Here is a 56,958-nt window from a genome sequence, read left to right as displayed (position 1 = left end):
GGCGCATCTGGTCCTGGTCGCGCAGCGCCTCGACGAACAGCGCGTCGGCGCCGGCCTCGGCATAGGCATGGGCCCGCGCCAGCGCCGCCTCGAAGCCCTCGACGGCGATGGCGTCGGTGCGGGCGATGATCAGCGTCTCGTCCGAGGCGCGGGCATCGAGGGCAGCCCGGATTTTGCCCACCATCTCGCCCGTCGTCACCAGCGTTTTGCCGTCGAGATGGCCGCAGCGCTTGGGCAGGGTCTGGTCCTCGAGCTGGATCGCGTCGGCGCCCGCGCGTTCGAAGCTGCGCACCGTGCGCTGGACGTTCAGGGCGTTGCCGAAGCCGGTATCGGCATCGACGATCAGCGGCACCGCGACCCGGTCGCGGATCACCGCGATGGTCTCGGCGACCTCGGACATCGAGACGAGGCCGAGATCCGGCCCGCCGAAACGGGTATAGGCCAGCGAGGCGCCCGAGAGATAAAGCGCCTCGGCCCCCGACTGCGCCGCGACATGGGCGCTCAGCCCGTCGTAGACCCCCGGCGCGACGAGGATCCGGGGCCCCTTGAGGCGGGTTTTCAAGCTCATCTGCGGCCCTCCCCGGCCAGTCTCTTTTCCAGGTGCGGCACCAGACCGCCGTCGCGGATCATCTCGATCAAGAAGTCCGGTATCGGCTCGAGCACCAGATCGCCCCCGGCATGGCACAGCCGCGCGGCATCGACGTCGAGCGTCGCCTCGGCCCCGGCCTCGGGCAGCGGGCCCGAGACGATGGTGAAGACCGGCAGGCCGAGATTGATCGCGTTGCGGTGGAAGAGGCCGGCGAAGCTGGTCGCGACCACGCCCTGCAGGCCGCGCATCTTCAGCGCCTGCGCGGCCTGTTCGCGGCTCGAGCCAAGGCCGAAGTTGCGCCCGGCGACGATCACGTCGCCCGGCGCCGCCTGCGCCGCGAAGTCGGGGGCCGTGTCGATCAGGCAGTTCTGCGCCAGTTCCTCGATCGGGCGATGCATGAACCGGCCCGGCGCCAGCGCGTCGGTGTCGATATTGTCGCCCAGCCGCCAGACCCTGCCCATCACGCGCCCTCCAGGTGGTTGCGGGGATCGGCGATGCGGCCCTCGATGGCCGAGGCCGCGGCGGTATAGGGCGAGCACAGCCAGACCCGGCTGGAAGCGTCGCCCATGCGGCCCTTGAAATTGCGCGCGGTGGTCGACAGGCAGCGGATATCGGCGCCCAGCCGCGACGCGCCGTAGCCCGCGCAGATGCCGCAGGCCGTCGGCAGGATCTTCGCCCCCGCCTCCTCGAACACGGCCAGCGTTCCGTCTGCCGCCGCCCGCGCCTGATCGCGGACCGAGGACGGGGCGACGAGGATCTCGACCCCCTTCGCCGGCCGCCGGCCGCGCAGGATCTCGGCCGCCGCCATCAGGTCGGTGTATTTCGCCCCGGTGCAGGCGCCGATATAGATCACGTCGAGCGCCTGCCCGGCCTGTTCGTCCACCGCGGTGGCATTGGCCGGCGAATGCGGCGCGGCGACCTGCGGCGCCAGCGTCGCGGCGTCGAAATCGTGCCGCTCGGCGATCTCGGCCCCTGCGTCGCCCTGCCAGTGCCGCCAGTCGCCCGGATCGCCACCCGCCGCCGCGACATAGGCGGCGGTGGTCTCGTCCGGCGCGATCAGCCCGGCCTGGGCGCCCAGCTCGGCGGCCATGTTCGACAGCGTCATCCGCTCCTGCATGTTCAGCGCCCGGATCGCGGGACCGGTATATTCCACCGCCTGGTAGCGGCCGCCATCCATCCCCAGCCGGCCGCACATGGCCAGGATCATGTCCTTGGCCAGCACGCCGCGCGGCAGCGCGCCCTGCCAGTCGAGCCGGATCGTCTCGGGCACCCGGACCCAGATCTCGCCAGTGGCCAGCACGCCGGCCATCTCGGTCGCGCCGATGCCGAACATGTAGGCCCCGAAGGCGCCGCCGGTCGGCGAATGGCTGTCGCCGCCGGTGATGAACATCCCCGGCGCGACATGGCCGCGCTCGGGCAGGACGACATGGCAGATGCCCTGGCCGTCGTGGAAGGTGACGCCGTATTGCTGCGCCCAGTCCCGGGTGAGCTTCAGGATCGCGGCGCCGTCCGGGTCGTCGCCCGGGATGTAGTGATCCGAGATCAGCACCACCCGGTCGCGGTCCCACAGGCCGACGCCGAGGCGCTGCAGGATCGGCTCGACCCGGCGCGGGCCGCCGCTGTCGTGGATCATCGCCAGGTCGACGGAGGCGGTCACCACCTCGCCGGGGCGGACCGTCTCGCGCCCCGCCGCCCGGGCGATCAGTTTCTCGGCAAGGGTCATCGCCATCTCACACCCCCAGGTAGCTGCGTTGCAGGTCCGGGTCGGCCAGCAGTTCGGGCGCCGAGCCCGTCACGGTGATCGCGCCATTCTCCATCACGAAGCCCCGATGCGCGACCTCGAGCGTCAGGTGCACATTCTGCTCGACCAGCAGGATCGTCAGCCCGTCGGCATTGAGCCGGCCGATCAGCGCGAACATCTCCTCGACCAGGATCGGCGAAAGGCCGAGCGAGGGCTCGTCCAGGATCAGCAGCCGCGGCTCGGCCATCAGCCCGCGGCCGATGGCCAGCATCTGCTGCTCGCCGCCCGACATCGTGCCCGCCCGCTGGGCCAGCCGCTCGGCAAGGCGCGGGAAGGTGTCGAGGACGTGGTCGAGGTTGCGCGCCCGGTTCGCCCGGCCGCGGCGGTAGCCGCCCAGCCACAGGTTCTCGCGCACCGTCAGGTTGGGGAAGATGTGCCGCCCCTCCGGCACCAGCACGAGGCCGGCATCCAGCGCCGCCTTGGTGTCGCCCGCCGGCAGCGGCGCGCCCTCTAAGGCGATGCCGCCGCTCCACGGTTTCAGCAGCCCCGACAGAACGCCGTTGAAGGTGGTCTTGCCGACGCCGTTGGCGCCCAGCAGGGCGACGATCTCGCCCGCCGCGAGGTCGAGCGAGACGCCGCGCAGCACCTCGACCCGGCCATAGCCGGCATGCAGGTCCCGGACCTCAAGCATGGGCCGCCCCCTTCGCCAGTCGCGCGGCCATGCCATGGCCGAGATAGGCCTCGATCACCGTCGGATCGGCCGCCAGCGCGCGCGGCGTCCCCTCGGCGATCAGGGCGCCCTGGTTCAGCACCCAGGCATGGTCGCTCAGTTCCATCACCGCCTGCATCACGTGCTCGATCAGCAGGATCGTCACGCCCTGGTCGCGGATGGCGCGGATCACCGGGATCACATCGCGGATCTCGGCCGGGTTGAGCCCGGCCATGACCTCGTCGAGCAGCAGCAGCTTCGGCTCCGTCGCCAGCGCGCGCGCCACCTCGAGCCGCTTGCGCCCGGCCACGGTCAGGTCGGCGGCGTCGCGGTCGAGCCGGTCGCCCAGCCCCACCGCCTGCGCCACCTGCTCGGCCTTGGCCAGGGCGGCGGCGCGGTCGGCCAGGTGCATATGGGCACCGACGGCGATGTTCTCGCGCACGGTCTGGCCGGCGAAGGGCTGGACGATCTGGAAGGTGCGCACCATCCCGGCCCGGGCGATGCGGAACGGCTTTTCGCCGGTGATGTCATGGCCGAGGAAGCGGACGCTGCCCGCGTCGGGTTTGTGGAAGCCGGTGATCAGGGCGAAACAGGTGGTCTTGCCGGCGCCGTTCGGCCCGATCAGCGCCGAGATGCCGCCCTCGGCGAGGTCGAGATCCACCCCGTCGACGGCGGTCAGCCCGCCGAACCGCTTGGTCAATCCGCGCACTTCAAGCATCGCGCGCCCTCCGCCGCTTGCCCGCGCCCGGCGTCCGCCGGCCAAGCCTGTGGCCGAGGCCGGCCAGCCCGCGCGGCAGGAACAGCACCATCACCACCAGCACCGTGCCGTAGATCACCATGTTGGCGCCGGGGACGTCGCCCAGCGCGGTCTGCGCGACCTCGCCCAGCAGGTGCAGCGCGAAGGCGCCCAGCAACGGGCCGAACAGCGTGCCGATGCCGCCGACGATCGCCACCAGCAGCGCCTCGACCGACTGGGTCGGGCCGAAGGCGAGGCCGGGGTCGAGATAGAGATAACGCTGGGCATAGAAGACGCCGGCCAGCCCCATGAACAACCCCGACAGCGCCATCGCCTTCAACTTGGTGCTGAAGGCGTCGACGCCGACGGCGCTGGCGGCGTCCTCGTTGTCGCGCACCGCCAGCATCTGGGCGCCGAGCCGGCTGCAGCCCAGCCGCCAGACGGTCAGGAAGCAGGCGAAGGTCAGCGCCAGCAGCAGCCAGTAATAGCCCGAGAGCGCCTTGAACTGCAGCATCGCCGGCCGGGCGTCGAGCGGGATCAGGATGCCCTCGCCCGCGCCGGTCCAGGGCACGGAATTCGCCAGGATGCGGAAGACCTCGGCGAAGGCCAGCGTGACCAGCGCGAAATAGGAGCCGCGCAGCCCGTAGCGGAAGGTCAGCCAGCCCAGCCCGGCGCCGGCACCCGCGCCCAGCGCGCCGCCGGCGACGAGGCCGAGCCACGGGTTGACGCCAAGCTGCACCTGCAGCACCGCCACCCCGTAGGCGCCGACGCCGAAGAACAGCGCGTGGCCGAAGCTGAACTGCCCGGCATAGCCGCCGGCGATGTTCCAGGCCTGGCCGATCAGCGCCGAGAACAGCGCCAGCATGATCGCGTTCAGCCAGAAGGCCGAGGAGACGGCGAGCGGCACGACCGCCAGCACCGCGAAGATCGCGACCAGAAGGACGAGGCGGTTCATTGCACCCTCCCCAGCAGGCCTTGCGGCCGGAACAGCAGGATCAGGATGAAGATCGCGAAGATGCCGATCTGACCCAGGCTTTCGCCCAGGAACAGCCCGCCCAGCGCCTCGACCACGCCGATGACGATGCCGCCGATCAGCGCGCCGACGAAGCTGCCCATGCCGCCGAGGACGACGATGGTGAAGGCGATCAGGACGAAGCCGTGGCCGACGGTCGGCTGGACGTAGTAGCTGGGCATCAGCAGGCAGGCGGCGATCCCCAGCACGCCGACGCCGATGCCGAAGCTCATGGCATAGACATGGGGCACGTCGATGCCGACCAGCTGGGCGCCCTTCTTCTCCTTCGCCAGCGCCCGGATGGCGCGGCCGAGATCGGTCCGGGTCATGAGGGCCCAGAGAGCCAGCGCCGTCGCCACCGCGCCGAGGAAGGCAACCACCTTGGGCAGCGGCACGAAGGCGCCCAGCACGTCGATCACTGAGAAGCCGTAGGAGGTGTCGACGGTCTGGGTGTCGGAGGAGAACGCCATCAGCGCCACGTTCTCGAGGATGATCGACAGGCCCAGCGTCACCAGCAGGATATTCTCGTCCCGGCCATGCGCGGCCCGGGTGATCAGCCCGCGCTGCAGGCCATAGCCGAGCGCGAACATCAGCGGCGGCACGATCAGCAGCGACAGATAGGGATCGAGCCCCGCCAGCCGCCACAGGAAATAGACGGCGTAGAGCCCGACCATCAGCAGCGCCCCGTGGGCGAAATTGATGATGTGCAACACGCCGTAGATCAGCGTCAGCCCCAGCGCGATCAGCGCGTAGAGCGCGCCCGTCGTCACCCCGTTCAGGATCGCGGGCCACAGGATCGTCATCTCGGGCATCTTCGCCTTCCGCAGCTTGGGGGCGGCCCGGGCCGGAACCCGGACCGCCCCGACCGGATCAGACCATCGGGAACTTGGGCTCGGCCTGGGCGAACGCGGCCGGGCGGATCACGTCGATCTGGCCGCCCTGCACCTGGGTGTTCACCGGCTGGGCGCCCGTGTTCTGGCCGTCCACTATCTTGGTCGGGCCGTAGGGCATGCCGTGCTTGTCCCAGGTCGAGGCATTGAGCGCCGCGATCACCTTGTCATGGTCGGTCGAGCCCGCGCGCTCGATCGCGTCGGCCAGCAGGGCGACGGCGTTGTAGGTCAGGTAGACCTCGTAGGTGTAGAACAGCCCCTTGGCCTCGGCCGCCTTCTTGCGCGCCAGCGCCAGTTCGGACTTGGGGTTGAACCAGTGGTTGGTGTCCATCACCCCCTCGGCCGCGTCGGGGAAATCCTTGACGAACTTGTAGGACGAGGCCGCACCGCCGAGCACCGAATAGATCGCCTTGGGCTTGATCTGCTGCTGGCGGATGGTGCGGGCGAAGAGCACGTATTCGTTGTAGTAGTTCGCCGGGATGATGATGTCCGGGTTCGCCGCCTTGACCTGCAGCGCGATGTTGGTGAAGTCGCGCGTCGGCGTCGGATGGGCGATGACCTTGAGGATCTCGAAGCCGTGCTTGGGCAGCTCGCTCGACAGCAGCTTGGCGGTGCCGGTGCCGAAGGCCGAATCCTCGTGCACGATGACCACGGTTTTCGCCGGCGAGCCCGCCGCCTTGTTGATCGCGTCGAGCGCGCCGACCGCGTCCCTGGCAATCTTGCCGTAGCCGGGGCCGAAGCGGAAGGTGTTGGTCAGGCCGCGGGTCATGATGCTGTCGGCGACGCCGACATCGACGATATGCGGGGTGTTGGTCTTGGCCGCTTCCTGGCTGGTCGCCATGCAGATCGACGAGGCATAGCCGGCGACGATCCCGATCGCGCCGTCCTCGATCGCGCGGGCGGTTTCCGAGGCGCCGATCGCCGGCTTCGACTGGCTGTCGCCCAGCACCGCCTCGAGCGGCGCGCCGCCCATCGCCTTGATGCCGCCGGCGGCGTTGATGTCGGCGATCGCCATCTCGGCGCCGGCCCGGCACTGGTTGCCGGAATAGGACAGCGCCCCGGTGACCGGGTGGATCAGGCCGATCTTGATCCCCGCCGGGGCTGCGCGCAGCAGGCCCGGTGCGGCCAGCAGGCCGGTTGCGGCGGCCGTTCCCGCCAGAAAGCCGCGGCGGTCGAGCCCGCCTTTCGTACCATTGGTCATGTCGTTTCCTCTCTGTTGCGGTGTCAGAGGCGGTTGCCCCGCCTTCTTGTTGAAATGCGATGTCAGCTTCCGGGCATCGCCGCGGCGGCCGGCCCGGCAGAGGGGCTCTCGGCCTCCCAGCGTGCGCCGTCGGCGCCGCCGACGCGGGTCAGCTCCATGGCGAAGCGGTAGAGGTCGGGCCGGTAGAGGATCGAGATGAACTCGACCGGCCGGCCGTCGGCATCGCGCACCAGCCGGCGCACGTCGAGCAGCGCCGACCCGACCTGCACGCCCAGCGCCTGCGCCACCTGCGGCGCGGCCAGCCCCGCCGTGATCGTCTGCTTGGCCGAGGCGATCCGCACCCCGGCCCGCTCGAGCAGGTGCAAGAGCGGCTGCGCGCCCATATCCTCGGCGCTGTAGCTGCGGCCGATATCGGCCGGGATCCAGGTCTCGAGCCAGGACAGCGGCGTGCCGTCATGCGTCCGCACCCGGATCGAGCGCTGCACCTCGGCCCCCTCGTCCAGGCCGAGCTCCCGCGCCACGGCGCGGGGCGCGCGGCGATAGCCGAATTCGAGCACGCTGACCTCGGTCATCCGCCCCATGCGCGAGATGTTCTCGATCCAGCCGTCGACCGAAACCTCGAAAGGCAGTTTCGCGGCGCCCTGGGTGACGATGGTCCCGCGCCCGCGCGCGCGCGTCACCAGCCCTTCGGCCGCCAGCTCGTCCATCGCCCGCTTGGCGGTGATGCGCGAGACACCGAAGTTGTCGCAGATCTCGGCCTCGGACGGCAGGCGCTCGCCCTCGGCATGCGCCCCCGACAGGATGCGGTCGCGCAGTATCACCGCGACCTGGTGGAACAGCGGGATCCCGCTGCGGATATCGAGCGCCAGGGCGCCCGTCGATTCTGGCTGCTGCACGCGGTCCTCCTTCGGGCAGTCCTCGCAAACGCTATAATGTCATGTTGATATGTCAATAGGGTTTATCGAGATCTTCGTGACACCCTCTTTTGCGGGGTCTTCCCTCGCACCGCGCTAAGGCACCCTTGCCTCGGACGGCCGTCACGGCGTGGCAGACGATGACCCATCGCCCTCGGACGCACGGCCAAGGCCGCGCGTCCGGCGCTAATAGCAGGGGGGGTGTTTCGCGGCTGCAGGCGGCGGCTAGGCCTGCCCCGCCTTCAGCAGCGCCTCGACCTCGGCCAGTGTCGGGGCGGCGTCAGAGGCGCCGCGCCGGGTCGTCGCCAAGGCGCCGCAGGCATTGGCGAAGCGCAGCGCATCGGGCAGACCGTCGCCGCGGGCGAGCGCGAAACCGAGACCGCCGTTGAAGCAGTCTCCGGCCGCGACCGTGTCGATCGCCTTGACGGCAAAGGCGGGGACATGGCCCTCGCCCTCGGGCGCCTTCCAGTAGACGCCGCCGGCCCCCATCTTGACCACGGCGATGCGCAGGCCCCGCTCCGTCATCACCGAAGCGGCGCGCGCGGCCGAGGCTTGGTCGGTCGGCCGGATGCCGGTCAGGGCCTCGGTCTCGCTCTCGTTGGGCGTCATCGCGTCGACGGCCGTCCAGACCTCGGCACCGAAGGCGGCGCCCGGCGCCGGCGCCGGGTCGAGCAGGGTCAGCCCGCCCGCCGCCCGCATCTTCGCGGCGGCCGCGAGCCCTGCCGCGAGCGGGGCCTCGAGCTGCAGCAGCAGCACCTTCGCGGTGGCGAAGGCCGGATCGAGCCGGGCGACATCCTCGGCCCCGATGGCCATGTTGGCGCCGCCGACCACGGTGATGGCGTTCTCGCCGTCGCGTGCGACGCCGATGGTCGCGATGCCGGTGGGGTGCTCGGCATCCTCCCAGAGCTGCCCGGTGCCGACGCCGGCCTGCGCCAGCCAGTCGCGCGCCATCCTGCCGAAGCCGTCGGCCCCGGTGCGGCCCGCCAGCGCAACCTCGGCGCCCAGCCGCGCCGCCGCCACCGCCTGGTTGGCGCCCTTGCCGCCCAGCGCGATGGCATAGCTTTCGGCATGGACGGTTTCGCCCGGCAGCGGCAGGCGGGCGCCATAGGCGGTGATGTCGACATTGACGCTGCCGAGGACGAGGATGCTCATTCTTCCGTTCCTGCCGGTTGGCCCACGGAGCGGCGCTCGACCAGCTCCGGGGCAAGTCGGATGCGGTCGGGCAGGGCCGCACCGGTTTCGAGATGGTCGATGATGACGCTCGCCGCGCGGAGGCCCAGCTCGGCCACGGGCTGGCGGATGGTGGTCAGCGGCGGCGCGGTGAAGGCGGCGATCTCGATATCGTCATAGCCCATCACCGAGATCTGGCCGGGCACGTCGAGACCGCATTCATAGGCGGCGCTGAGCGCCCCGATCGCCATCACGTCGTTGAAGCAGAACACCGCCTGCGGGCGTCGTCCGGGCGGCAATTCCAGCAGCGACCGCATCGCGCGGTCGCCGCCCGCGACGGTCGGCTCGGACGGAATCGCGAGCGCGGGGTCGAAGGCAATCCCCCGCCGCGCCAGTTCCTCGGTGAAGCCCTTGAAGCGGATCGCCGAGCGCGGGTGCTGCGCCGGGCCGGTGACGCAGGCGATGCGGCGGAATCCGCGCCCGGCCAGGTAGGCGGCGGCCAGGGCGCCGCCGGCCAGGCTGTCATCGGCGATCGAGGTGGCCGGCGCGGCCTCCTCGTCGTCGAGCGCCACGGTCGGCACGCCGGCGGCTCCTGCCAGTTCGGCGGTCAGGCCGGGCTGCTGGTTGGCCGACAGCACGATCAGCGCGTCGATGCGCTTGGCGCGCAGCGTTTCGAGATAGCCCTGCGCCTTGTCGCGGTCATCCTCGGAATTGCACAGCACGAGGCTGTAGCCGCGGGTGAAGCAGGCAGCCTCGACGCCGTGGATCAGCGCCGCGAAGAACGGGTTGGTCGAGGAGGTCACGATCATGCCGATGGTGCGGGTGCGGCTGCCCTTCAGCGCCTGCGCGACGCCGTTGGGGGCGAAGCCCAGCCGCGCGATCGCGCTCTTGACGCGCTCGGTGGTCTCGGGCGAGACGAAGCGCGTGCCGTTGATGACGTGGGACACGGTGCTGTTGGAAACCCCGGCCGCGCGCGCGACGTCCTTGATCGTGATGTTGTTTTTCATGTTCGCCATGGCTTGCGGGGCCGGGAGGCTCCCGGCCCCGCGTCAGGTTCGGTCGAGCTTACTTCGTGATCATCTTGAGGGGAACCGGGGTGTATTTCGGCACGCTCTGCCCCTTGATGATCTTGGCAGCGGCGTCGACACCCAGCGCGCCGATCTTGTTGGCCTGCTGCGCGATGGTGGCGGCCATGGTGCCGGCCTTCACCGCGGCGACGCCGTCATCGGTGCCGTCGAAGCCGACGACGTAGATCTTGTGGCCCGAGCCTTGGATCGCCTTGAGCGCGCCCAGCGCCATCTCGTCGTTCTGGGCGAAGACCGCCTGCACGTCGGGATGCGCCTGCAGGATGTTCTCCATCACGTTGAGGCCCTTGGTGCGGTCGAAATCGGCCGGCTGGCTGGCAACGACGTCGATGTTCTTGTCGGCCGCGACCGCGTCATGGAAGCCCTTGCCGCGGTCCCGCGCCGCCGAGGTGCCCGGCACGCCCTGAAGCTCGGCCACCTTGCCCTTGCCGCCCAGCAGCTTGATGATCTCGTCGCCCGCCATCTTGCCGCCGGCGACGTTGTCCGAGGCGATGTGGGTCGCGACCTTGCCGCCATTGGCCGAGCGGTCGAGCGTGACCACGGGCACGTCGGCGTGGTTGGCCGTGCGCACCGCCGCCTTCACCGCGTCCGAATCCGTCGGGTTGATCAGGAGCACCTTGATGTTCTTGCCCAGCACGTCCTCGACATTGGACAGCTCCTTGGCCGGATCGTTCTGGCTGTCGAGCACGACGAGGTCGTAGCCGAGCTTCTTGGCTTCCGCTTGCGCGCCGTCCTTGAGCGACACGAAGAAGGGGTTGTTGAGGGTCGAGACGACCAGCCCCAGCTTGTCGGCCGCGTGCGCGGTGGTGACCCCGGCCATGAGCGCCGCCGTCGCGGCAAAGGTGAGTAGCTTACGCATTGTTCCTGTCTCCCATCAGTTTTACACGTTTTGGATCAGTTATTTACCTTGCCGCGGCTGTCGACCAGAACGGCGAGGAGGATGACGGCGCCCTTGGCGATCATCTGGTAGTAGGACGACACGTCCAGCAGATTGAGCGCATTGTTGAGCACGCCGATGATCAGCGCGCCGACAAGGGTGCCGAAGAGGGTGCCGCGCCCGCCCATCAGGCTGGTGCCGCCGACGACGACGGCGGCGATGGCGTCGAGCTCGTAGGAGGTGCCGGCGGTGGGCTGGGCGCTCTGCAGCCGTGCGGTCAGCACGATGCCGGCCAGCGCCGCCATCAGGCCCGAGATGGCATAGACCGCGACCTTGACCCGGCCGGCGTCGATGCCGGCGAGGCGGGCGACCTGCTCGCCGCCGCCGACGGCGTAGACATAGCGGCCGAAGCGCATCTGCGAGAGCACGAACCAGCAGATCAGGAAGACCAGGCCGGCGATGATCACCGGGACCGGGATGCCGAGGACATAGCCGCCGCCGATATGCCAGAAGGCATCGGCCGCCGCGCCCTCGCCGGCGTCGATCGGCCGGCCGCCGCTGAAGACCAGCGTCGCGCCGCGCAGCGCCGTCATCGCGACCAGGGTGGCGATGAAGGGCTGGACCCGGCCGACCGAGACGATCAGCCCGCTGACCGCGCCCAGCGCGGCGCCCAGCGCCAGCGTCGCGACCAACACCACCGGCAGGCTGAAATTGGCACCGATCAGCGCGGCGCAGACGGCCCCGGTCAGGGCCAGCACCGAGCCCACCGACAGGTCGATCCCGGCGGTCAGGATGACGAAGGTCATGCCGAAGGCGATGATCGCGTTGATCGAGGTCTGGCGCAGGACGATCAGCAGGTTGGAGGTGGTCAGGAAATGCGGGCTGAGCACCGTGATCACCGCCATCAGGATCAGGAGCCCGATCAGCGACTTCTGGGTGCCGAGAGCGCGCAGCAGCGCCACCGGGCCGGGGGTCTTGGCCGCTTCCGGGGTTGCGGCTTGCGCAGCGGAACTGGTGTCCATGGCTGGGAAATCCTTCTCGTTCACGCGACGGCGCGTTCCATGATCGCGTGCTGGCTGGCCTCGCCGCGCGCGAAAGCGCCGGTCAGACGGCCCTGCGACAGCACGAGGATGCGATCCGACAGGCCCAGCAGTTCGGGCATGTCGGAGGACATCAACAGGATGCACAGGCCGCGTTTCTTCATCTCGTTGATCAGGGTGTAGATTTCGCGCCGCGCGCCGACATCGACGCCGCGCGTCGGCTCGTCGAGGATCACCACCTTCGGATCGGCCAGCAGCGATTTCGCCAGCGAGACCTTCTGCTGGTTGCCGCCCGAGAGGTTGCGCACCTCGGTCTCCATGTCCGGCGCCTTGACCGCGAAGCGGCGCATGTATTCCGCGACCACCGCGCGTTCCTTGCCGCGCCGGACCACGCCGCCCGGCGACAGCCCCGGCAGCGCGCTCAGCGCCATGTTGGTCCGGATCGCGTGCGGCTGGATCAGGCCGTCGGATTTGCGGTCCTCGGTGACATAGGCGATGCCGGCGCGCACGCCGTCGCTGGGATGGCGCAGCCGCTGAAGCGCGCCGTCGACCAGGACGCTGCCCGAGGTCAGGCGATTGGCGCCGTAGATCGCCCGGGCCAGCTCGGTCCGGCCGGCGCCCATCAGCCCGGCAAAGCCAACGACCTCTCCGGCATGCGCCTCGAAGGAGATATCGGTGATCCCTTCCGCGGTCAGGTGCTGCGCCTCGAGCCGCACCGGGCCGGGCGGCTGCGCCTCGAACGGGTATTGATCGGTGATGTCGCGCCCGACCATGTGGTGGATCAGCTGAGCCTCGTCGAGATCGGCGACGCGGCCCTCGTGCACCAGCCGGCCGTCGCGCAGCACGGCGACGTCGTCGCATTCGGCGAAGATCTCTCCCAGCCGGTGCGAGATGTAGATGATCGCCTTGCCCTCGGCCTTGAGGTGGCGGATCACGCCGAACAGGATCTCGGTCTCAACATCGGTCAGCGCGTCGGTCGGCTCGTCCATGATGATGACTTCGGCGTTTTGCGACAGCGTCCGGGCGATCTCGACCATCTGCTGCGCCCCGACGCCGAGCCGTTCGACCGGCAGCCGCGGGTCGATGTGATCCTGCTTGAGCGAGGTGAGAATCTCGGCGGTCTCGCGGCGCATCCGGCGCCAGTCGATGCGGCCCAGCGCGCCACGCGGCTCGCGGCCGAGGAAGACGTTCTCGGCCAACGACAGCCCAGGCAGCAGGTTGAGCTCCTGGTGGATGATGCCGATCCCCAGGTCCATCGCCTGGCGTGGGCTGGCCATAGCGACGGCCGCGCCCTTGAAGCGGATCTCGCCGCCGGGATCGGGCTGGTGGATGCCGGTGACGATCTTCATCAGGGTCGACTTGCCGGCGCCGTTTTCGCCCACCAGCGCCAGCACGCGGCCGGCGCGGGCCTGCAGGCCGACATGGTCGAGAACCCGCACCGAACCGAAGGTCTTGGAGATATCGCGAAGGTCGAGAAGAGCTGCGCTCATGCCTGTCTCCTGTCGCTGAATCGGGGGCTCAGAACGGCACGCCCGAATAGAGGATCACGTTGGCGTAGGGCGTGCATTCGCCCGTGCGCACGACGGCCCGGGCAGTCCGCACCGCCTGCTTGAGTTCCGCATGGCTGGCTGTCGCGAGCGCGATCGGGGCGCCCTGCCCCGCTTCCTGCGCCTCGAGCAGCGAGACGGTCGCGCGATGCAGATCGGGGCTTGCCTGCGCGAATTCGCTGGCGATCAGGGCGTGCTCGATCTGGAGCTCGGCCGCGATCGCGGCGAGGACGTCACGGAAGGCCGGCAGGCCGGGAAGCACGGCGAGATCGATGCGTTCTGGCCCGTCCGGGATCGGCAGGCCGGCGTCGCAGACCACGATGGAATCGGTGTGGCCCATGCTGGCGAGCGCCCGGCTGAGCGCGGGATTCAGGATCCCCGATTTCTTCATTGTCCCTCCTCCCGAACGCGTCGGCCATCCTGCCGACGGGCCTTCCGGAGGCGACAATGGTTTTAGAAAAACGTTTGCGCAATCGGTTTTCTTAGCAAGTCTCGCCCCTCCCCCTGTGACGCTCCGACGCAGCCGGCAACAGAGGGCCGTCAATGCTGAGGGTTAATGTCACGCCATTACAGCCACTTAGAAGCGCCCCGGCGGCCGCTTCCGGCGCAAGGCGCCCCACGGGACCTTGCGGATCACATTTATGTGCTCGCGACTTCGCGCCCGAAGGTCCTGACCGGGGCCCGATCCTGCCGGTCCCGCCTCATCTCTGCGACAGGGCCGCGGTTTGCGGTCGGTCGCCCCGCTTGGGCCGGATGCGGCCACGCTTCGGTCGTCTTCGCCTCTCGTCAGCGGGGCTGCACTGCCCTTTGGCTGCGCTGGCGCAGCAGGGCCAGCCCGGTGGCGGCGGCCAGCAGAAGCGCCCCGACCGGGGTCGCGCCCGGCAGCGGCGCCAGGATCAGCAGCCCGGCGGCGAGAAGGCCCGCCCGCTCGACCGGGCCGATGCGGCCGACGCGGTAGAGCCAGGCCTCGAGCGCGCAGGAAATCGCGACCACCGACAGGACGGCCAGGGCGATCGCCCGCAGGATCTGCAGCCAGTCGCCTTCCAGCAACAGCGCCGGATCGAAGACGAACATGAACGGCAGGATGAACAGCACCGCCCCCAGCCGCATCGAGGTGAAGCCGGTGTCGAGCCCGCGGGCGCCCGAGATCTGCGCCGCGGTGATCGAGGCCAGCGCCACCGGCGGGGTGATGTAGCTCAGCATGCCCCAGTAGAGCACGAAAAGATGGGCGCCGATCGGCGGCAGGCCCAGCCCGGTCAGCGCCGGCGCCAGCACGGTGGCGAGGAAGATGTAGCAGGCGCTGACCGTCATCCCCATGCCGAGCACGAAACTGGTCAGCGCACCCAGCACCAGCAGCAGGAAGACGTTGTGGCCGCCGTAGAGGATGAGCTCGCGCGAGAAGGCGCTGCCGACCCCGGTGATCGCCAGCGAGCCGACGACGAGGCCGATGCCGCAGAGCGTCGCCACCAGCTGGGCGATATTGGCGGTGACGTCGTCGAGCAGTGCCCGCGCCGCCGCCGTCTCGGGCAGGCGGCGGTGGCGCAGCAGGCCCATGACCAGCATCAGCGCGGTGGCGTAATAGGCCGCCCGCGCCGGGGTCAGCACGAAGAGCATCAGGACCAGCGCGACCAGCGAGACGATGTGATGCCAGCCGCCGGCGAGGATGCTGCCGAGCGGCCGGAACTGGTCGCGCTCGGCACCGCTCAACCCGGCGCGGGCCGCGAAGAGATCGACCTGGAGCAGCAGCGCGAGGTAGAACAGCGCCGAGGGCACCGCCGCCGCGATCATGATCGTGGTGTAGGGGGTGTCGAGGAACGAGGCCATGATGAAGGCCACCGCCCCCATCACCGGCGGCATCAGCGTGCCCCCGGTCGAGGCGCAGGCCTCGACCGCGGCGGCGTAGCGCGCCGGGTAGCCCGCCCGCTGCATCGACGGGATGGTCAGCCGCCCCGTCGTCAGCACGTTCGAGATCACGCTGCCCGAGAGCGAGCCGAACAGCGCGCTCGACAGGATCGCCACCTTGGCCGGCCCGCCGCGCGACCGTCCCATCAGCGCCAGCGACAGGTCCATGAAGAACTGCCCGCCGCCCATCGTGTTGAGCACCGAGCCGAAGATGATGAAGCCGACCAGCGTGTCGGCCACCACCCTGAGCGGGATGCCGATGATCGACTCCATACCCATCGCATGCGCGGCGACGGTCTCGGAGAAGGACAGCCGCGGCCCCCACAGGAAGCCCGGCATCTGGTCGGCGAACAGCGGATAGGCGGCGAAGAGCGCGCAGATCACCAGCAGGATCGTCCCGCCGGCCCGGCGCACCGCCTCGAGCGAGAGCAGCACGAGCAGCGCCGAGACGACGACCGCCGGGTGCGGCGCCACCACGTCCCAGCCGCCGGTGATGATCGCCTCGGCGTTCCAGCCGAGGAAACCGCCGGCGCAAAGTGACAAGGCGGCGAGCGCCCAGTCGACGAGCCCGGCGGCGCGGCCCGGCCGAGCCGGGATCAGCAGGAAGGCGGCGGCCAGGAACAGACCGATCAGCAGGTAGTAGTAGCGGTTGGCCAGCAGCGGGAAGACGCCGAAAGCCTCGACGTTGAAGGTCTGGATCAGGATCAGGACCAGCCCGACGAGGCCGAACAGGCCGACGGCGGCCCGCCCGGCCGGGCCGAGGCGCGGGGCCGGCTCTTGTGCGGTGGATGCGGCAGAAGGCGACTGGGTCACGGCGAGTACCTCGCAGGCGGAAGGCGGCGAAAGCGGCAGGTCGGGCGGCGGACCACCCGACCTGCCGGGGGGCGTGGCGCCGGAGACCGCACCCGGGCCGGGCGCCGCCTCCGGTCTGCCGGTGGTCAGTTGGTCAGCGCCGTCTTGCGGTAATCGGCCCAGAAGGCGGGCCAGTCGGCATCGGCGACGGCCTGGGCCTTGGCCTCGGCGCGGGCCTCCGTCCACGCCTTCATCACCGCCTGCAGCCGCTTCAGGCGCCGTTCGTTCCACGCTTCGTCCTGCGCCGACCAGACCCCGATCTCCTTGAGATAGCGGATGGCGCCGGGATGGAAGGGCGCGTCGGCCGGGGTCTTGCCCGACAGCGAGAGCTTCCACAGCCTGGTCGCCGCGGTGGCGCCGGAATAGATGCCGTAGGTCTGGTCGAGCGCCTTGACGAAATTGTAGACCTGATCCGCGTCGGCCTTGGCGTAGACGGTGATCATCGGGTAGCGCACCGCGAAGATATGGGCGGGGTGATCCTTGGTGATGCCCGCGCCGGCCGTTGCCGTCGCCGGGGCGAAGAAGCTGGCGATCGACTCGATCGCCTTCCAGCCCTTGGCGTTGTCCTCGGGCATCGGCACCCAGGCGACGCCGTGGCGCGACGAGGCCAGCTCGTAAAGCGCCGAGGCGGTCGGCGTGGTGCCGGCGACGTCCACTTGCCCGTTGACCAGCGCCTTCAGCGCCGCGCCGTAGGACGGCACCTGCACCACGTCGACGTCGTTCCAGCTCAGCCCGGCGAAGGCCAGCATCGCCTGCACCTTGATGTTGATCGACGGGTTGGCCTTGATATAGGGCACCCGCTTGCCGCGGATATCGGCCATCTTGTGGATGTCGCTGTCCGCCGCCGTCGCCATGCCGAAGGTCGAGGGCCGGCCGGCAACGACGCGCAGGTCCTGCGGTCCCCAGTCCGGCGCGGCGAAATCATAAAGCGCCTCGGTCGCGAAATAGAGCTCGTTGGCCAGCCAGCCATATTGCACCCGCCCGGTCTTGAGCGGCAGCAGCCGGCCGATCGCGGTGCCCGAGGGCATGATCCGCACCCGGGTGTCGTAATCCTTGGCGAAGGCATCGGCGATGGCCGAGGCCTCGACATAGCCGCTCGAGCCGACGTCGTAGGTCGACCACAGCATGCTGCGCGGCAACTCGGCCTTGTCGGCCAGCGCCGCCGTCGCGCCCAGGCACGCCACTGCCAGCGCGATGGATTTCAGGATCTTGGATTTCATCGTTTTCCTCCCTTCGATGTCTGTGGATGGCCGGGCCTCCTCGCCCCCGGGCCACGGGGCCGGGCTATCCCGACCGGCGGACGCCCGGCGCGATGCCGCGGGCGTCGAGTTCCTCTCTCGCTGCGGCCGGGATGCCGGCCTGGGTCAGGATTTCCTCGCGGTTCTCCGCGAAACCGGGCGGGCGGCTGCGATAGCTGGCCGGGCTGGCCGACAGCTTCACCGGCGCGCCGAGCCCCCGATAGGGGCCGATCTCGACCGTCATCTCGCGATGGGCGGCATGAGGATGGGCCAGCGCCTCGGCGACGTTCAGCACCGGCCCGGCGGGAACGCCGGCGCGGATCAGCCGCTCGGCCAGCTCGGCGCCGTCATGTTCGGCCAACGCCGCCTCGAGTTCCTCGCGCAGGGCCGCCCGATTGGTCACCCGCGCCCCGTTCGAGCGGAAGCGCGCGTCCTCGGCGATGCCGGGCGCGCCGATCTCCATGCAGAGGCGTCGGAACTGGCGGTCGTTGCCGACGGCCAGGTAGATCGGCCGGGTTCCGGTGGCATAGGTCGAATAGGGCGAGATGTTGGGATGGTCGTTGCCGCTGCGCCCCGGCACCTTGCCCGACAGCGCGTAATTGGCGGCATGGGGATGCAGCAGCGAGAGGGCGGAATCGAACAGCGACGCCTCGACGAACTGCCCCCGCCCGGTCCGCGCGCGGTGCTGCAATGCCAGCAGGATGCCGATCACCGCGTTGAGCCCGGTCACCATGTCGACGACCGGCACGCCGACGCGCGTCGGGCCGCTCTCGGCCGTGCCGTTGACGCTCATGATGCCGCTCATGCTCTGCAGGATCGCGTCATAACCCGGCAGTCCGCCCAGCGGCCCGTCGGCACCGAAGCCACTGACCCGGCAATGGATCAACCGCGGGAACCGCTCGGCCAAGACCTCGTCATAGCCCAGCCCCCAGGCCTCCATCGTGCCGGTCTTGAAGTTCTCCAGCAGGATGTCGGTCTCTTCGAGCAGCTTCAGCAGCAGCGCCCGGCCCTCGGGCTGGCGCAGGTCGAGCGAGATCGCCCGCTTGTTGCGATTGAGGCCGAGGAAATACGAGGCGGTGCCGTCGAGGAACGGCGGTCCCCATTCGCGGGTCTCGTCGCCCATCGGCGGCTCGACCTTGATGACGTCGGCGCCGTGATCGCCGAGGTTCTGGCCGGCGAAGGGGCCGCCCAGAACCCGGCTGAGGTCGAGCACGCGCAGACCCGCAAGGGCTCCCGTCGCGGCACTCATTCCGCCGCCTCCGCCGTCCAGCCGTCGCCCAGCGTCCGCTCGATCAGCGCCAGCGCCCCGGCCTCGGCCGCCTCGGGCGCGGCCAGCGGATCGCGGGCGGCGAGCTTGTGGCGCACCACCGCCTGCGCCAGTTCCAGCCGGTCGCCGGCACGGGCGTTGGTCACCGCGGTCAGCCGGGCGCTTTCCCAGGCCATGATCCCGGCCGAGGTGGCGTTGTAGACCGCCGAGGCGGCGGCGCGGGTCTCGATCTCGCGGGCTCGGTCATGGGCGACGGCGTCGAGCAGGTCGGCGGCGCGGCGGAACCCGTCGGCAATGGCCGGCTGCGGGCCGAGCACATCGGCCGTTTCCCCGGCCAGCCCGCCGAGATAGGCGTCCAGCGCACTCAACGCATCCTCGCGCCGCACCGCGCGGGCGACATCGAGCGCGACGATGTTCGAGGTGCCCTCCCAGATCGAGCCGAGATGGGCGTCGCGCAGCACCCGCGCATCCGACCATTCCTCGATGTAACCGCAGCCGCCGCGCACTTCCATCGCGTCGCCGGCCACCTTGCGCGCGTCGCGGCAGGTGCGGAACTTGACCAGCGGGGTGAGGATGCGCAGCACCTTCGCCATCCCGGCATCGCCGCCGTCGGAAGCCTGCAGCACGCGCGCGGTGTGGAACACCATCGACCGGCCCTGCTCGGCCGCGACCAGCATCTTCATCAGCTGCCGGCGCATCAGCGGCAGGTCGATCAGCCGCTTGCCGAAGGCGGTGCGGTTCCGGGCGATGAACAAGGCCTCGTTGACCGAGCGCCGCATCAGCCCGGCCGAGCGCACGCCATTGGCCAGCCGCGACATGTTGATCATGTCGGTCATCTGCTTGAAGCCCTGCCCGGCATCGCCGACCAGATAGGCGGTGGCGCCTTCCAGCGCGATCTCGCCCGAGGCCATCGACCGGGTGCCCATCTTGTCCTTGAGCCGGAGGATCCGGTAGCCGTTCCGGCGCCCGTCCGGCAGGTGCCGCGGCAACAGGAAGAGCGACAGGCCCTTGGTCCCCGCGCCGCCACCCTCGGGCCGGGCCAGCACCATGCCGAGCGCCGCGTCGGGGTTCGAGCAGAACCACTTGTCGCCGTAGAGCCGCCATTCGCCGTCCTCGAATCGGGCGGTGGTGTCGATCGCGCCGACATCCGAGCCGGCGACCTGCTCGGTCATGAACATCGAGCCCTGGAACAGCGCGTCCATGTCCTGGCTGGTGAGCTGGTCGATATAGCGCGCGACGAGATCGGGCGAACCGAACTTGACCAGCGTGCGGGTGAGCGAATCCGTCATCGACAGCGGGCAGCACAGCCCGAACTCGGCCTGCACGAACAGGTAGACCAGCGCGTATTTCACCAAGGGCGGCAGCTTGTCATCCGCGCCGAAGACGCCGGCGCGATGCGACATCGCGGCCAGACCGAATTCGCCGAAGGCAACGCGTTCGAGTTCCTGATAGGCCGGGTGTTTCTCGATATGCTCGCGCGGGGCGCCGTTGCGGGCGCGGATATGCAGCACCGGCGGGTTCTTGTCGGCGGTCAGCGCCAGCTCCTCGAGACGGCCGCCGACGAGCGCGCCCATGCGCTCCAGCTGCGGCAGCGCCAGGGCCAGCATCTCGGGCGCCAGATACACCCGCAGCAATTCGGCCAGGGCCGGATCGGCATGAAAGACGTTCATCCCGGCACTGTCGGGAATGTTCTGGTGTATCGATGAAGCCAATCCTCTCCTCCTCGGCGCGGCGTATCGTCCGACGACCCCAGGGGCCGCCCCTCCGCCGTCGAGAGGGCCAGAAGACTGATTTCATTTCCAATACTATTAACCTACTATTTGATACCGTTTTATGTATCATGGAATCGAAATGGCCATTACCTTCCGGCAATTGCGGTATTTTCTGGCGCTGGCGGAGGAGCTGCATTTCGGCCGCGCGGCCGAGAAACTGCACATCTCGCAGCCGCCGCTCAGCGCCAGCCTCAAGCAGCTCGAGCAGTCGCTGGGCTTCCCGCTGATGGAGCGCAGCAACCGCATGGTGCGGCTGACCCCGGCCGGGGTCGTCTTCGCCGATCACGCCCGCCGCATCCTCGGCCAGCTGACCGCGGCCGAGGCGATCGCCGCCCAGACGGCAAAGGGCGTCGCCGGCAAGGTGACGGTCGCCTTCGTGCCCTCGATGCTGTTCCGCCGCCTGCCCCGGGCGCTCAAGGCGTTCCAGGAGACCCATCCCGATATCGAGCTGATCCTGCAGGAAATGAACACGACGCGGCAGATCGACGGAATCCTCGGCCGTCAGGTCGATGTCGGCTTCGTCCACGCCGTCCCGCTGCCCGACGAGATCGCCCAGCACACGCTCGAGACCGAGCGGCTGATGTGCTGCGTGCCCCGCGACCACCGCCTGGCCGGCCGCAGCCGCGTCAAGCTGAGCGACCTGGCCGGCGAGCGGGTGCTGGTCTTCTCGCGCGAGTTCGCCGCCCATTTCCACGACCGGATCGCGGGCTTGCTGCACGCCGCCGGGATCGACCCCTATCCCCATTACCGGATCCAGCACTGGTTCACGGTGGTGGCGCTGGTCGGTCAGGGCATGGGCGTCTCGCTGGTGCCCAAGTCGCTCAGCAACAGCGCCTTTGCCAACGTCACCTATATCGAGATCGAGGAGCGCGAGGCCGAGCACCAGGTCTCACTGATCTGGCACGACGCGGCCCCGGCCGAGGCGGCGCGGGTCTTCGTCCAGTTCATCGTCTCGGGCGGCGCCGCCTTCTGATCGCGCACCGCCGCCCGCCTTGCCCTTCCGCTCCCGCGGGTTGCGACCGGCGCGGCGGTCAGGCGCCTTTCACCCGGCGCTCGACTTCCTCGTAAAGCGCCCGGTAGGCCTTGCTGGCCGCGCTTGCAGGGGCCGTCGCCATCACCGGGGCGCGGTGGACGCCCATGCGCTCGATATCCGAGGCGAAGGGGATCTGCGTCTTCATGAACCGTTTCCTGTAGGTCCGGGTCATCTCGGCGATGGTCTCGCCATGCAGCGCCTTGACGCCCTGCACCATCGAGAAGAAGCCGTGCAGCTTCTTCAGCGGCAGGTCGTGGTCGCGGAAGAAGCCGGTCAGCTGCTCGAAGGTGCGCTGCGACAGGGTGGTCGGGATCACCGGCACGACGATGGCATCGGCGGCGCGGAAGACGTTCTCGGACAAGGTCGAGATGTTGGGCGGGCAGTCGAGCAGGATGACGTCGTAATCCGCCTTCACCCCCTTCAGCGCCTTCTTCAGCCGCGAGCGCGGGTTGCGCATCCGGGCGAGGAAGACGTCGAAGTCGCGAAAACTCATATTGGCCGGCAGGATGTCGAGATTGTCGTAATCGCTGCCGCGGATCGCCTTGGTGAATTGCTCGACATCCTTGAAGAACCGCGCCTCGGTCAGCTTCTTCGACGGCTTGACCCGGAAATAGAAGCTCGACGCGCCCTGGGGATCGAGATCGCACAGCAGGGTTCGCCGGCCGGCGGCGGCGAAGGCATAGGCCAGGTTGACCGAGGCCGCGGTCTTGCCCACCCCGCCCTTGTTCGAATAGCAGGCGATGATCTTCATTCTTTCCCCTCATGGAACAGCGCGCGGAAGGTCTGTTGCGTCTCCGGGCTGTCGAACCGGGCGAAACTCTCCACCACCTTGGCCCGCTCCTCGAGCTGGCGGCCATGCAGCACGGCAATCAGCGCGCCGACGCTCTGGGCCAGGTCGAGCGTCGCGGCATCGGGCGTGCCGTCGAGCCCGCCGAGCAGGGCCTGCAGGCTGTGCTGTTGCACCGCGTAGTCGTTGAACAGGCCGAGATTGTCCTGCAGCCGCTTGAGCGGCTTGATCAGGCTCTTGAATTCGGCCGCCGGGAAGACCGGGGCGAAGAATTCCATCAGGTAGCGCAGCTTCTTGCAGTGGATGCGCAGCTGGTGGATCTCGGCATCCTCGGTCTCGGGGCCGATCCCGGCGGCGGTCTCGCAGACCTTGCGATAGCGTTTCCAGATCAGCGCGCAGGCATAGTCATGCGCCGGCCGGTCGGCCATCGGCCCGGGCCGGAGCTTCTTGCGCTTGGCGAACAGCCTGGTGAGCTTGTCGATTTCCTTGGCGTAGCCTTTCGAGCGCAGGTGGCGCGCCAGCCGGGCCTGCTCGGCCTCCCGTTCCGCGGCGAAGTTGGCGAACAGGGTGTCGAGCCCGCCCTGCAGGCTTTCCGGCAACAGCTCGTAATAGACGTGCTTCTCCAGCAGGTAGACATCGAGATCGCGCAGCCGCCCGGTCGGCGCCATCAGCGCCGAGAAGCGGGCCTTGAGTTCCTCGGTCTGGTCCGGCTCGTAGATGCCCTTGAACAGGCTAAGGACCGAGCGGATTTTGCGCAGCGCGATGCGGTAGTCGTGCAGGAACTCGCTGTCGAGATCGGCGAGGACGCCGGGCTCGTTGGCGCGGGCGACCGGCAGGTAGGCGGCGATGATGTCGGTGGCGGTGTCGAAGGCGGCCTCGTCAAACCCGATCTCGATCTCCGGCTTGGCGACGTAAGGCGCGCGGGCGGGGAAAAGCAGGGCGTAGAGGTCGGCCTCCGCCAGCGGCTTGCCGCCGGCTTCCTCGATCCGACCGCGCAGCAGCTGCAGCGCCTTGTCGTAGCCGCGCAGCCCCTGCAGCGTCACCAGCAGCGCGCCGCCTTCGTCGGCAGTCAAGATCCGCAACTGGGCGCGGGCCTGGGTCTTGCCCTCGTCATCGAGCAAGGTCAGCCGGTCGGCGCGCATCTGGCCATTGCCAACGGGCAGCAGGCAGCGCAGCTCCGACAGGTCGGCCAGCGCCGCCTTGACCGGCCCATCGGCGAAATCGGCGACGAAGTCGCCCTCGCGGCGGGCGCTCTGGGTGATGCTGCCGCCGTCGGCCGTCAGCAATTCGAACGTTTCTTCGCTTTCCAGCAGCAGCCGGCCCGAGCCTTGCAGCGACTGGTCGAAGCAGTCGCGCAGGGTGAAGGGGCTCTCTCCCTCGCCGCGCGTCCACCGCGCCGTCAGCTTGCCGAACCCGGCCGTGGCCAGGTCCTCTGCCGCCACGGCCGGCAGGCAATAGAGATCGCGCGCGGATTGCGTCATGTGTCTTTCTTCCGGGGACTGTTCAGGTAGCTGTCGATCAGGGTCTCGACGATCTGCTGGACACTGCTGTCTTCCTCGATCGCGCGCAGCTTCAGCGCCTTCAGCGTCTTGCCGTCCAGCCGCAGCGAGGTGTTCTTCTTCTTGTCCTTGCCGGCCTCCGCCTTGGGATCGGCCTTTTTCGATTTCGCCATGGCGCCCGCCGTCTTCCAACCGACTTTGTGACGTCATGATGTCATCGCCTTGCAAGGACCACAAGAGGGGGCCTCGCGCGGATCGTCGCAGTACCCGCGTCTTGCGGCGACTGGTCGCCCGGAGCCTCGGCGGCAGAGCTCGCCAAGGCGCGTCGTCATGGTGAACACCCGCTCGCAAACGAGGTCGGCGGCAACGCGCCGGTCAGCAGGCCAGACCCAGCGCCTCGAGCCGGCGCACGGTTTCGGGCAGGCGTTCGGGGCGGTCGCGGACCTCGAGGATCAGGCGCGGCCGGGCGGGCAGGCGGTCGAGCGCCGTGAAGACCGCGGCCCAGGGCACCCGCCCCTCGCCCGGGTGCCAGTGGCGGTCGGCGTGGCCGTCGGCGTCCTGGAGGTGGACATGGCCCAGCGCGTCCCCGGCCCGGGCGATGAAATCGACGACCGGCGGGGCGTTGTAGCGGCCATGGGCCAGCTCGGCATGGCCGGTGTCGAGCGAGGCCTTGAGCCGCGGATGGCCGATCCGGCGGATCGCCTCGATCCGATGCGCCGGATCGGTGTCGTCGATATTCTCCAGCATCAGGGTGCAGCCCACCGCATCGGCGCGGGTCAGCACCGGGGCCAGGCAGGCCGCGATCGCGTCGAGCATCTGGCCATGCAGCGCGGCGTAGTTGTCGCGGTTGAGGACGTGCCAATAGGTGAAAGGGCTGTGGACCACCATATGCGTGGCGCCCAGCGCCTCGGCGATCTCGAGCCCCTTCAGCAGCCGGCGCTGGATCACCGCCCGGATCTCGGCATCCGGGTTCGCAAGGTCGAGCCCGAAGAACGGCCCGTGGATGCCGCGCGGACCCTCGTGCCCCTCAAGGGCGGTGCGGTAATCGGCGACCAGCTCCGAGGTGTCGCCCGCGATGACCTCGGGCATGACGAAATCCTGGATCTCGATCGCCCGGCCGGCATCGAAGATCCAGTCGCGCAGCGTGTCGAGGTCGGGGCGCCGGATCGCGGTGCCGAGAAGGGGAAGGGGCATGGAGGTTGGCCTTTCTGGTTACTTGATGCCGGCGCGCATGAAGCTCTGCACGAACTGGCGCTGGAACAGGAGGAAGGCGACCAGCAGCGGTGCCGATGTCATCAGCGTGGCCGCGTTGATCACCGACCACTCGACGCCGGAATCGGTGGTGGCGAAGACGCTCAGCCCCACTGTCACCGGCCGCGTGGTGACCGAGTTGGTGACGATCAGCGGCCAGAGGAAGTTGTTCCAGTGGTAACTGACCGAGACGAGGCCGTAGGCGAGGTAGGTCGGCTTCGCCAGCGGCACGTAGACCCGCCAGAGGATCTTCAACGGCCCCGCCCCCTCGATCCGCGCCGCGTCGTCGAGCTCGCGCGGGACGGTCATGAAGGTCTGGCGGATCAGGAAGATGCCGAAGCCCGAGGCGACGTAGGGCAAGGCGATCGCGGCCAGCGTGTCGACCAGGTGAAAGGCGCGGATCGTCTGGTAGTTCTCGACGATCAGGATGTCGGGCATCACCAGCAGCTGCAGCAGCACCAGCGCGAAGAGGATGTCGCGCCCCGGGAAGGCGAAGCGGGCGAAGCCGTAGGCCGCCAGCGTGCAGAGCACGAACTGCGCCGCCGTGATCCCGGTGACCAGCACGAAGGTGTTGAGGAAATAGCGCGCGAAGGGGGCCGCGTTCCACGCCTTGACGAAGTTCTGCCAGGTCAGCGGCGCCGTCAGGGTGAAATGCGCCTCGTAGGCCGAGGGGTGGATGGCGGTCCAGACGGCATAGAGGAAGGGCGCGACCCAGAGCAGCGCCAGCAGCGCGGCGCCGGTGATCCAGAGCGTCCGGTCGAAGCGGCTCATTTGTAGTGCACCTTGCGGTCGAAGAGGAAGAACTGCCCGATCGCCAGCAGGCACAGCAGCGCCAGCAGCACCACCGTCAGCGTCGCGCCATAGGCCGTATCCCAGTAGCGGAACGAGGTCTCGTAGATGTAGAACAGCAAGAGCGACGAGGCGTTGTCCGGCCCGCCCCCGGTCAGGATGAAGATGTGGTCGACCAGCCGGAAGGCGTTGATCACCGCGTTGATCGACACGAACAGCGTCGTCGGCATCAACAGCGGGAAGGTGATGCGCCAGAAGATCGTCCAGCGTCCGGCGCCCTCGATCCGGGCCGCCTCGGTCAGCTGCGGCGGGATCGCCTGCAGCGCGGCGAGGTAGAAGATCATGAAGAAGCCCGCCTCCTTCCAGACCGACACCACCATCACCGCGGGCAGCGCGGTTCCGGGGTCGCCCAGCAGGTTGGTCTGGCCGATGCCGAACAGGCCGAGGACCTGGTCGATCAGGCCGAAGCCCGGCAGGTAGAAGAACAGCCAGATATTGGCGACCGCGATCAGCGGCAGGATCGTCGGCGTGAAGAAGGCCATCCGGGCCAGCGCCCGCCCCTTGTAGGGCCGGTTGACCAGGATCGCCATGACGATGGCCAGCGCGACCGAGACCGGGATCGTGCCCAGCGCGTAGACGACGTTGTTCGTCAGCACCTGCCAGAAGGTCGGGTCGTTCAGCAGGCGCTCGTAATTGTGCAGCCCGACGAAGTGCGTGGGCCGGGTGCCGCGCGGCGTCGACCACAGGCTTTCGATCACCGTGCGCACGGCCGGGTAATGGGTGAACAGCAAGATGAAGACCAGCGCCGGCAGGATCAGCAGCCAGCCCCAGATCCATTCGCGTTTGCGCTCCATCCCGTTTTCCCCTCGTGATCGGTGGATGCGGGGCCGCCGGACGGCCCCGCAAGCTGTCGTGGTCCGCGCCTCAGCGATAGGCGGCGAGGACGGCGTCGGCTTTCTTCTGGGCTTCCGTCAGCGCCGCCTGCGGCGTCTTCTGGCCGGTGATCGCGGCCTGTAGCGCGTCGTTGAAGATCTTGGTCACGCGCTGGTTCTCATGCGTCGAAAGCTCGGCCACCGCGTATTGCAGCTGGTCGCGGGCGACGAGGACCGGCGGGAACTCGGCGGCGTATTTCTTCATCACCGGCGTATCCCAGGTGGCCGGGCGCGGGGCGACATAGCCGGTGGCCATGGTCCACTTGGCCGACTGCTCGGGCGCGGTGATCCACTTGATGAAGTCGACCGCGGCGGTCAGCTGCTCGGGCGAGGAGCCCTTGAACAGGTAGAAGTTGCCGCCGCCGGTCGGCGCGCCGCGCGACTTGTTGGCCGGCAGCATGGCGACACCGAACGGGAACGGCGCGTTCTTGCGCACGTTGGTCAGGTTGCCGGTCGAGGTCCACATCATCGCGGCATGGCCCTCGAAGAAGGCCTTGGGCGTCGCGCCCCAGTCGATGATGCCGGGCTCCATCACCTTGTCCTTGGCCGACAGGTCGACGAGGTATTGCAGCGCGTCGACCACCGGCTTGCTGTCGAAATAGGTCTCGGTGCCCTCGGCATTGACCAGCTTGCCGCCGTTCTCGGCCACCAGGCCCTGGAACAGCCAGTAGGGGAAGCCCGAGGTCGGGATGCGCACGCCCCACTGGGTGACGTTGCCGTCGGCGTCACGCTTGGTCAGCTTCATGCCGTCGGCGACCATTTCTTTCCAGTTGGCGGGCGCCTTGTCGGGGTTCAGGCCCGCGGCCTTGAAGGCGTCCTTGTTCCAGTAGAGCACCGGGGTCGAGCGCTGGAACGGGATGCCGTAGACCTTGCCGTCCAATTCGCTGTTCTTCATGAAGGCCGGGTAGAAGCCCTTGAGCCACTTCTCGCCCTCCGCGCCCTTGGCATAGTCGTTGAAGGGCAGGATCAGGTTGTCGTCGAGCAGCGTGAACATGTCGACCGACAGCGCCACCGCGATCTGCGGCGCGTTACCGCCGCGCGCGGCGGTGATCACCTTGGCGATCGTGTCCTGATACGAGCCGGCGTAGATCGCGTCGATCTTCACGTCGGGATGGGCCGTCATGTATTCGTCGGCCAGCGACTCGATGGTCTTCGCCGCCCCGCCGCCGACGGCGACGGGGAAGTAGAACTGCAGGTCCACCGCGCGCGCGGGGACCGCCGCGAGGAGGGCAAGCGCCGCGGCGGTCGCGGCACCCTTGAAGAGAGGTCCGAACATGGATCAGGTATCCTTCCGGTTGGTGAAAGGCGCCGTTGCGCCGGAGGCACCCGCCGGGTCGTCCGGTCGGGCGATCAGCGACGCGAGCTGGGGCAGGTCGACCCGAAGCCCCGTATCCGCGTCGAAGAGGTGAAGATCGTCGGCCACGAGGGCCAGCCGCAGCGCGGTGCCGGCGGCGGGAAGCGCCTGGCCGGGGACGCGCATCAGGACCTCGGCACCGCCGATCCGGCCCTGCACCAGCGCGTCGGCGCCGTGATACTCGCCGCCCGTCACCGCCAGCTCCAGCGCGCCCTCGGGCTGCGCCCGCAGCGCCTCGGGACGGATGCCGAATTGCAGCCGCCGGCCGGCGGCGGCCTCGATCCGCTGGCCGAGCGGCCCCAGCGCCTGCGCCGGCAGGATGTTCATCGGCGGCGTGCCGATGAAGCGCGCGGCGAAGACGGTGGCGGGGCGTTCGTAAAGGTCATGCGGCGGCGCCACCTGCTCGATCCGGCCGGCGTTCATCAGCACGACCTGGTCGGCCATCGTGATCGCCTCGACCTGGTCGTGGGTGACGTAGAGCATGGTGAAGCCCAGGCTGCGCTGCAGCGCCCGCAGCTCGGCCCGCATCGACTGGCGCAGCTTGGCGTCGAGATTCGACAGCGGCTCGTCCATCAGGCAGACCGGGCGTTCCGAGATCACCGCCCGCCCCAGCGCCACCCGCTGCTGCTGGCCGCCCGACAGCTGCGCCGGCTTGCGGTCGAGATAGGGCGAAAGACCCAGCAGCTCGGCCACCTTCGCCAGCCGCTCGGCCCGCTGCGGTTTCGGCACCCGGCGGGTGCGCAGGCCGAAGCCGATATTCTCGGCCACCGACAGGTGCGGAAACAGCGCGTAGGACTGGAACACCATCGACAGGTTGCGCTTGTCGGCGGGGCGCAGGGTCACGTCCTCGCCGCCGATCAGCACCCGGCCCTCGCTGGGGTCCTCGAGCCCGGCGACGATGCGCAGCAGCGTGGACTTGCCGCAGCCCGAGGGGCCGAGAAGCGCGGTAAAGCTGCCGGCCGGCGCGCTCACCTCGACGCCGTGCAGCGCCGTGGTCTCGCCCCAGTGCTTGGCGATGCCGTCGAGACGGATCTCGCGCCCCGGAACGGTTTCCTTCGTCATTGTGCCTCTCCGGTGATCGTCATTTCCCCGCCCCGGGCCGCCAGCGCCGCGGCCAGCGCCCCGGGCAGGGGCGCGTCGCAGATGACGTGGTCGACCTCGGTCAGGTGGCCGCCGCGGACGTGGGCCGGGCGGCCGAACTTGGTGCGGTCGAGCAGCAGCACCGAGCGCCGGCAATTGCCCGCGATCGCCCGCCGCGCGGCGACCTCTTCCTCGGTGAAGTCCAGCAATGTGCCGTCCTCGGCCACGCCGCCCACCCCGAAGACGCCGAAATCGACCTGGTAGCGGGCGAAGAACGCCTCGACCCCGGGGCCGAGGATGTCGCGGTCGTCGGGGCGCACGGTGCCGCCCGGCAGCTGCACCTGCCAGCTCTCGCGGTCGCAGGCGCAGATCGCGACATTGAGGTTGTTGGTCAGGATGGTCAGGTCGCGCTGGCCCTCCAGCGCCTGGATCGCGTAGCTCGGCGTGGTGCCGATCGACGCCGCCAGAGAGACGCCCGAGGGGATCAGCGCGGCGAAGGCCTCGGCAATGGCGCGCTTGGCGCCCTCGTTCAGGCTGCGGCGCGAGGCATAATGCAGGTTCGCGCCCTGGCGCGGCAGTTCAACCCCGCCATGGACCCGGCGCAGCGCGTCGGCGGCGCAGAGCGCGTTGACATCGCGGCGGATCGTCTGCGGCGAGACGTCGTAGAGGCGCGCCAGCGCCCCGATCTCGGCATGGCCCGCGGCGCGGACCCGCCCGAGAATGTCACGCTGGCGTTCCGAGAGGGAGGCCATGTTGCCGAGATCCTGCTGCCGTTTTCTTCCCGGCATGAAGTCCCGGATTCATGTGAAGATTTCTCTGCGTTCACATGAAGCTTTCTTGGCGTTCACTTGAACCTTCGATGCGGAGCGCGCCCCTCCGCGGTCCTTGACGGCAGCCGATCGTCGATCCGCGGGGCACCAGGACCAGGGATCGCGACACCTGCGCCCGCGAAGGCCGGTCAGTTGGTCGCGGGTCTGCTGGGCGCCCCCCGGCAAGGCCGGGCGCGACGACCGGGAAACCCGTCGCCGCGGCCTGTTCCGTCGCCCGTCATGACTGCGCCACGACCGCCCGGCCCGGTGGCACGGCAGACAGGCGGCAGCCCGGGCTAGACGGCTTTCGGACATGGCAACCTCCGGGATTCGCAACAGGGGCAGAGCCCTATCCCCCCGCAACGGGGCGGATGATCCCGTCGGTCGTGATCTGTGATTTCTCGAATTCCGCATGATATGCGCCGCGGTCTCCGGCTATGCTCGCCGCCGGAGCAAGGAACAAGTCGGCATGAGCGCGCTACAGCAGTCCCTGGCCTTTCTCGTCGAACTGGCGGCCCTGGCGGCCTTCGGGCGCTGGGGCTGGATGCGGTTCGACAGTCTCGTCCCCAGGTTTCTGGCGGCGGCGCTCTGCGTCGCCGTGATCGCGATCCTGTGGGCGCGTTTCGCCGCCCCGAGCGCCCCGGGCCGGCTGAGGATGCCGGCGCTGCTGCTGTTCAAGATCGCGATCTTTGCCTCGGCGGCAGGCGCCTTGCTGTCGACCGGCGACAGGAGCCTGGCCGCCGCCCTGGCCGTCGTCGCGGCGGTTCAACTGGCACTGGCCGTGGCCTTGGAGGCGGTATGACCGGCGACGAACAGGACAGGACAGGCGGCAGTCCCGGCAATGCGCGACAAGGGCCCGGACCGCGGCCGGACTCCACCGTCCAGCGGGAAGATCGCATGGAGCGTCAAGGCGGGAAGCGCACCCTTCAACCTTGGCGCCGCCCGTTCCGTGACGACCAAAGGCCACGCCCCCACCCAAGCGAGGAAGTCCAGAGAAACAAGGGAGAAGAATGGTAGCGGAGGTCCGTCTTGGACGGAAACCCCACCAGATAACTCTCTGTAAAATATGGATTCCGCGTCGAAGGAAGTGCTGATCTTCGAAAGAACGAGGCGCCGAACCGGCCGTTTCGGTCGAACTTCAGCCCTCCCTCTCCCAATAGAACTGGAAGCCTTCGCAATTGTCTTGGCAAACTGACTTGTCACTGCAACTACCGGGCGTAGTCTGGTAAACGGTAGGCAGCAGGGAGTTGCAGGTCATTTCACTTTCCGAGCGCGATGTCTGTAGCAAGTTCATAACCCCAGCTCTGCAGCGCGCGGGCTGGGATCTACAGACGCAGATTTCTGAAGAGAAAACCCTGACCGACGGACGCATCATCGTCCGAGGCCCCATGACCTGGCGCGGCAGGAAGAAGCGGGCGGACTACGTCCTCTACCTCAAACCCAACATCCCGATCGCTATTATCGAGGCCAAGGACAAGTCCCACGCCCTCGGCGACGGGATGCAGCAGGCGCTCACCTATGCAGAGATGCTGAGGGTGCCCTTCGCGTTCTCCTCGAACGGGGACGGCTTCATCTTCCACGACAAGACCGGCCAGTCGGCTTCGATGGAAACGACAATCGGACTCGAAGACTTTCCTTCGCCGGAAGACCTTAAACGCCGTTATGAGATCTGGAAGGGGCTGACGGAGCCGCAAGCCGCGATCGCATTCCAGAATTACTACGATGACGGCAAGGCGCCTCGCTACTATCAGATGAACGCCATCAACGCGGCCGTTGAAGCGATCGCCAAGGGGCAGGATCGCCTGCTGCTCGTGATGGCCACCGGGACGGGCAAGACCTTCACCGCCTTTCAGATCATTTGGCGGCTCTGGAAGGCCGGTGCGAAAAAGCGCGTTCTCTTCCTCACCGACCGGAATGTCCTCGTCGACCAGACCATGGTCAACGATTTCCGTCCCTTCATTGGCGCAATGGCAAAGCTCTCGACAAACGCCAAGACGATAGAACGGCCGGACGGCAGCCTCGAAAACGTGACCCTCGCGATGGATCGCAAGAGGCGCATCAACACCGCTTATGAGATCTACCTGGGGCTCTACCAGGCGCTGACCGGCCCGACAGACGCACAGAAGATCTACCGGGAACTCTCGCCCGACTTCTTCGATCTCATCATTGTCGACGAATGCCACCGGGGTAGCGCCGCCGATGACTCCGCATGGCGCGAGATCCTCGAACACTTCTCAGGTGCGACCCAGATCGGCCTGACTGCGACCCCGAAAGAGACGGAATACGTTTCGAACATCAATTACTTCGGCCAGCCGATCTGCAGCTACTCCCTCAAGGAAGGGATCAGCGACGGCTTCCTTGCCCCTTACAAGGTCATCAAGTGCCATATCGACAGGGATGTCGAAGGTTACCGCCCCGAGCAGGGTCAGCTCGACCGCGACGGCAATGAGGTCGAAGATCGCCTCTACAACACTAAGGATTTCGACCGCACCCTCGTCATCGACGACCGCACCAAGCTGGTCGCGAAGCGGGTGTCGCAGTTCCTCAAGGAAAGCGGAGACAGGTTCCAGAAGACCATCATCTTCTGCGTCGACCAGGAACACGCCGCCCGGATGCGCCAGGCGCTGATCAACGAGAACGAGGATCTCGTCGCCAAGAACGCACGCTACGTGATGCGGATCACCGGAAGCGACAAGGAAGGGCTCGACCAGCTCAGCAACTTCATCGACCCGGAGGCAACCTACCCGGTGGTCGTCACCACCTCCCGCCTGCTCAGCACCGGGGTGGACGCGCAGACCTGTCGCCTCATCGTCCTCGACAGGGAAATCGGGTCGATGACCGAGTTCAAGCAGATCGTCGGGCGCGGAACCCGGGTTCATGCGGATACCGGGAAATACTACTTCACGCTCATGGACTTCCGTGGGGCGACCAACCACTTCGCCGACCCGGAGTTCGATGGTGATCCCGTGCAAATCTATGAGCCGGGCGCGGAGGATCCGATGGTTCCTCCGGACGAACCGGACGAAGTGGCGCCCGAGGAAGAGGAAACTCCGCTCGAAACCATTCCCGCCGACCCCTCTGCCGGATCGGAGCCGGTCGATCTCGGCCCCGGAGCGATCGAGACCACCGGAGAGCCCCGCCGAAAGATTTATGTCGACGGCGTGGGGGCCAGCATCGTCGCAGAGCGGATCCAGTATCTCGATACGAGCGGCAAGCTGGTGACCGAGAGCCTGCGCGACTTCACCAAGCGCGCGCTGCACCGCCACTTCGCATCGCTCGACGATTTCCTTCGGCGCTGGAACTCCGAGGACCAGAAGCAGGCGATCGTCGAGGAACTGGCGGAGGAAGGGCTCGATCTCGGGGTGATCGGTGCCGAGCTGGGCAAGGACCTCGATCCCTTCGACCTTGTCTGCCACGTCGCCTTCGACGCCAAGCCCCTGACCCGCCAGGAACGCGCCAACAACGTTCGCAAGCGCAACGCCTTCGGCAAATACGGCGAAACGGCGAAGGCGGTTCTGGAAGCCCTTCTCGCGAAATACGCCGACGAGGGCGTCCTGAACCTCGACGATACCAACGTCCTCAGCATCGACCCCTTCGCCCATATGGGAACGCCCCTTGAACTCGTCCGCGCTTTCGGGGGAAGACCGGCCTATCAGCAGGCCGTTCGCGACCTTCAATCCGCCCTTTACAAGGACACCGCGTAGCCATGACGATTCTGCTGCACGACGGACGCCTGAAGTTCGTCAGATTAGAGATTGCGTCAGCAGAGATACCTATTCTTCTTGAAAGTCACCGAAAGAATTGGGAAGCGCCAGGCCGGCTCGAGGCTGAGGGTCAGGCCTTGATCGCGTCAGATTTCCCTGTGCCCCGTGCAGCAAAATTCGCCGCCGATGTAATTCGGTGGGGTGGTGGCCATCGCTTCGTTGGGCGTTTCAATCAGAAGAATCCGCCTGAGCGAATTGCAGTATCTCTACAACATTCGGAGATGCTTCTCGAGCAGGATAAACCCGCGGAGGCTGTAGAGGTTCTCCGGCAATTGAACCAGCTGGGACAATCTTTTGCGTCCAAGATGGTGCGATTTCTTGCTCCGGAGAAAGCTGTGATATTCGACAGCGTGATCCGTGGTGCGCTGGGTTATGCCGAGACAGCAGGTGGTTACGAGGCTTTCCTGTCCGACTGCCGCACCATTCTGAATACTGTAGCTGAAGATCATCCGCACCTCCGGATATGCGATATCGAGGCTGCGGTCTTTGCGAAGCTTCAAGGATACTGACCCATGTCGATGCGAACGCTTGTCAAGTCGATCCAGGACACGATGCGCAAGGATGTCGGGGTCGACGGCGACGCCCAGCGCCTGTCACAGCTCGTCTGGATGTTCTTCCTCAAGATCATCGACGATCAGGATCAGTCGCTCGAGATTATGAAGGACGACTACCGATCGCCGATACCCGCAACGCTGCAATGGCGCGCCTGGGCGGCCGATCCGGAGGGCATCACCGGCGACGAACTCCTCGACTTCGTCAACGACGACCTGTTCCCCAAACTGAAGGACCTTCTCGCGGCAACGCCCCGCGCCCGTGTCGTCCGCTCGGTCTTCGAGGACGCCTACAACTACATGAAATCCGGCCAGCTGATGCGGCAGGTGATCAACAAGATCAACGAGGTCGACTTCAACAACCTCAAGGAGCGCCAGCACTTCGGCGACCTCTACGAACAGCTGCTGAACGATCTGCAGAATGCGGGAAACGCCGGCGAATACTACACCCCCCGCGCCGTCACCTCCTTCATGGTCCAGCAGATCGACCCCCATCCGGGCGAGATCCTAATGGACCCGGCCTGCGGCACCGGCGGCTTCCTCACTTGCGCCATGCGCCACATGCGCGAGCGCTACGTGAAGCGCCCGGAGGACGAAGCGCTGATGCAGGGCTCGCTCCGCGCCGTCGAGAAGAAGCCCCTGCCCCACATGCTCTGCACCACCAACATGCTCCTCCACAACATCGAGGAGCCAAGCTGGGTGCGCCATGACAACACCCTCGCCCGCCCGCTGATCAGCTGGACCCGGGACGAGCGCGTCGACATTGTCCTCACCAACCCGCCCTTCGGCGGCAAGGAAGAGGACGGGATCGAGAACAACTTCCCCCAGTTCAAGACCCGCGAGACCGCCGACCTCTTCCTCGCCCTCATCATCCGCCTGTTGAAGCCTCACGGCCGTGCCGCCGTCGTCCTGCCCGACGGTTCGCTCTTCGGCGAGGGGGTGAAGACCCGGCTCAAGGAACACCTGCTAACCGAGTGCAACCTGCACACCATCGTGCGCCTACCCAACTCGGTCTTCCGCCCCTATGCCTCGATCGGCACCAACCTTCTGTTCTTCGAGAAGGGTCAGCCGACGCAGGACGTCTGGTATTGGGAACACCGCGTGCCCGAGGGCCAGAAGGCCTATTCCATGACCCGACCGATCCGACTGGAGCATCTGGACGATTGCGCCGCCTGGTGGGGCGGGGCCGAGCGTCAGGGCCGAGAGGAAGGCGAGCGTGCCTGGAAGGTCTCGATCGACGAGATCCGCGAGCGCGGCTTCAACCTCGACATCAAGAACCCGCGACAGGAGGTCGAGGATCACGGTGACCCCGAGGTCCTGCTGGCCGACCTGCGCAAGACCGAGACCTCGGTCGAAAGCCTCCGGGCCAAGTTGAAGGCGATCCTGACCGAGGCACTGGCCCGATGAACGCCGACCGCCTTCTGGAGCTCTACGAGCAGATCAGCGACGCCCCGGATGCCATCGCCCGGTTGCGGCGGTTCGTGCTGGAGCTGGCAGTGCGTGGGAAGCTGGTGGCTCAGGATCCGGCGGAGGAGTCGGCGTCGGAGCTGCTGAAGCGGATCGGGGCGGAAAAGGTGCAGCTGGCGAAGACGGGCCAGATTACGCGGGAGAAACCCTTGCCGCCACTGTCGGAGGCCGACAAGGCATTTGAGCTACCGGACGGTTGGGCTTGGGCGCGGCTTGGCTCACTAAGCCAATTCGTGACGAGCGGCTCGCGTGACTGGGCGAAACATTACTCGAACGAAGGCGCAATTTTCGTTCGGATGGGAAACCTCTCGAAAGACCACTATCGCCTTCGCCTCGACAAGATACAGCGGGTGCAACCACCGGCGGATGGTGAAGGGACGCGAACTCGGCTTGAAGCCGGAGATATCCTGATCTCGATCACGGGCGATGTGGGTATGCTGGGACTAATACCTGATGGGTTCGGAGAGGCATACATAAACCAGCATACAGCGATGGTCAGGCCGATGCCGGAGATGAGGAGCCGCTATCTTGCAGAACTATTCCGATCGCCATTCGCTCAGGATCAGTTCAACGCCCCTCAGCGCGGCATAAAAAACAGCTTTCGCCTGACCGATGTAACTCAGTTTGTGGTTCCCCTACCACCTCTCGGCGAGCAGCGCCGGATCGTGGCGAAGGTCGATGAACTCATGGCGCTCTGCGATCGGCTGGAGGAGGCCCGCAAGACCCGCGAGGAGACGCGCGACCGGCTCACCGCCGCCAGCCTCGCGCGCCTGACCGCCCTCGAAACGACCAATCAGGACTTCCCCGCCCACGCCCGCTTCGCCCTCGACACCCTCCCCGCCCTCACGACCCGCCCCGACCAGATCAAGACCCTGCGCCAGACCATCCTCAACCTCGCCGTCCGCGGAAAGCTGGTGGAGCAGGATCCCGAAGATGAGCCGGCGTCAGAACTGCTGAAACGTTCCGAGAAGCTGCCTCCACCTCCGCGATATGCGAAGCGTAGCCCCGAGCTCATTCCGGGCGACTGCGGTCTGTCCATCAACAAGCCGGACATCTCGGTCCCTTCGGGCTGGCTCTGGGTTCCGCTCGTCCAGGTGGCGCGATTGGAAAGCGGGCATACACCCAGCAGGAACCGAGCGGACTGGTGGGGCGGCGATATCCCTTGGATGGGCCTCGTCGACGCGCGCGCCCACAACAACGGGCGCATCCACGACACGATCCAGCACACCAATGAAGCTGGCTTGGCGAATTCAGCGGCAAGACTGCTACCGGAGGGGACGGTCTGCTTCAGCCGGACCGCCTCCGTTGGCTATGTGGTCATCATGGGACGAGAGATGGCAACCAGTCAGGACTTCGTGAACTGGGTGCCGACAGAAGCGATTGCCTCAGAATGGCTTCAGCTGGTCATGATTGCGGAGCGACCTGCGATTTCTCGTTTTAGCAAGGGGGCGGTTCACCAGACGATCTACTACCCCGCTTGGCTGGCCATGCACGTGGTTCTTCCCCCCCTCGCCGAACAACACCGCATCGTGGCCAAGGTCGACGCCCTCATGGCCCTCTGCGACCGGCTGGAGGTCGCCCTCGCGCAAGCCGACACCACCCGCACCCGCCTTCTCGAAGCCCTCCTCCACGAGGCGCTGGAACCCGATAAGAAAACCATGGAGGCCGCTGAATGAGTGTTCCCGTTCCCGAGGCCGAGCGTCTTCTACTCGACCGATACCAGGCCCCTGCGAAGGCCCCGACCGAATACGTCATCGGCTTCACCGCGCCAAACGGCAAGGTGCTCGCGCTGCACCGGACGGTGTCCGAGGCGATGATCTGGTTCCTCCCGCCCCCCCCCGCCACAGCTCGACGGCGTCGAGTTGATGGTCGACGCAAACAACGGAAACTCAAACCTAAACGGGCCACTTGCCATTCTGAAGAAACCCGAAACCCTGCGCGCCCGGTTCGAGACCCCCGGCGCCCTACGGTCGTTTCTGGACTGGTATGACGGCGCCGCGGCATCCAATACCTCGCGGGAAACGCAAATCGGCATTCCCGCGCCTCGCAATTTCGAGGACTCGTTCAAACGTTTCGAAGAGCTTCTCAAGGTCAAGTCCGGGGAAGGTTTCACCCCGTTCGATGAAGGGCTCATTGCGGCTTGGGAAAGCTACAAGCCGCGCCTTCGCGACCTCGCCCTAACCAAGCTTCGACCAGAGGATTGGACCGAAGACATGATCGGCACGGGAGGCATCCTGGAGCATGCAATCGCGGCGATCGAGATCCAGGCCACCCACGGCGATCTCACAAACAACCTCGTCTTCTGGCAGAACCGTTACGGCCATGCGAACCGCGACCACCGTGGTCTATTGGAGGCTCAGGCCTCCCCCGCAAGCCAAGGAGCAATCGAGCGCCTCCTGTTCGACTTGTATCGTTCAACGAGAAACGAGGGAGAGATTTTCGAGAACCTGAGAGAGCTCACCTACTCGAAGTATCCTTTGCTCGCCTATCTGTTCTTTCTCAAGGACATGGCGCGTTTCATGCCGATCCAGCCCACAGGCTTCGATCGTGTGTTCCGGGAACTCGGCATCGAATTCCACACCCTTCGCGCCTGCTCTTGGGAAAACTACCGCACCTACAACGCCGTCTTGGATGGGTTGCGACCGGCCATCGAAACGGTGACGGGCCTCTCGGGCATCCGACTGATCGACGCTCACTCATTCTGCTGGGTTTACACGACGCTTCTCAAGCTGGAAGCCTCTGGAGATCTGGCATCTGGAGAAAGAGGCAGCGAGCGGGTGCTTGGAGGCCGTGAACGCTCGATCGCGGAGATCAAATATTCGGTCAACAGAACTGTCTTCAACTCGAACGGCCAGGTCGTTGAACGAACGGTCAAGGACAAGGAGCTTCGCATGTCCGACTACGAGTTGGACAAGAAGATACGGGAACTGCTGGACATTCAGGGAGATCGGTGTGCGATTACAGGTCTTCCTTTCCAATTCAGCGGAAGCCACGACGACCCGAATATGTTGCCTTCCCTCGATCGCATCGACAGCGACGGGCACTATGAAGCCGGCAATGTTCAGCTGGTCTGCCGGTTCATCAACTTCTGGAAACAGGCATCCGACGACGCGGAGTTCCGACGGTTGATCAACGTCGTCAGGGGCCTCGAAGCGGATGATCGCACTTCGGGATAAGGGAACAGTTTTCATGCCCATCAGTCATGCCGTCTGGACCGTTTCGCCCAACCCGACCGAAATCTCCCAAGGCACATTGCCGTCCGAGCAGATGCTTGAGGACATGATCGTCGCCCAACCGAGGATCCTCTCTTCCGAATGGATGCTGATCGGCCGACAGATCGACACCGGCTTTGGCGGCCGAGTGGACCTGCTTGCCATCGCGCCGGATGGCACTCTTGTCCTCGTCGAGTTGAAGCGGGACAGGACACCAAGAGAGGTAGTGGCACAGGCACTCGACTACGCCTCGTGGGTGGAACGACTGGACGCAGACGACGTGGCCAACATATACGGGCGCTTCCGCCCCAATCGCAGCCTGTCTGAGGATTTCCTCGCAAGCTTCGGACAGCCCCTCGATGAAGATACCATCAATGAGAGCCATCAAGTCGTGATCGTCGCTGCATCGCTCGATGCCAGCAGCGAGCGGATCGTGAACTACCTGAATGATCGTGGGCTCGCCATCAACGTGCTGTTTTTCCAGGTCTTCGACCACGACGGTCAGCAGTTGCTAAGCCGCGCTTGGCTGATCGACCCGGGCGAAGTTCAGGTGCAGGCTGCCAGCGGCGCACGTCGCGGAGAGAAGGAGCCGTGGAATGGCGAATTCTACGTCAGCTTTGGGGCTGACAACACCCGTCGCTGGGATGAGGCCGTCCAATACGGGTTCATCTCGGGCGGGGGCGGCAGTTGGTATAGCAACTCGCTCCGCATGCTCTCGGAGGGGGATCGCGTCTGGGTCAAGATCCCTGGGAAGGGCTTTGTTGGAGTCGGACGTGTGACTGGTCCGCGGGTGCCTGCGAGGGACTTTGAGATCGATGAGAACCTCGCCTTGGAGACCCTGCAAGGAAACTACCATAGACAGTTCGTCGATGATCCAGAGAAAGCCGAATACTTCGTGCCGGTCGAGTGGCTGAAGACGCTGCCGGAAGACCAAGGCATTCAAGAGGTGGGAATGTTTGGCAATCAAAACACGGTATGCAAGCCCGTCACCCCGAAGTGGCGCTCGACGGTCGAGGCGCTCAAACAGAGGTTTGGCATTTCATAGCTGTGGCCGATGAAGAGAATTTGAACCGCCCAAGGCTAACTGATTGGTTCGGTCCCAAAGCACTTCAGAAGCATGTCTTCTGGATGACGCAACGGGTTCAGGAGATGAAGCCTTCACAGGATTTGCGCGACAGCGTCCCGCTTGAACTCGTCGCTGAAGTTGCTTTGCCCATCATTGCCTCCCTGCCTCAAAATCGGGGAGAAGGCGTCCATGACCATGAGGCTATTCAAACTGGATTGGCAATTCCACCCTTGGGCGATAGGGTGAACGCGCAACAACCTAACCGAGTTCGACAACAAATCGCGAAAAGCACGGAATAGGTTCATTTCCTCGATCCGCACAAAACATCCAGATGTGGTGAGTTTCGCGTTCTTAGCCCCTAAGGTGTCAGGATGTTCACCCCCTTCCTCGTTGCCGATCCTCATTCAGCCGTGCGCTACCGGCTAAGCGCCGATCGTCTGGCCGAACTTTCGCTCGCTCCGCAGGCTGAGAGTTGGGCGCCGGGCAGTGCCATCGCAGAAGCGCCCGATCCGGTCTGGGCAGAGAGCATGGCCAATGCACCGGTCGAGACGATCGCGGCGGTGGTCGCGGCGCTCGAGGACCTGGTGCTTGCCACACCGGATCTGCGGCTGCCGTCGGCGGAAGCACTACCCGACAGCCGCGCAAAACGGCATCTCACGGCCCTGGTCGCACTTTGGCAGCGGCTGGGCGATGCCTTGCCCGAAGGGCTCGCCACGGTTCGCCATGTGCTGGAGCTCCCGCATGGCCGGTTTCTCGATCGCCTGCCCGTCGTGGAGGGGTCGCTCGATCCATCGGCGTCCGCAGCAATGCGCGCGCTACATGATCGGCTAAAGGCGGAGTTCGGTGCGATTCCGGCCCCAGTCGAAATGCCCGTTGCACCGGCGGGCAGCCGGTTACACGCTTTGCAAGGAGGGGTCGGGGCGAAGGATCTTTCTGCCGGTCCGGCTGACAACAGCCTTTCCTTCTTCGGTCTGCGCGACCTCGCCGCCTGTGCCGATTTCGCAGCGGCGCGGGCGCGCGCACTGATCGAAGTGGGCGTCCCTGCCCGCGAGATAGCCGTGCTGACTTCTGCCGATCCGGGTCAGTTAGCCCGGGCCTTTGCGGCGCAGGGTGTCCCGCTCTCGGGGCTGCCGGCAGCCCCGCCCGAGCGCGACATCCTTGGGGAGACGGCGCTCCAGTTGCTTCTGGCCAAACGCTCACCCACGCCTGCCATGGTGCTGGCAAGCCTTGCCCTGTCTCCCCTTATGCCCTGGGCCGCCCAGACCGGCCGCGATCTCGCAGAGAGCCTTATGGAGGGAGACTTTCGAGGCAAGATTCTTGATCCGAACACGGAACACAAGGCGTTGTGGAAGGACGTCCGCGCCTCGGCAGCCAGCCTGCAGCAACTGCGCTTCCTGATCGACCGGATATGCACTCAGTTGTCCGAAGGGGAGGCCTTGCGTGCGCGCATTCCCCTTCCTGCCGGCGATGACCTCCTCGATTGGGAGGCCCTTCTGCGGTCAATGCAAGTGGGGCAAGCCGCCCGGGCCGAAGCCGTGCGCAATCTCCAGGGAGTCAGCCTTTGGTCCGCTCTCGAAAGTCCGTGGCGGTCGTGTCGTCACCTCATCCTGGCAGACTTCACCGAAGGAGCCTATCCGACGCGCCCGGGGACCAATCCGATGTTCCTCGACAGCGAGATCGCGGCGATCCGCGCGTCGACCGGCCTGCAACTGCGCGACCGGGCGGAGGGCCTCTCTCACAGCCTTGCGCTCTTCGATGCGCAACTTCGCGCGGTCAGCGAAAGTGCCACCTTCCTCGTTCCGTGGCGGGATATGTCTGGGGGACGTCTCGCCCCTTCCACCGGGCTTTCCCTCGTCGGTCGAGCGATTGAAGGCATCGAGGAACCGGCCAACCTGTTGACGGATCTTTCGCGCCTGGCCCCTGCAGACTGGCCGATTGCGTATCACAGTTCAGCGCCGCTGCCCGAGGCATCGCCGCTCCCCGAAGCGCTTTGCTTCCCCCGCGAGGATCTGCTTGCGCTGCGCCGCGAGGATGACGGAACCGCCAAGCCACAATCGCCCAGCAGGCTTGAGAAACTGCTCGTTAGCCCGCTCGCCTGGCTTCTCGAAGAATTGGGCGCCAGCGACATGGGCTGGTCGGCCGAAGCGCTGGACGTCCGGATCAAGGGCAACATCGCGCACGAGGTGTTCGAGCACGTGTTTCGCGTAGGAGAGGACCTGCCCGATCCTCCGGCTCTGCTCGAAGCCGTCTCGAAGACCTACGACAGTGCCCTCGCCCGTCACGCAGGCTTCCTGCGCAGCTCAGCATGGGAGATGGAGCGCAAGGGGTTGGAGCGTGAAATCCAGCAGGCAGCCGTTACTTGGCGCGATCACCTGCAGGCGCTCGGCGCGCGCATCATCGGCAACGAGATGTGGTTGGCCGGCGAGGCACATGGCATCCGACTGCATGGAAAGGCCGACGAGATTCTCGAACTGCCTGATGGCGACCTCTTGATCGTCGATCACAAGAAAAGCGGCACGCGCAATAGGAGCAAACGGATGGAGGCCGGGTGGGACCTGCAGGCAGGTCTATATCGAGACATGATCGCCCGCCCAATCCGGAGGGACGGCGACGGAATGGACAAGCTGATCGGTCACACGGTCGGTATCGCCTATCACCTGATGAACGACGGCGGGCTTCTGACCTCAGGCGTCGCCCTTGCCAATGGTTCCCCCGCCCGCGACATGGGCGAAGCCGTCAATGCGCAAGCGATCGTATCACTCACTGAGCGATTGGCGGAACTCGGCGCAGGCCGTGTCAGACTGAACACCTCAGAAGACGAGGACTTCTTCGAGAAAGAGGCCGGCTTCAAGCCTTACGCCCTGACCGATGGATCCCCCCTTGTCCGGGCGTTTATCCGCGACGTCGAGGAGGACTAAGCATGGACGACGGACTGGTCATAGTTCCCGCCGGGGCGGGTGCCGGTAAGACTCATCATATCAAGACCCAGTTGTCGGACTGGGTGGGGCGCAAGATCGTCAGGCCCGAACGCATCCTTGCCGTGACCTTCACCGAGGCCGCGGCCAGTGAATTGCGCGAACGCATCCGCTCGGGGCTGCTGGCCGACGGGCTGGTCACCGAGGCGCTGGCAGTCGAGCGCGCCTATGTCTCGACCATTCATGGGCTGGGGCTCAGAATCCTGACCGAACACGCGTTTGCTGCGGGAGTATCGCCCCAGCCACGCCATCTTGCCGATCCTGAGCGGGACTTGCTCATCCGCCAAGCCTTGGCCCATGCGAAATCCTTGGACCCCATCAAGGCGGACCCGGAGCGCTTCGGCTACCAGCCGAACTGGCAGAAGGGCGAGACGATCGAGGACTCGCTTCGCGGCCGGATCCTATCAATGGTCGACCTCTTGCGCGGGCTCGGTGACAAGGGTCTCGATCCAGGCCTGATCGAACCGGGGCTGGCGCGGTTGGAAGCGATCTATGGCCCAACTCTCACCGACCTCACGGCCGCGCGCACAGCACTCGATCGCGCGGTTCAGACAATGCTGACGGCCTTTCCGGACGGGGGGCTCGATACCGTCACGGCCAAGGGCCCGCGCGAGACGCTGGAAAAAAACCTCGCGCTCTTTCGCATGGTGGCGCGGGATCCGGGGCTGCTGGACCGCGACTGGGGCCTGTGGCAATCGCTGCGCAAGCTTTTCGTGTCGAATAGTAGGAGTAAGACGCCAGAGGGCTACGACGATTGCGCTACCGCGATCATGGAAGCGGCGAACCTGCTGCCGCGCCACCCTGGGCCACTGGCCGACTCGAAGCTCCATCTCGAATGCCTGATCGCCTGCGCGCAAGAAGTCATGGGAGCTTATGAGGACCGAAAGAAGGCGCTGGGCCTAATCGATTTCGCCGACATGATCACCGGGGCGGAGCGGCTCTTGCGCAAAGACCAGGCGGTGCGGCAGGCGGTTCTGGACGAAATCGACTGCGTTATCATCGATGAGTTCCAGGACACCAACCCGGTGCAATTCGCGCTGCTCTGGCAACTTGGCCAACTTGCGCCACGCACTTTGCTCGTGGGAGATGTCAAGCAGTCGATCATGGGGTTCCAAGGGGCCGATCCGCGTCTGTCCACTGCCCTGGCCGAAGCAAACCCCGGCTCGGTGCAGCCTCTGGATCGCAACTGGCGTTCAACACCCGCGGTAATGGCGTTCGTAAATGCCGTTGGTGCGGGGTTGTTCGGAGAGGGCTACAATCCGCTGACGCCGACGCGCGAAGCGGTCGATGGTCCAGCCCTTGAAGTGCTGAACGTGGTCAAGGGACGCGGGGTCAGGAAGTATTCCAAACCGCATGAGCATGTTGCCGAGCGCATCGCACTGCTCCTGAAGGATGGCGAAACCGTTACGGATCGGCAGACGAAAGCGATCCGTAAGGCCCGACCGTCAGATATCGCGCTTCTGGTCTGCCGCCATGCGACCGCCGCCCGCTATGCTGACGAGTTGCGCGCACGAAGCGTGCCCGTGCGCATCGCCGAAGATGGCTGGGCACAGAGCCCCGTGATTCAGGCCGCGCGCGCCGCACTCTCCTTCGCTGCGAACCCGGCGGACATCCACTCTGGTCTCGTGCTTCGAACGCTCGGCCCCGATCCCTTGGACCTACAGGTCGCGCTTGCCGCCCAGATCAACGGAAGTCTCGCCGACGACCCCATGCTCATGCAGTTGGCCGGGCTGTCAGACGCCCTTGCCCGCCTACCGGTTTCGGTCGCCCTCGACCAAGTGCTCGAGATGTCAGGCCTTCGTGCCTGGGCGGAACGCCTGTCCGATGGCCCGCAAGCGCGTGCCGACCTCCTACGCCTCGAGGCCGAGGCGGCAGAATTCGAGGCCGCGCATCGCGACCTCAAGGCAGCCTCAGGGTTTCACGGCGAGACAGCCAAGGTGTTCCTCGGTTGGCTGGAGGCGCGAGCGGACGAGCGCGACTTCGACCGCCGCCCTGATCCCTCAGCCGACAGCGCAGAAGCGGTCGAGATCCTTACATGGCACGCCGCAAAGGGCCGCGAATGGCCGATCACCGTCGTGGCGGAATTCGACAATCATATCGAGGAGCGACCGGGCACGACCTCGGCACGCTTCGATGCCCTGGACCGGATAGACGACATGGGGGCAGTGCTGGCCTCCGCCAGGTTGATCCATACCCCTGCCTTCGCGGCGCCCGAGGTGCAGGCCCGCTTCATCGAGGATCGCCGCCCGGATTTCGAAGCTAATACGCGCAACCTGCTCTATGTCGCCTTGACGCGTGCACGCGATCGACTGGTGCTGGAGTGGCCCTCATTCCTGAAGCCACGGGATGACGAGGCTCCCGAGGCGAGTTGTCTTTTTCATGTGTTCGAGGATGCCTGCGCGCCACAGATTGGACGAGATGGTCTACGGATCGGCGAGACCAACTGCCCGGCAGTTGTCAGGGAATTGCCCGAGCATGCCGAAGTCACGGTGTATGGTGAGAACCACATGGCCAACCCGGCGCGTTTTGGCGCAGCCACGCCATTGCCTGCCATTCCGTTGACCCCATGGCGCCTGCAACCCTCGCAGGCAACTTCCCCAGGGGCTGCCCCCGCCAGCCAGGCAGTTGCGCTCGGACCGGCTTGGCCCGAGACGGCCAGCAACGCGGCCCGGGGCACGGCACTGCACCTCGCACTGCGCACCTACCTCACGCGCCCTGACCTGGGCCCCACCCTCCCTGAGGCCACAGGCCTCGACGAGACAACGCTTGCCCGTGTCGCGGAGCGCGCCGCAGCGCTGAAGTCATGGCTGACAGAGCAAGGCTACAGCGACCTGCAGTGCGAAATCCCGGTTCTCGGGCGATCGCCGGAAGGTGCCGAGATTCCCGGGACCATTGATCTCCTGGCCCTCGGCACCCGGGGCTGCCTGCTGGTCGACCACAAGTCGGGTGGAACCGGCCAGGGTTTGGGGGCCTACTGGCCCCAGCTCTCGACCTATGCCGGACTGGTCCCACAGATCGCCCCCGGCCATCCCCTGCAAGGTGTTGCCGTCTTCTGGGTTGATCACGGGCTGCTGGAAGTGATCTTCGATCCGGCCATTGCAGACATCTCGCCTGCCTGATCCTAAGCATCGCTTCCAGGGCGCGAAGGTCATTCTTTGAGCGCGAGCGGCTGGCATTTGGTATGGGCGCCTTACGTGCTTTAGAAGTGCGCTGCCCGCCGACGACCGTATCGTCTGAGCTGCGCGCTACGTGAAGGTCCGAGGGGTTCAATCGAAAAAATCCCGCATTTTCTTGATCTCAAGACTCTGGTGTCTCTCCGCTGACCCCGGATAAGCTCAGGCGAATACTCCCAACCGACCGCAACGCCGAATTGAGAAGGCTTCCCCATATGTCGAAGATCTCTGTCGCTGACGAACCAATCAAATCTGTCGTCAAAGATGGAAAGGTCGTTCCTCGGGCAAAGCTCCAGAAGAAAGAAAACCCGGATAGTCTGGAGACGGGAACCTATGCCAATTCGCTCGCAGGCTTCATCCGCCGCTGCGACACTCCTCTGACCATTGGTATTCAGGGCGAATGGGGTTCAGGCAAGACCTCGCTTCTCAACATGATCCGCGAGGAAATTGAAGAAAGCGAAGTTGCGCAGCGCGGCACGGGAACTTTGCTGGGCAAGGACAGATACAAGACGATCTGGGTTAACACCTGGGAACATTCCTTGCTGCGTTCGCCCGAGGAATGCCTGCTGTCCATCATCGAAGAAATCATTGAGGCTGTCACCGAGGTCGATGGTAGCTACAAGACAGCGGAACGCGCCAAATCCGCCCTTGCCGGCCTCGCCCAGAGCGCGCTCAAAGTGGGAGCCGGCCTGGCAGCGGGGGCGGCTGGAGCGCAAGTAGCCGAAGACCTTATCTCAGGACGCAAGGTCAACAAGATCAAGCAGTTGCGGGAGTCACTCGCCGACATCGTTGAATCGGTTGTCAATCGAGATACGAACAAAGTCGAACGTTTCGTCATCTTCGTCGATGACCTTGACCGACTTGAACCTGCCGTTGCGGTGATGGTTCTCGAACTGCTCAAGAACATCTTTACACTCGAACACTGCGTGTTCGTCCTCGCGATCGACTACCAGGTCGTGGTGAAAGGTTTGAAGAACAAATTCGGAGAGCAGACCGAAGACAACGAGTGGGAGTTCCGCGCTTTCTTCGACAAGATCATCCAGTTGCCCTTCATGATGCCGATGGCACGCTACAAACTGGATAACTATCTCACCAAGCACTTGCTGGATATTGAGTATTTCAGAGCATCGGAAAGGAACCTCTACCTCGAGGACGGAACACTTGCCCGAGTGGTCAAGCTGACGCTGGGTTACAACCCCCGCTCCATGAAACGTCTGATCAATGCCCTTTCGCTCATTCGACTGCAGGCTGAACTCGAGGTTGGCGACAACGATAACGGGGGAAAGAAAGACAGGTCGACGACGAAGATCTCACTGCAAACCGCGCAACTTCGTCGTCTGGTCTTTGCGCTCGTCTGTTTCCAGATCAGCTTCCCTCGGATCTATGACCTGCTCTTGCGCGAGCCGGACTTTTCGCAATGGGACGAGGAGTTCGCCGATCGCATGACGGCGGATGTAGAGGACGATGCGAAGATCGCAACTGCACTCAATCGCGCGATGCAATTCCATCTTGCTGAATCCGAAGAGCCTTGGGCCCAAGCCCTGTTCCGCATTGTTTGGCTGAAAAAGTGGGATCGCAACCGCTTGCCCGAAGCATTCAGCCTGATGTCGGAAATCAAGGAGCAGATCCTTAATGGCACTGACGATGAAACCTTTGCCGAATTCATGATTACGGGCCTGAAAATGACGGCTGTTACCGCCGTTGCGGCCAGCGAAGACGGTATTTTCGCCGCCTCGGCTGAAGACGACAAATCTAAGGAGAAGCGTGACCGCGCCCAGTATTGGGAACGGTTTAGAAAGACGATCGCCGGAACGGGCTGCGTCTTCGACCCTCAGAAGAGCGGGATGCGCGCAACCCATTCTTCTCCGCACCTGATCCGAAAACTCGATACCCTGCCGACGGATGTCCTCCAATTCACCATGACAAACCGTCCCTCGGCCCCGCTGCGCATCGAAAGCACAACATCAGAGGACGGGGATGCGCTGCAAGTCTTCCAGTTCCTGCAAAAGCGTCGTGGCGAACTCGAAAAATTGCAGGCGGCAAGCTGCGTTTCCTCATCGGGGCGGATCGTTCCCGACAGTCGGTTACGCTCGCGCCACAAGGAGTGAGCTGCACAGGTTCACTGGATGCCGAGAAAAACGCAGAAATCGCTGACCAGGTCTTCGAATGGGTAAAGGAGGTGCAGCCTCAAATCGAGGCCTGCCTATTGCGTCTGCTTTCAGAAGAGTTCGATCCATCTGGACAGGAGCAGGCGGCAGCGCAGGAAGCTGCGGAATAGCTGTTCTCAGGCCGCACCATCGTCAGTTTCTGGTGCGGTCTGCACTTCATTAGCTCGCCTATCGAGAACGGAGATAAGCGGCAGCAAGACCAGCCACATAACCTGCAAGGCCAAGTTGATCAGCCAGATCGCTGCCATAAGGATGATGCTGAGCGCCATCCATGCCAGCCGCGCCCCCAAATAGAGCAGCATTAGCCGCGCTGCCCGACGCCCCCTTATATGGAGGCCGAACATCCTGAAACTCGAATATTGGGGCTTTGTCAGGTTCAGCGTGCCATGCTTGCTTGGCGCCGAGAAACTGAAGCCGCTCTTCGCCAAGTTGATCTGGAACGGTCCCCTTCTGTAGCGACCGATCAACTGAACTCTACCATCCTGTAGGGCAACCCGAGTATTGTTCCCAACGCGGGTTGACGCACGAAAACCGTGGGCCGAATTGGCGGTCAAGTTTACGCGCCCGACACGCTTTTCTGCACGCACAGCCACGCCTCCTGTGCGACTGGCTCGAACGTGTTTTCCGCGGTGTTCCAAGCGAACCTGCTTGCCGTTCCTATCCTTCTTTCCAAGTCCAAACATACTCTTCCAAACTCCGCATTGGCACTGCGCGACAAGTCTTCGGTCCACTTCAATCACGAAATCAGTAGGTTTCGTATCATGATCCCCCTCACATTCTGCTGAGGGGGCCTACTTATCGGGCAGGCGTTTCAGTGCGGTCTCCAATTCCGTCCTGAACATCTCGATCAGAGCCTCAGGTGAAACCACCTCCACCATGCCGCGCCATGTGAACAGGTGTTGCGCAAGTTCGAGAAGACCTCCGCTCTCGAAACGCACCTCTACACGCCCATCCCGAAGTGTCTGAACCATCTGGGCGGGATGGAAGCGGAAAGCCCGAGCCTCGCCGGCGATCACCGCGTCGAAACGCAGAACAACGTCCTGCATATCTTCCTGAAACACGCCGAAAGAGCGCGCCGCGAAAGCTTCAAGATCGAACGTGGTGTCAGGCCATGCAGGCGCTTCGGTGACCCGTGGGCCCGAAATCCGGTCGATGCGGAAAAGCATAGGATCACCCCAGTCGTTCCCAGCGGCCACAAGGTAGGAGCGCGCACCGACGAGCAAGCCACGCACGGCAACCTCGTGGAGCCGGTAGCCGCGCGGAGAAGTATAGTCGAAACCTAACAGACAGTCGGCGAGCAGCGCCTGTTGGCAAGCCGCGACAACTCCCGGCGCACCAGGCGCGCGCGGTCCAGCGGGAATGATCGGCAGTTGGCGCTGTTCCAAGAGTTCGAGATCCGGGGCGAGGCGGAGCTTGTCGCGCTGGCGCAGCGCAGCGAGCAAGCGCTTGTGGAGCCTCTCGAGCACCTGCGCGCGGTTTTCCTGCCCACTGTCCGCCAACGCCCGGGCGGCGAGCGCCAATTCGCTCAGTTCGGCCCGAGACGGCGCTACCAATGCAGGATCGAGCCGCTGCGCCAGCCGGTAGCGCAGGCGGGTTCCGTCCTTCAACGCCTCGATCTCGAAGACTGTGTCGAGAGCGGCCCGCATCCGCTGCGCCGTGCGCGGGCTGACCTCGAATTCCTCGGCGATCTCGTCGATCGTCAAGCCCTCGGAGGTGGCGGCAAGGCGCAGGGCAAGCTCGATATGCTGCACGATGCCGAGCTTGCGCGGGTTTTCTGTCACTTGGCTGTGCGGACGGCGGGGCTGTCTTCAGGGAAGGCGTCGTCTTCGGAGGCGCCCTGGAAAAGCCTTATCAAGGGCTTGAAGACGTGCTTTTCGAGATCTTCTTCGCTGGTGAGGTCGAAGATCGGGACTACGAAGAAGCCAGTCTTCAAATCCAAGCCCATTTCATCCTTGTAGCGCCAAATGCACTTACCTCCCGCTGAGATGTGCCCGGTGCTGTCTTCGTCGGTCGGGTCAAACCAGTCCACTGTCCAGTAGCCCCCATCGTCCCATTCAGAGGCCATCCTGGACCCCTCCTCGTGCCAGCCGGCGATCAGGCAGGGCTGACCGCGCCAGGTCCAGTCCGGCGCAAGATCTGCGTCACCCCCATCCGCAAGCATGAGATGTGCAGAAACCGTTCCAACCAATTTTGGCCGCCCCTTCTTCTTTTGCGCACGCAAATTGGCGTGGCTGCTCCAGACCAAGTTCACCCAGTCGCTGTCAAAGTGGCCGTCCTTGGGGCAATTCGATTGATCGCCGGTGAAATTGTCACCGTCATGTTTGAACGAAATCTCGCAAAAGTTCTCATCGACGGCCCCATACAAGGCATCGAGATGTTTGTAGGAAGCAAAGACATTCTTGGCCGAATGCCAGAGAATACGGGCCTTTTCCTCGTCGGACTGCGTCATTTCTTCCTCCCCTTCCACACATAAGAAACCTCGGTCACCTCGAGGAGATTCCTTTCGAACCAAGGCGGGCATGAGCCGCACCTGAAGCGATATTCCACGCCGGTGACCGGCGTGAGCTCGAGCCCCCCGAAGCCGTGGAACACGGCGCCGCGTTCCGTTGCTGCCAAGAATGCGCCCACCATGGACTTCCAGTGACCAAGCGGCGTGTTCGGTTGTGCCAACGGGTCGCCCAGCGCCCGCGCCACGTCGCGCCATGTTCGCGCGCTTGCTTTGACACCCTCAATACGGAGATCGCCCGGGAGGCCGAGCAGGAGGATCGCGCAGACTTCGCGCCCCGCCCCTTGGACGGCACGCAGCTGGCGACCCAGCTGGTCCTCGGACAGGGCCGAATACCATTTCACCTCGACGATCGCAGTCCGTTCTCCTGCTTTCAGCAGGAGATCGGGCTCCACTTTCGTGCCGTCCTCCGGAGCCGTCAGGCCCTGGCGCCAGAGCTCGATCCTGATCGTTGCGCCCTTCGGGGGGGCAAATGCCTTCCACGCCTCCTCGCCGAGCAGAAGCCTCAGCGCCTCCCGCCGATCCGGCTCGGCAAGCAGGTCGAGATTGCCGAACACCGCCGAGGTGACCAGATCCTCTTGCGGGCGGCTCTTGACCGCATGATCCCCCTCGGCCCACCGTTTCAGCAGGCTTCCGGATTTCCCTTGCGCAACAGCCTTGAGCATGAGCTTCCCCCTTCAACCTGCAGGTTAGTCAATGAAATCCCACTCGGGAAGCTTTCATGCCCTTGGCCCGCACTTCCTCGCGCAGAAGTTCCACGAGGTCTTCGGCGCCCCGGGGCCCGAGTAGGACCAGGCGACGGGCGACCACGGAAAAGTCCCCCGGTGTCAGTCCCTCGATCGCGAGCAGGTCCTCCGGCGCGGGTCGGGCAAACCACGTCTCGAAGGCCCGTGTCAGCCGCGCGCCGCCCAGCGGCCTCAGCTCGGCGCGCAGGGTGAAGCGGCGGAGCGTCGCGGGATCGAGCCTCGCGGCAAGGTTCGTGGTGCAGGCGAATGGCAAAGGGTGGCTTTCCATCCAGGTCAGCATCTCGTTGACTTGGATGATCTCGTGGCCGTGCGCGGCGCGGCTGCGATCTCCCAGCAGGGAATCCGCCTCGTCGAAGATCAGAAAGGCCTCTTCGTCGCAGGCCTGCTCGAAGGCGCGCGCGATATTGCGCTCGGAACCGCCCACCCATTTCGAGAGCAGGTCCGAGGCCCGCTTCTGGATTACGGGCAGTTCCATCGCTTCTGCCAGATGGCGGGCAAGCGCGCTCTTGCCGGTGCCGGGCAGTCCATGGAAGCAGAACGAGACGGCGCGGTCCGCATCTGCATCCCGGAGCCGCGTGACGAGCGCGGGAATATTAAGGTCCGCCTCGATCAGCTCTGCATCGAACGGGGCGCCTTTCGTGGGCGACGGGGGCCTCCGCCGCCCACCGTCCAGCGCCTTTGCTGCCGCCTCTATCGCCAGAGTCAGGTCGTCCTCCCCACCTCCAGTCAGGCGCGTAACCCGCAGCGCCCCCGAGACAAGCGCCGGGGGCACGGCAACATCCCGCGCCAGCCGCCGGACCGCACCCTCGCCGAGGTCGAGGCGCTCACGTTCGGCCAGTCGCCGCCAGACTCGCTCTCGAACCTTCGGACCGGGCGCGCGGATCTCGAGAGACAGCGACATTCTTCGAAGCAAGGCGGGGTCACAGTCGGAGATGTCGTTGATCGTCCACAGCACCGGCAGCGGGTTGGTCTCGAGAATGCGGTGCAGATGTATCTTCGACCGGCCCGTGCCCCGACGCAGCCCGAAGATCGCGGCGAAGGAATTGCGGTCCAAGAGATCGTCCATCTCGTCGAACAGCAGTAACGCGGACCCGGGTCGTCCCAGGAGACGCTGGGCGAGAAGCAGGTCGCTCATTCTCTCGCCGCGCGAAGGCTCGTCCCCATCGGGATCGGCCTCCCCGATCGCGAAGAGCGGCGCATCGAGGCGCCTCGCCAGAAGTTTGCAGAACTCAGTCTTGCCGGTCCCGGGCGCACCGTAGAGCAGAATGTTCACGCCACGACGCTTGCCGCTCAGCGCAGCGCGGAGCAACCGCTGGGCAAGATCGCCCCCGGCCCCGAGATGGGTGAAGTCATCACAGGTCGTTTCCGGCGCGGGCGCCCGGGGGAAGAGAGCGGACAGAAGGGCCTTCTCTGAATTCACACCCTTGGCAAAGGCGGTTGCCAGACGAGAAGAAAGTTCGAGCCCCAACTGCTGCCGATGTATGTGGGAGGAATCCTCGAGCAGACCCGAAGCCTGCATCCGGCCAGTTGGCGCCAAGGCGCGACGAACGGCGGAGAGCGGCAGTCCGGTGATCAGCGCAATCGCCTGCACACGCGGCATGTGGCAGTCATCCAGCAGAAAGTCGATCAGCCCGCCCAGCCCCTGGCGCCCGTCGCTTCGCAACGCCAGCACGAGAAGCGAGGTCTCGGTCGTGGTGAGGCCGATCATCCGGGCCAGCATCTCGGCGAACCGCGCGGCATGGTCCGGCCTTGCCCGCGCCAGCCGAGTCACCTGCGTGTCGATACGACGGTTGAGATCGTTCCACTCCGATCGCTCAACGCGTCGAGAGCTTCTGTCTCGGTCCGGCTCCCATTCGAAATCGGGATCGGCGTCCTCCATCCATTCCGAGAACCGCAGCGCCAGACCTCTCGACGGGGGAAGGAAGCGCGCCACGCGTTGCGCGGCCTGGAAGAGGTGAAGTTGCTCGTGCCGACTCATCGTCATCTCCGAAAGGAACTGAGAATCCTTTGTAGTCGGTGAGGGTGACAGATCCGGACGCGGCGATTGTCGAACGCCGCCCGCTGGCAACTGCGGACGCGAACACTGTATTGACCCAGTGAAATCCTGCTCATGCCACAAGGGAGAACGTAGCGATGAGTATGACGATGGACGACAGCATCAAGCGATGGATCGCGAAGCGTAAGACCGCTTTGGTGATCGAGATCATCCAGGGCAAGACCACGGCGGCGGTCGGCGCTTGGCTACGATACGCCCAAGGCGTTCGCCGAGCGCCTGTTCACCGCAACCGACAGCCGCGCTGCGCGATCTGAAAGCTCCGCGCGGATGTCGGTTGCTCCACTTGGGCCGGAAGGCGTATCAACCAAACGGGCTCTGGTTCCGACTGGATGACAGTTCAGTGGCAGGTCAGTCAAGGCTAGCGAGTCAGATGACACTCAACAGACTGTAGGAGGTCGATCACATCCCCGGCACCCATGAAGTCGAAGAGGACCGGACCGGATGTGCTTTCCGTAATCTCGAACACGATTTCTTCTGGGCTCCGCACCACGGCGTCTCGATTGTGAGCGGGATGACGCGCGAGACGCTTCTTGCCCGAGCTGTTGATTGTAAACTGATTGCCGTGGGCCACACCGTTGCGCAGGTGATAAACAAGCTCAAGGACCGGGGCGTTGTCGAAGTGATTATGGACCTTCAGAGCATCATCTAGTGTCAGAAGCGCCCCTATTGCCCATGCGCGCAAGAACTCCTCCTGCAAGCTTTGGTCCTCGCGCAGTAAGTCGAGGAAATGAAGCATATGGACTGAATGATAGGTACCGTCTTTACGTTTGATCTTACCTGTGGGGAATCTTATCAGTTCTGGCCCGAGGCGCTGCGGCGGCGGCAGCGCGTTTGCCGAAAGTGGATTCACCGCCACCTGATGCGCCACCACAAACGCGTAGTATCCAGAAGCCAATCGGCGGGCCAAACGCCCAACTTCGAACTTGTCTGAATCGGTCATTGCGCCCCTCTTATCCCCGCGCGGGTTGAACCACGCAAGAGGCCCTCTACCTTCTCAACCGTCCGGATTGAGTGCCCGCTGTCCCGCCATCGCCATGCCCAGCGCGGTCTGCCCCTTGCTCTTGCGGAAGCTGTCCGCATCTAGCGTGTCAATCGTGAAGCTGTTCGTCACTCTGGCGACCCTGCCAGCGTTCTGCGCGCCGGACAAATTCCACCGGCACCTCGCGACCACAGCTCAGCGGGATAACGGCTCCGTTTGGGTGCAGCACGGCAGGCATGCCGCCCGAGCTGCTTGGCCACGTTCGTATGTGGAACATCAAGACCCCGACACGATCCGCTAGCTCTAGGGAGGAAACGCCCCGCGGCCCCACAGCCGACCACAATCAGTTTATGCCGATTTGACTGCGAGGCAGACTGGGCCCTTCCCACACACGCGAGTTGTTGTACAGTCATGCCACCTTGGGGCGCGTGCGGGGACTGACTATTGGCACTTAAGTACAACAAACCGAATGCTGCACTCCGCCAAGAGCTAGTATCAGTATCCCAAGCTGCGACGGAGGTCATTTCTGCTATTAATGAGCAGAATTTCTTGCCAGATGATTTTCCGACGGCTTCATTGATCGACATTTGCACAACTCTGTCAGATCTCAAGAATGGTACAGCGGAGGGTTGTCGGGCCCCTCTGGAGTATGCAAGAGGTCGCGTACCTGCTATCCGCAGAAACCACTTTCTTGTAGAAGATCCGAATGAAGCCGCAGGTGCACCTAGCGGTGAGCCTGCACTACTTCGCGGAATGTCGCTTGATCAACGACTTAGTGAGCTGATTGCATCAATTACGACTGCTCTCGATGAGTATCGGTATCAAGCGAGCGAACAGAATGAGGAAGATCTCAGCAATCTTCGATCTGTAACGGTATCATCCGAATCCGAAATTTCTCGTGTCGTCACCGATGCGGACAAGATCGAGATAATGATGAGAACCGCGTTTGAAGAACTCGATAGCATTTCGAATGCTGATTCGCAAAGTGCTGACACGTTATCTCGAACCCTGAAAGATACTGAGGGTCTAGCAAGGGTTTCAAAGGCGGAGCTAAGTTTTGGCGTTGTTGTTGTTAGGTGGTACAAAAACATTGTTACCGCAGCAAAAAAAATGCCAAAGGCGATAGAGACAGCCGCAAAGGGCGTCAAGGTAGGAGTGGACATTGGGCAGTCTTTTAGCGCCCGATGGATGGAAATGGCTGGAAATCTATTTGATTTTGGGTTGAATGAAATCGACAGATGGGCTGATACCGCGATTGAAGTATGCCAGAAGCTACAAAAGCGAGCTGATGGCGTCGGCGCGACAATCGATGAAACCCCACAGCAAGATGAAAAATCGCCCGAAAACGTCTTCGATGCCGACAATCTATATCGAGATGGATATGTGAGTTACGTTGAGAAGCGCGGCCTATATGCCTTTCTTTTGGACGTGCAAAGCAATAGATACTTTTTGCGACTTGAGAATGGCCATCTGCGCACAGGCCAACCTGTAGAACTTGGAGCTGTTGCCAAATTCCGCTATGCTGAAAACCCTAGAGGGAAGACTGCGATTGAAGTCAGCTTCTATGACAATGCCGTCTTCTCCATGAGCCTTGGAGTACTAAACCTAAATCACATAAAAATTGATTTCGGAAAGCAAATTAGAGAAATAGCGAAATCAAATAGCAAAAACGGATCTATGTCGCTATATAAATTGGGAGCAGAGCTATCCACTGAATTCAAATCTACAAAAGAGCTTCATGAGGTTTTGGGCTACGAATCGCTAGCAGCTCTAGTCAACGCCACCGACGGATTGGAAGTCTCAGGTGATTCACCAAATCTTTGGGTAAATATTTCTGGAAAGGAAAAAATCTGGACAAGCGAGGAGACTTTTAGAAAGCAGAAACTGAGTCGAGACGCCTTTGAAAATTGGCTGAAAGAGGCGCTCGACAAGACTGCCAGTTCGCAAGGACTTCTCCTATCGCGTTTGGGCGTGGAAGCGCGCCAAAGCTTTGAGTGCGATGGAAAGATACCTCACGCTCTAGGTTTTTCGAGCTATATAGACCTTGTAAAAGATATAGATGGCATTAGTGTCCTCGGAAAGCCCGGCGGATCACAGTGGGTTAATTACTCAAAGCACATCGAGGAGGCCGACTTCTCAGGCAAAAGTCAGGAAGAAAGAGTTCCCCTCACTCTTAATAATTTTGAAAATTGGACCAAAGCACTCCTTGCAGAATCGAA

The 56,958-nt window shown here is 65.2% G+C and carries 49 protein-coding genes and 1 pseudogene (2 of these 50 running past the window's edge); 15 read left to right on the top strand and 35 right to left on the bottom strand.

Going from position 1 to position 56,958, the window contains the following annotated elements:
* The 20 genes and pseudogenes from ACFOES_RS15595 to ACFOES_RS15500 form a co-directional block, all read right to left on the bottom strand.
* Positions 1-568, bottom strand: partial view of an isocitrate lyase/PEP mutase family protein gene (locus ACFOES_RS15595; protein WP_377834233.1) — the 5' portion only. Its footprint begins 296 nt before the window's first position; only the first 568 of its 864 coding nucleotides appear in the window; the start codon lies at positions 566-568; its stop codon lies beyond the left edge, outside the window.
* On the bottom strand, positions 565-1,050 hold the full coding sequence (locus ACFOES_RS15590) for a LeuD/DmdB family oxidoreductase small subunit (protein WP_377834232.1): 486 nt from the start codon (positions 1,048-1,050) through the stop codon (positions 565-567). The genes ACFOES_RS15595 and ACFOES_RS15590 overlap by 4 nt, the downstream gene beginning before the upstream one ends.
* The gene (locus ACFOES_RS15585) at positions 1,050-2,318 is read right to left on the bottom strand and encodes a 3-isopropylmalate dehydratase large subunit (protein WP_377834231.1); all 1,269 of its coding nucleotides are present in this window, start codon (positions 2,316-2,318) and stop codon (positions 1,050-1,052) included. Before ACFOES_RS15585 ends, ACFOES_RS15590 begins: the two co-directional genes overlap by 1 nt.
* Position 2,319: 1 nt before the next feature.
* Positions 2,320-3,021, bottom strand: a complete 702-nt coding sequence (locus ACFOES_RS15580; protein WP_377834230.1) for an ABC transporter ATP-binding protein — start codon at positions 3,019-3,021, stop codon at positions 2,320-2,322.
* Positions 3,014-3,757 (bottom strand): ABC transporter ATP-binding protein, encoded by a 744-nt coding sequence (locus ACFOES_RS15575; protein ID WP_377834229.1) that lies wholly within the window; start codon positions 3,755-3,757, stop codon positions 3,014-3,016. The genes ACFOES_RS15580 and ACFOES_RS15575 overlap by 8 nt, the downstream gene beginning before the upstream one ends.
* A complete protein-coding gene (locus tag ACFOES_RS15570) occupies positions 3,750-4,730 on the bottom strand; it encodes a branched-chain amino acid ABC transporter permease (RefSeq protein WP_377834228.1) in 981 nt (326 codons plus the stop codon). Before ACFOES_RS15570 ends, ACFOES_RS15575 begins: the two co-directional genes overlap by 8 nt.
* Positions 4,727-5,599: a branched-chain amino acid ABC transporter permease gene (locus tag ACFOES_RS15565; RefSeq protein WP_377834227.1), complete on the bottom strand. Its 873-nt coding sequence runs from the start codon at positions 5,597-5,599 to the stop codon at positions 4,727-4,729. The genes ACFOES_RS15570 and ACFOES_RS15565 overlap by 4 nt, the downstream gene beginning before the upstream one ends.
* A gap of 58 nt (positions 5,600-5,657) precedes the next feature.
* Positions 5,658-6,878 carry an ABC transporter substrate-binding protein gene (locus ACFOES_RS15560; protein ID WP_377834226.1) on the bottom strand — a complete coding sequence of 407 codons (1,221 nt, stop codon included), beginning with the start codon at positions 6,876-6,878 and terminating at the stop codon, positions 5,658-5,660.
* Between the two features lie 62 nt (positions 6,879-6,940).
* Entirely contained in the window at positions 6,941-7,774 is an 834-nt protein-coding gene (locus ACFOES_RS15555; RefSeq protein ID WP_377834225.1) for a GntR family transcriptional regulator, read from the bottom strand.
* Positions 7,775-8,017: 243 nt separating this feature from the next.
* Entirely contained in the window at positions 8,018-8,944 is a 927-nt protein-coding gene (gene rbsK, locus ACFOES_RS15550; protein ID WP_377834224.1) for a ribokinase, read from the bottom strand.
* Positions 8,941-9,969, bottom strand: coding sequence for a LacI family DNA-binding transcriptional regulator (locus ACFOES_RS15545; RefSeq protein WP_377834223.1), 1,029 nt, complete (start codon positions 9,967-9,969; stop codon positions 8,941-8,943). The genes rbsK and ACFOES_RS15545 overlap by 4 nt, the downstream gene beginning before the upstream one ends.
* A 58-nt stretch (positions 9,970-10,027) precedes the next feature.
* Positions 10,028-10,906 (bottom strand): ribose ABC transporter substrate-binding protein RbsB, encoded by an 879-nt coding sequence (gene rbsB, locus ACFOES_RS15540; protein ID WP_377834222.1) that lies wholly within the window; start codon positions 10,904-10,906, stop codon positions 10,028-10,030.
* 35 nt (positions 10,907-10,941) lie between these two features.
* Complete coding sequence (gene rbsC, locus ACFOES_RS15535; RefSeq protein WP_377834221.1) at positions 10,942-11,946, bottom strand: ribose ABC transporter permease; 1,005 nt, start codon at positions 11,944-11,946, stop codon at positions 10,942-10,944.
* Positions 11,947-11,966: 20 nt separating this feature from the next.
* Positions 11,967-12,587: an ATP-binding cassette domain-containing protein gene (locus ACFOES_RS15530; protein WP_449222439.1), complete on the bottom strand. Its 621-nt coding sequence runs from the start codon at positions 12,585-12,587 to the stop codon at positions 11,967-11,969.
* Positions 12,588-12,950: 363 nt separating this feature from the next.
* A pseudogene (locus ACFOES_RS15525) lies at positions 12,951-13,454 on the bottom strand (ATP-binding cassette domain-containing protein); the annotation flags it as partial.
* A gap of 28 nt (positions 13,455-13,482) precedes the next feature.
* Entirely contained in the window at positions 13,483-13,902 is a 420-nt protein-coding gene (gene rbsD, locus ACFOES_RS15520; protein ID WP_377834220.1) for a D-ribose pyranase, read from the bottom strand.
* 395 nt (positions 13,903-14,297) lie between these two features.
* Complete coding sequence (locus tag ACFOES_RS15515; RefSeq protein WP_377834219.1) at positions 14,298-16,226, bottom strand: TRAP transporter permease; 1,929 nt, start codon at positions 16,224-16,226, stop codon at positions 14,298-14,300.
* A 125-nt stretch (positions 16,227-16,351) separates the two neighbouring features.
* On the bottom strand, positions 16,352-17,485 hold the full coding sequence (locus ACFOES_RS15510; RefSeq protein ID WP_377834218.1) for a TAXI family TRAP transporter solute-binding subunit: 1,134 nt from the start codon (positions 17,483-17,485) through the stop codon (positions 16,352-16,354).
* Between the two features lie 64 nt (positions 17,486-17,549).
* Positions 17,550-18,752, bottom strand: a complete 1,203-nt coding sequence (locus ACFOES_RS15505; RefSeq protein ID WP_377834217.1) for a CaiB/BaiF CoA transferase family protein — start codon at positions 18,750-18,752, stop codon at positions 17,550-17,552.
* Positions 18,749-20,482, bottom strand: coding sequence for an acyl-CoA dehydrogenase family protein (locus ACFOES_RS15500; RefSeq protein WP_377834216.1), 1,734 nt, complete (start codon positions 20,480-20,482; stop codon positions 18,749-18,751). The genes ACFOES_RS15505 and ACFOES_RS15500 overlap by 4 nt, the downstream gene beginning before the upstream one ends.
* A 139-nt stretch (positions 20,483-20,621) precedes the next feature.
* On the opposite strand from ACFOES_RS15500, the gene ACFOES_RS15495 reads away from it, so the two are divergent.
* Positions 20,622-21,515, top strand: a complete 894-nt coding sequence (locus ACFOES_RS15495) for a LysR substrate-binding domain-containing protein (RefSeq protein ID WP_377834215.1) — start codon at positions 20,622-20,624, stop codon at positions 21,513-21,515.
* Positions 21,516-21,573: 58 nt separating this feature from the next.
* On the opposite strand, the gene ACFOES_RS15490 is transcribed toward ACFOES_RS15495, so the two are convergent.
* The 9 genes from ACFOES_RS15490 to ACFOES_RS15450 form a co-directional block, all read right to left on the bottom strand.
* Positions 21,574-22,326, bottom strand: a complete 753-nt coding sequence (locus ACFOES_RS15490; protein WP_377834214.1) for a ParA family protein — start codon at positions 22,324-22,326, stop codon at positions 21,574-21,576.
* A complete protein-coding gene (locus tag ACFOES_RS15485) occupies positions 22,323-23,843 on the bottom strand; it encodes a CHAD domain-containing protein (RefSeq protein WP_377834213.1) in 1,521 nt (506 codons plus the stop codon). The genes ACFOES_RS15490 and ACFOES_RS15485 overlap by 4 nt, the downstream gene beginning before the upstream one ends.
* Complete coding sequence (locus ACFOES_RS15480) at positions 23,840-24,034, bottom strand: hypothetical protein (RefSeq protein ID WP_377834212.1); 195 nt, start codon at positions 24,032-24,034, stop codon at positions 23,840-23,842. Before ACFOES_RS15480 ends, ACFOES_RS15485 begins: the two co-directional genes overlap by 4 nt.
* Positions 24,035-24,236: 202 nt before the next feature.
* Complete coding sequence (locus tag ACFOES_RS15475) at positions 24,237-25,055, bottom strand: sugar phosphate isomerase/epimerase family protein (RefSeq protein ID WP_377834211.1); 819 nt, start codon at positions 25,053-25,055, stop codon at positions 24,237-24,239.
* Positions 25,056-25,073: 18 nt separating this feature from the next.
* Positions 25,074-25,883 carry a carbohydrate ABC transporter permease gene (locus ACFOES_RS15470; protein ID WP_377834210.1) on the bottom strand — a complete coding sequence of 270 codons (810 nt, stop codon included), beginning with the start codon at positions 25,881-25,883 and terminating at the stop codon, positions 25,074-25,076.
* Positions 25,880-26,755: a carbohydrate ABC transporter permease gene (locus ACFOES_RS15465; protein ID WP_377834209.1), complete on the bottom strand. Its 876-nt coding sequence runs from the start codon at positions 26,753-26,755 to the stop codon at positions 25,880-25,882. The genes ACFOES_RS15470 and ACFOES_RS15465 overlap by 4 nt, the downstream gene beginning before the upstream one ends.
* Positions 26,756-26,825: 70 nt before the next feature.
* Positions 26,826-28,109, bottom strand: coding sequence for an ABC transporter substrate-binding protein (locus ACFOES_RS15460; RefSeq protein ID WP_377834208.1), 1,284 nt, complete (start codon positions 28,107-28,109; stop codon positions 26,826-26,828).
* A gap of 3 nt (positions 28,110-28,112) precedes the next feature.
* Entirely contained in the window at positions 28,113-29,249 is a 1,137-nt protein-coding gene (locus tag ACFOES_RS15455; protein WP_377834207.1) for an ABC transporter ATP-binding protein, read from the bottom strand.
* The gene (locus ACFOES_RS15450; protein WP_377834206.1) at positions 29,246-30,019 is read right to left on the bottom strand and encodes a DeoR/GlpR family DNA-binding transcription regulator; all 774 of its coding nucleotides are present in this window, start codon (positions 30,017-30,019) and stop codon (positions 29,246-29,248) included. The genes ACFOES_RS15455 and ACFOES_RS15450 overlap by 4 nt, the downstream gene beginning before the upstream one ends.
* Before the next feature lie 526 nt (positions 30,020-30,545).
* Here ACFOES_RS15450 and ACFOES_RS15445 point away from each other — a divergent pair.
* From ACFOES_RS15445 to ACFOES_RS15390, 12 genes are all read left to right on the top strand, one after another.
* Positions 30,546-30,878, top strand: a complete 333-nt coding sequence (locus ACFOES_RS15445; RefSeq protein WP_377834205.1) for a YrdB family protein — start codon at positions 30,546-30,548, stop codon at positions 30,876-30,878.
* A 445-nt stretch (positions 30,879-31,323) separates the two neighbouring features.
* Positions 31,324-33,780 (top strand): EcoAI/FtnUII family type I restriction enzme subunit R, encoded by a 2,457-nt coding sequence (hsdR, locus tag ACFOES_RS15440; RefSeq protein ID WP_377834204.1) that lies wholly within the window; start codon positions 31,324-31,326, stop codon positions 33,778-33,780.
* 2 nt (positions 33,781-33,782) lie between these two features.
* Positions 33,783-34,349 carry a hypothetical protein gene (locus tag ACFOES_RS15435; protein ID WP_377834203.1) on the top strand — a complete coding sequence of 189 codons (567 nt, stop codon included), beginning with the start codon at positions 33,783-33,785 and terminating at the stop codon, positions 34,347-34,349.
* 3 nt (positions 34,350-34,352) lie between these two features.
* The gene (locus tag ACFOES_RS15430) at positions 34,353-35,798 is read left to right on the top strand and encodes an N-6 DNA methylase (protein WP_377834202.1); all 1,446 of its coding nucleotides are present in this window, start codon (positions 34,353-34,355) and stop codon (positions 35,796-35,798) included.
* Positions 35,795-37,534 (top strand): restriction endonuclease subunit S, encoded by a 1,740-nt coding sequence (locus ACFOES_RS15425; protein ID WP_377834201.1) that lies wholly within the window; start codon positions 35,795-35,797, stop codon positions 37,532-37,534. The genes ACFOES_RS15430 and ACFOES_RS15425 overlap by 4 nt, the downstream gene beginning before the upstream one ends.
* A 189-nt stretch (positions 37,535-37,723) precedes the next feature.
* Positions 37,724-39,034, top strand: coding sequence for a hypothetical protein (locus ACFOES_RS15420; protein WP_377834200.1), 1,311 nt, complete (start codon positions 37,724-37,726; stop codon positions 39,032-39,034).
* Between the two features lie 13 nt (positions 39,035-39,047).
* Positions 39,048-40,115 carry an endonuclease NucS domain-containing protein gene (locus ACFOES_RS15415; protein WP_377834199.1) on the top strand — a complete coding sequence of 356 codons (1,068 nt, stop codon included), beginning with the start codon at positions 39,048-39,050 and terminating at the stop codon, positions 40,113-40,115.
* 2 nt (positions 40,116-40,117) lie between these two features.
* Positions 40,118-40,435, top strand: coding sequence for a hypothetical protein (locus ACFOES_RS15410; protein WP_377834198.1), 318 nt, complete (start codon positions 40,118-40,120; stop codon positions 40,433-40,435).
* 72 nt (positions 40,436-40,507) lie between these two features.
* On the top strand, positions 40,508-43,054 hold the full coding sequence (locus ACFOES_RS15405) for a PD-(D/E)XK nuclease family protein (protein WP_377834197.1): 2,547 nt from the start codon (positions 40,508-40,510) through the stop codon (positions 43,052-43,054).
* 2 nt (positions 43,055-43,056) lie between these two features.
* Positions 43,057-46,230 (top strand): UvrD-helicase domain-containing protein, encoded by a 3,174-nt coding sequence (locus ACFOES_RS15400; RefSeq protein ID WP_377834196.1) that lies wholly within the window; start codon positions 43,057-43,059, stop codon positions 46,228-46,230.
* A 269-nt stretch (positions 46,231-46,499) separates the two neighbouring features.
* A complete protein-coding gene (locus ACFOES_RS15395; protein ID WP_377834195.1) occupies positions 46,500-48,392 on the top strand; it encodes a KAP family P-loop NTPase fold protein in 1,893 nt (630 codons plus the stop codon).
* A complete protein-coding gene (locus ACFOES_RS15390; RefSeq protein ID WP_377834194.1) occupies positions 48,389-48,562 on the top strand; it encodes a hypothetical protein in 174 nt (57 codons plus the stop codon). Before ACFOES_RS15395 ends, ACFOES_RS15390 begins: the two co-directional genes overlap by 4 nt.
* 6 nt (positions 48,563-48,568) lie before the next feature.
* Here the strand turns inward: ACFOES_RS15390 and ACFOES_RS15385 are convergent, their stop codons facing one another.
* The 5 genes from ACFOES_RS15385 to ACFOES_RS15365 form a co-directional block, all read right to left on the bottom strand.
* Positions 48,569-48,919 (bottom strand): hypothetical protein, encoded by a 351-nt coding sequence (locus tag ACFOES_RS15385; RefSeq protein WP_377834193.1) that lies wholly within the window; start codon positions 48,917-48,919, stop codon positions 48,569-48,571.
* Between the two features lie 324 nt (positions 48,920-49,243).
* Positions 49,244-50,233, bottom strand: coding sequence for a helix-turn-helix transcriptional regulator (locus ACFOES_RS15380; protein ID WP_377834192.1), 990 nt, complete (start codon positions 50,231-50,233; stop codon positions 49,244-49,246).
* The gene (locus ACFOES_RS15375) at positions 50,230-50,901 is read right to left on the bottom strand and encodes a hypothetical protein (RefSeq protein ID WP_377834191.1); all 672 of its coding nucleotides are present in this window, start codon (positions 50,899-50,901) and stop codon (positions 50,230-50,232) included. Before ACFOES_RS15375 ends, ACFOES_RS15380 begins: the two co-directional genes overlap by 4 nt.
* Positions 50,898-51,623: a hypothetical protein gene (locus ACFOES_RS15370; protein WP_377834190.1), complete on the bottom strand. Its 726-nt coding sequence runs from the start codon at positions 51,621-51,623 to the stop codon at positions 50,898-50,900. Before ACFOES_RS15370 ends, ACFOES_RS15375 begins: the two co-directional genes overlap by 4 nt.
* Before the next feature lie 28 nt (positions 51,624-51,651).
* Positions 51,652-53,682: an AAA family ATPase gene (locus tag ACFOES_RS15365; RefSeq protein WP_377834189.1), complete on the bottom strand. Its 2,031-nt coding sequence runs from the start codon at positions 53,680-53,682 to the stop codon at positions 51,652-51,654.
* Positions 53,683-53,849: 167 nt separating this feature from the next.
* Between ACFOES_RS15365 and ACFOES_RS15360 the strand changes: the two genes are divergently transcribed.
* Positions 53,850-54,014 carry a hypothetical protein gene (locus ACFOES_RS15360; RefSeq protein ID WP_377834188.1) on the top strand — a complete coding sequence of 55 codons (165 nt, stop codon included), beginning with the start codon at positions 53,850-53,852 and terminating at the stop codon, positions 54,012-54,014.
* Between the two features lie 104 nt (positions 54,015-54,118).
* Here ACFOES_RS15360 and ACFOES_RS15355 read toward each other — a convergent pair whose 3' ends face one another.
* On the bottom strand, positions 54,119-54,700 hold the full coding sequence (locus tag ACFOES_RS15355) for a hypothetical protein (protein ID WP_377834187.1): 582 nt from the start codon (positions 54,698-54,700) through the stop codon (positions 54,119-54,121).
* 483 nt (positions 54,701-55,183) lie between these two features.
* Between ACFOES_RS15355 and ACFOES_RS15350 the strand changes: the two genes are divergently transcribed.
* Positions 55,184-56,958 carry the 5' portion of an OST-HTH/LOTUS domain-containing protein gene (locus tag ACFOES_RS15350; protein ID WP_377834186.1) on the top strand. It continues 457 nt past the right edge of the window, so the window shows 1,775 of its 2,232 coding nt (coding positions 1-1,775); it begins with the start codon at positions 55,184-55,186; its stop codon lies off the right edge, out of view.

The organism is Acidimangrovimonas pyrenivorans (genome assembly GCF_042643245.1).
Classification (GTDB): domain Bacteria; phylum Pseudomonadota; class Alphaproteobacteria; order Rhodobacterales; family Rhodobacteraceae; genus Acidimangrovimonas; species Acidimangrovimonas pyrenivorans.
The sequence above is the reverse complement of the archived record's forward strand: the minus strand, read 5'-3'. Positions and strand labels throughout refer to the sequence as shown.

What these genes read in the sequence shown, in the direction of transcription:
- ACFOES_RS15590 (WP_377834232.1), bottom strand. Translation starts at nt 1,050, where the DNA reads ATGGGCAGGGTCTGGCGGCTGGGCGACAATATCGACACCGACGCGCTG.
- ACFOES_RS15585 (WP_377834231.1), bottom strand. Translation starts at nt 2,318, where the DNA reads ATGGCGATGACCCTTGCCGAGAAACTGATCGCCCGGGCGGCGGGGCGC.
- ACFOES_RS15580 (WP_377834230.1), bottom strand. Translation starts at nt 3,021, where the DNA reads ATGCTTGAGGTCCGGGACCTGCATGCCGGCTATGGCCGGGTCGAGGTG.
- ACFOES_RS15575 (WP_377834229.1), bottom strand. Translation starts at nt 3,757, where the DNA reads ATGCTTGAAGTGCGCGGATTGACCAAGCGGTTCGGCGGGCTGACCGCC.
- ACFOES_RS15570 (WP_377834228.1), bottom strand. Translation starts at nt 4,730, where the DNA reads ATGAACCGCCTCGTCCTTCTGGTCGCGATCTTCGCGGTGCTGGCGGTC.
- ACFOES_RS15565 (WP_377834227.1), bottom strand. Translation starts at nt 5,599, where the DNA reads ATGCCCGAGATGACGATCCTGTGGCCCGCGATCCTGAACGGGGTGACG.
- ACFOES_RS15560 (WP_377834226.1), bottom strand. Translation starts at nt 6,878, where the DNA reads ATGACCAATGGTACGAAAGGCGGGCTCGACCGCCGCGGCTTTCTGGCG.
- rbsK (WP_377834224.1), bottom strand. Translation starts at nt 8,944, where the DNA reads ATGAGCATCCTCGTCCTCGGCAGCGTCAATGTCGACATCACCGCCTAT.
- ACFOES_RS15545 (WP_377834223.1), bottom strand. Translation starts at nt 9,969, where the DNA reads ATGAAAAACAACATCACGATCAAGGACGTCGCGCGCGCGGCCGGGGTT.
- rbsB (WP_377834222.1), bottom strand. Translation starts at nt 10,906, where the DNA reads ATGCGTAAGCTACTCACCTTTGCCGCGACGGCGGCGCTCATGGCCGGG.
- rbsC (WP_377834221.1), bottom strand. Translation starts at nt 11,946, where the DNA reads ATGGACACCAGTTCCGCTGCGCAAGCCGCAACCCCGGAAGCGGCCAAG.
- ACFOES_RS15530 (WP_449222439.1), bottom strand. Translation starts at nt 12,587, where the DNA reads ATGGGCGCCGGCCGGACCGAGCTGGCCCGGGCGATCTACGGCGCCAAT.
- rbsD (WP_377834220.1), bottom strand. Translation starts at nt 13,902, where the DNA reads ATGAAGAAATCGGGGATCCTGAATCCCGCGCTCAGCCGGGCGCTCGCC.
- ACFOES_RS15510 (WP_377834218.1), bottom strand. Translation starts at nt 17,485, where the DNA reads ATGAAATCCAAGATCCTGAAATCCATCGCGCTGGCAGTGGCGTGCCTG.
- ACFOES_RS15505 (WP_377834217.1), bottom strand. Translation starts at nt 18,752, where the DNA reads ATGAGTGCCGCGACGGGAGCCCTTGCGGGTCTGCGCGTGCTCGACCTC.
- ACFOES_RS15495 (WP_377834215.1), top strand. Translation starts at nt 20,622, where the DNA reads ATGGCCATTACCTTCCGGCAATTGCGGTATTTTCTGGCGCTGGCGGAG.
- ACFOES_RS15490 (WP_377834214.1), bottom strand. Translation starts at nt 22,326, where the DNA reads ATGAAGATCATCGCCTGCTATTCGAACAAGGGCGGGGTGGGCAAGACC.
- ACFOES_RS15485 (WP_377834213.1), bottom strand. Translation starts at nt 23,843, where the DNA reads ATGACGCAATCCGCGCGCGATCTCTATTGCCTGCCGGCCGTGGCGGCA.
- ACFOES_RS15480 (WP_377834212.1), bottom strand. Translation starts at nt 24,034, where the DNA reads ATGGCGAAATCGAAAAAGGCCGATCCCAAGGCGGAGGCCGGCAAGGAC.
- ACFOES_RS15475 (WP_377834211.1), bottom strand. Translation starts at nt 25,055, where the DNA reads ATGCCCCTTCCCCTTCTCGGCACCGCGATCCGGCGCCCCGACCTCGAC.
- ACFOES_RS15470 (WP_377834210.1), bottom strand. Translation starts at nt 25,883, where the DNA reads ATGAGCCGCTTCGACCGGACGCTCTGGATCACCGGCGCCGCGCTGCTG.
- ACFOES_RS15465 (WP_377834209.1), bottom strand. Translation starts at nt 26,755, where the DNA reads ATGGAGCGCAAACGCGAATGGATCTGGGGCTGGCTGCTGATCCTGCCG.
- ACFOES_RS15460 (WP_377834208.1), bottom strand. Translation starts at nt 28,109, where the DNA reads ATGTTCGGACCTCTCTTCAAGGGTGCCGCGACCGCCGCGGCGCTTGCC.
- ACFOES_RS15455 (WP_377834207.1), bottom strand. Translation starts at nt 29,249, where the DNA reads ATGACGAAGGAAACCGTTCCGGGGCGCGAGATCCGTCTCGACGGCATC.
- ACFOES_RS15450 (WP_377834206.1), bottom strand. Translation starts at nt 30,019, where the DNA reads ATGGCCTCCCTCTCGGAACGCCAGCGTGACATTCTCGGGCGGGTCCGC.
- ACFOES_RS15445 (WP_377834205.1), top strand. Translation starts at nt 30,546, where the DNA reads ATGAGCGCGCTACAGCAGTCCCTGGCCTTTCTCGTCGAACTGGCGGCC.
- ACFOES_RS15435 (WP_377834203.1), top strand. Translation starts at nt 33,783, where the DNA reads ATGACGATTCTGCTGCACGACGGACGCCTGAAGTTCGTCAGATTAGAG.
- ACFOES_RS15430 (WP_377834202.1), top strand. Translation starts at nt 34,353, where the DNA reads ATGTCGATGCGAACGCTTGTCAAGTCGATCCAGGACACGATGCGCAAG.
- ACFOES_RS15425 (WP_377834201.1), top strand. Translation starts at nt 35,795, where the DNA reads ATGAACGCCGACCGCCTTCTGGAGCTCTACGAGCAGATCAGCGACGCC.
- ACFOES_RS15420 (WP_377834200.1), top strand. Translation starts at nt 37,724, where the DNA reads ATGGTCGACGCAAACAACGGAAACTCAAACCTAAACGGGCCACTTGCC.
- ACFOES_RS15415 (WP_377834199.1), top strand. Translation starts at nt 39,048, where the DNA reads ATGCCCATCAGTCATGCCGTCTGGACCGTTTCGCCCAACCCGACCGAA.
- ACFOES_RS15405 (WP_377834197.1), top strand. Translation starts at nt 40,508, where the DNA reads ATGTTCACCCCCTTCCTCGTTGCCGATCCTCATTCAGCCGTGCGCTAC.
- ACFOES_RS15400 (WP_377834196.1), top strand. Translation starts at nt 43,057, where the DNA reads ATGGACGACGGACTGGTCATAGTTCCCGCCGGGGCGGGTGCCGGTAAG.
- ACFOES_RS15395 (WP_377834195.1), top strand. Translation starts at nt 46,500, where the DNA reads ATGTCGAAGATCTCTGTCGCTGACGAACCAATCAAATCTGTCGTCAAA.
- ACFOES_RS15375 (WP_377834191.1), bottom strand. Translation starts at nt 50,901, where the DNA reads ATGACGCAGTCCGACGAGGAAAAGGCCCGTATTCTCTGGCATTCGGCC.
- ACFOES_RS15370 (WP_377834190.1), bottom strand. Translation starts at nt 51,623, where the DNA reads ATGCTCAAGGCTGTTGCGCAAGGGAAATCCGGAAGCCTGCTGAAACGG.
- ACFOES_RS15365 (WP_377834189.1), bottom strand. Translation starts at nt 53,682, where the DNA reads ATGAGTCGGCACGAGCAACTTCACCTCTTCCAGGCCGCGCAACGCGTG.
- ACFOES_RS15360 (WP_377834188.1), top strand. Translation starts at nt 53,850, where the DNA reads ATGGACGACAGCATCAAGCGATGGATCGCGAAGCGTAAGACCGCTTTG.
- ACFOES_RS15355 (WP_377834187.1), bottom strand. Translation starts at nt 54,700, where the DNA reads ATGACCGATTCAGACAAGTTCGAAGTTGGGCGTTTGGCCCGCCGATTG.